The sequence below is a fragment of the Marivita cryptomonadis genome, assembly GCF_002115725.1.
Classification (GTDB): Bacteria; Pseudomonadota; Alphaproteobacteria; order Rhodobacterales; family Rhodobacteraceae; genus Marivita; species Marivita cryptomonadis.
The window spans coordinates 168,992-217,104 of sequence record NZ_JFKD01000007.1 but is presented as its reverse complement, the minus strand read 5'-3'; the positions used below and the strand labels follow the sequence as shown (position 1 = coordinate 217,104).

General features: G+C 59.3%; 46 protein-coding genes, 1 tRNA gene and 1 pseudogene (1 of these 48 cut by a window edge). 27 read left to right on the top strand and 21 right to left on the bottom strand.

What is annotated here, in order from left to right; translation table 11 throughout:
• Window positions 1-312: tyrosine-type recombinase/integrase (locus MCRY_RS10190; protein WP_176234501.1), on the top strand; the 312-nt coding region annotated here is incomplete at its 5' end.
• Between the two features lie 120 nt (window positions 313-432).
• On the opposite strand, the gene MCRY_RS10185 is transcribed toward MCRY_RS10190, so the two are convergent.
• The 5 genes from MCRY_RS10185 to MCRY_RS10165 form a co-directional block, all read right to left on the bottom strand.
• A complete protein-coding gene (locus MCRY_RS10185) occupies window positions 433-1,245 on the bottom strand; it encodes a class II aldolase/adducin family protein (RefSeq protein WP_085629420.1) in 813 nt (270 codons plus the stop codon).
• Between the two features lie 72 nt (window positions 1,246-1,317).
• Complete coding sequence (locus MCRY_RS10180) at window positions 1,318-2,889, bottom strand: GMC family oxidoreductase (RefSeq protein ID WP_085629417.1); 1,572 nt, start codon at window positions 2,887-2,889, stop codon at window positions 1,318-1,320.
• A gap of 21 nt (window positions 2,890-2,910) precedes the next feature.
• The gene (locus MCRY_RS10175) at window positions 2,911-3,435 is read right to left on the bottom strand and encodes a twin-arginine translocation signal domain-containing protein (RefSeq protein WP_085629415.1); all 525 of its coding nucleotides are present in this window, start codon (window positions 3,433-3,435) and stop codon (window positions 2,911-2,913) included.
• A 56-nt stretch (window positions 3,436-3,491) separates the two neighbouring features.
• The gene (locus tag MCRY_RS10170; RefSeq protein ID WP_085629413.1) at window positions 3,492-3,887 is read right to left on the bottom strand and encodes a VOC family protein; all 396 of its coding nucleotides are present in this window, start codon (window positions 3,885-3,887) and stop codon (window positions 3,492-3,494) included.
• Window positions 3,888-4,002: 115 nt separating this feature from the next.
• On the bottom strand, window positions 4,003-4,296 hold the full coding sequence (locus tag MCRY_RS10165) for a ribbon-helix-helix domain-containing protein (RefSeq protein WP_085629411.1): 294 nt from the start codon (window positions 4,294-4,296) through the stop codon (window positions 4,003-4,005).
• Between the two features lie 127 nt (window positions 4,297-4,423).
• Here MCRY_RS10165 and MCRY_RS10160 point away from each other — a divergent pair, with 127 nt between their 5' ends.
• The 6 genes and pseudogenes from MCRY_RS10160 to MCRY_RS10135 all read left to right on the top strand — a co-directional run bounded on the left by MCRY_RS10160 (window position 4,424) and on the right by MCRY_RS10135 (window position 10,274).
• The gene (locus MCRY_RS10160) at window positions 4,424-5,104 is read left to right on the top strand and encodes a GntR family transcriptional regulator (protein WP_171046155.1); all 681 of its coding nucleotides are present in this window, start codon (window positions 4,424-4,426) and stop codon (window positions 5,102-5,104) included.
• 507 nt (window positions 5,105-5,611) lie between these two features.
• Window positions 5,612-5,989, top strand: coding sequence for an alpha/beta fold hydrolase (locus MCRY_RS23225; RefSeq protein ID WP_203275999.1), 378 nt, complete (start codon window positions 5,612-5,614; stop codon window positions 5,987-5,989).
• Window positions 5,990-6,007: 18 nt separating this feature from the next.
• A complete protein-coding gene (locus MCRY_RS23220) occupies window positions 6,008-6,523 on the top strand; it encodes an alpha/beta fold hydrolase (protein ID WP_203276000.1) in 516 nt (171 codons plus the stop codon).
• Between the two features lie 51 nt (window positions 6,524-6,574).
• A pseudogene (locus MCRY_RS23375) lies at window positions 6,575-7,756 on the top strand (substrate-binding domain-containing protein).
• Between the two features lie 63 nt (window positions 7,757-7,819).
• Entirely contained in the window at window positions 7,820-9,313 is a 1,494-nt protein-coding gene (locus MCRY_RS10140) for a sugar ABC transporter ATP-binding protein (RefSeq protein ID WP_085629403.1), read from the top strand.
• 4 nt (window positions 9,314-9,317) lie between these two features.
• Window positions 9,318-10,274, top strand: coding sequence for an ABC transporter permease (locus MCRY_RS10135; protein WP_238939445.1), 957 nt, complete (start codon window positions 9,318-9,320; stop codon window positions 10,272-10,274).
• 53 nt (window positions 10,275-10,327) lie between these two features.
• Here the strand turns inward: MCRY_RS10135 and MCRY_RS10130 are convergent, their stop codons facing one another.
• From MCRY_RS10130 to MCRY_RS10105, 6 genes are read right to left on the bottom strand one after another with little or no spacing between them, the layout of a single operon-like run.
• Window positions 10,328-11,017, bottom strand: a complete 690-nt coding sequence (locus tag MCRY_RS10130) for an HAD family hydrolase (protein WP_085629399.1) — start codon at window positions 11,015-11,017, stop codon at window positions 10,328-10,330.
• Window positions 11,018-11,050: 33 nt separating this feature from the next.
• Entirely contained in the window at window positions 11,051-11,995 is a 945-nt protein-coding gene (locus MCRY_RS10125) for a carbohydrate kinase family protein (RefSeq protein ID WP_085629397.1), read from the bottom strand.
• A gap of 25 nt (window positions 11,996-12,020) precedes the next feature.
• Entirely contained in the window at window positions 12,021-13,070 is a 1,050-nt protein-coding gene (locus MCRY_RS10120) for an ABC transporter ATP-binding protein (RefSeq protein ID WP_085629395.1), read from the bottom strand.
• A gap of 3 nt (window positions 13,071-13,073) precedes the next feature.
• Window positions 13,074-13,919, bottom strand: coding sequence for a carbohydrate ABC transporter permease (locus MCRY_RS10115; RefSeq protein WP_085629393.1), 846 nt, complete (start codon window positions 13,917-13,919; stop codon window positions 13,074-13,076).
• A gap of 3 nt (window positions 13,920-13,922) precedes the next feature.
• Complete coding sequence (locus MCRY_RS10110; protein WP_085629391.1) at window positions 13,923-14,867, bottom strand: carbohydrate ABC transporter permease; 945 nt, start codon at window positions 14,865-14,867, stop codon at window positions 13,923-13,925.
• 41 nt (window positions 14,868-14,908) lie between these two features.
• Window positions 14,909-16,426 carry an ABC transporter substrate-binding protein gene (locus MCRY_RS10105; protein ID WP_238939446.1) on the bottom strand — a complete coding sequence of 506 codons (1,518 nt, stop codon included), beginning with the start codon at window positions 16,424-16,426 and terminating at the stop codon, window positions 14,909-14,911.
• A 253-nt stretch (window positions 16,427-16,679) separates the two neighbouring features.
• On the opposite strand from MCRY_RS10105, the gene MCRY_RS10100 reads away from it, so the two are divergent.
• From MCRY_RS10100 to MCRY_RS10070, 7 genes are all read left to right on the top strand, one after another.
• Window positions 16,680-18,011 carry an NAD(P)H-dependent oxidoreductase gene (locus MCRY_RS10100; RefSeq protein WP_085629389.1) on the top strand — a complete coding sequence of 444 codons (1,332 nt, stop codon included), beginning with the start codon at window positions 16,680-16,682 and terminating at the stop codon, window positions 18,009-18,011.
• Window positions 18,004-19,020 carry a thiamine pyrophosphate-dependent dehydrogenase E1 component subunit alpha gene (locus MCRY_RS10095; RefSeq protein ID WP_138488103.1) on the top strand — a complete coding sequence of 339 codons (1,017 nt, stop codon included), beginning with the start codon at window positions 18,004-18,006 and terminating at the stop codon, window positions 19,018-19,020. The genes MCRY_RS10100 and MCRY_RS10095 overlap by 8 nt, the downstream gene beginning before the upstream one ends.
• Window positions 19,017-20,027 (top strand): alpha-ketoacid dehydrogenase subunit beta, encoded by a 1,011-nt coding sequence (locus tag MCRY_RS10090; RefSeq protein ID WP_085629385.1) that lies wholly within the window; start codon window positions 19,017-19,019, stop codon window positions 20,025-20,027. Before MCRY_RS10095 ends, MCRY_RS10090 begins: the two co-directional genes overlap by 4 nt.
• Complete coding sequence (locus tag MCRY_RS10085; protein WP_085629383.1) at window positions 20,027-21,340, top strand: acetoin dehydrogenase dihydrolipoyllysine-residue acetyltransferase subunit; 1,314 nt, start codon at window positions 20,027-20,029, stop codon at window positions 21,338-21,340. The genes MCRY_RS10090 and MCRY_RS10085 overlap by 1 nt, the downstream gene beginning before the upstream one ends.
• Window positions 21,341-21,424: 84 nt before the next feature.
• Window positions 21,425-22,399, top strand: a complete 975-nt coding sequence (locus tag MCRY_RS10080) for a sugar-binding transcriptional regulator (RefSeq protein ID WP_085629381.1) — start codon at window positions 21,425-21,427, stop codon at window positions 22,397-22,399.
• A gap of 186 nt (window positions 22,400-22,585) precedes the next feature.
• A complete protein-coding gene (locus MCRY_RS10075; RefSeq protein ID WP_139834095.1) occupies window positions 22,586-23,242 on the top strand; it encodes a hypothetical protein in 657 nt (218 codons plus the stop codon).
• 11 nt (window positions 23,243-23,253) lie between these two features.
• Window positions 23,254-23,874: a hypothetical protein gene (locus MCRY_RS10070; protein ID WP_085629377.1), complete on the top strand. Its 621-nt coding sequence runs from the start codon at window positions 23,254-23,256 to the stop codon at window positions 23,872-23,874.
• Between the two features lie 314 nt (window positions 23,875-24,188).
• On the opposite strand, the gene MCRY_RS10065 is transcribed toward MCRY_RS10070, so the two are convergent.
• The 4 genes from MCRY_RS10065 to MCRY_RS10050 all read right to left on the bottom strand — a co-directional run bounded on the left by MCRY_RS10065 (window position 24,189) and on the right by MCRY_RS10050 (window position 28,366).
• Window positions 24,189-24,265 (bottom strand) — tRNA-Arg (locus MCRY_RS10065).
• A 136-nt stretch (window positions 24,266-24,401) separates the two neighbouring features.
• On the bottom strand, window positions 24,402-26,552 hold the full coding sequence (locus tag MCRY_RS10060) for a malate synthase G (RefSeq protein WP_085629375.1): 2,151 nt from the start codon (window positions 26,550-26,552) through the stop codon (window positions 24,402-24,404).
• A 147-nt stretch (window positions 26,553-26,699) separates the two neighbouring features.
• A complete protein-coding gene (locus MCRY_RS10055) occupies window positions 26,700-26,849 on the bottom strand; it encodes a DUF2256 domain-containing protein (protein ID WP_085629373.1) in 150 nt (49 codons plus the stop codon).
• Window positions 26,849-28,366 (bottom strand): FAD-binding domain-containing protein, encoded by a 1,518-nt coding sequence (locus tag MCRY_RS10050; RefSeq protein WP_085629371.1) that lies wholly within the window; start codon window positions 28,364-28,366, stop codon window positions 26,849-26,851. Before MCRY_RS10050 ends, MCRY_RS10055 begins: the two co-directional genes overlap by 1 nt.
• A 122-nt stretch (window positions 28,367-28,488) precedes the next feature.
• Between MCRY_RS10050 and pepN the strand changes: the two genes are divergently transcribed.
• Both pepN and MCRY_RS10040 read left to right on the top strand, forming a co-directional pair.
• Window positions 28,489-31,038 (top strand): aminopeptidase N, encoded by a 2,550-nt coding sequence (gene pepN / locus MCRY_RS10045; RefSeq protein WP_085629369.1) that lies wholly within the window; start codon window positions 28,489-28,491, stop codon window positions 31,036-31,038.
• A 217-nt stretch (window positions 31,039-31,255) separates the two neighbouring features.
• Entirely contained in the window at window positions 31,256-32,116 is an 861-nt protein-coding gene (locus MCRY_RS10040; protein ID WP_085629367.1) for a 1-acyl-sn-glycerol-3-phosphate acyltransferase, read from the top strand.
• Here MCRY_RS10040 and MCRY_RS10035 read toward each other — a convergent pair.
• Window positions 32,113-32,832, bottom strand: coding sequence for a transglycosylase SLT domain-containing protein (locus MCRY_RS10035; protein ID WP_085629462.1), 720 nt, complete (start codon window positions 32,830-32,832; stop codon window positions 32,113-32,115). The genes MCRY_RS10040 and MCRY_RS10035 overlap by 4 nt on opposite strands.
• A 240-nt stretch (window positions 32,833-33,072) precedes the next feature.
• On the opposite strand from MCRY_RS10035, the gene MCRY_RS10030 reads away from it, so the two are divergent.
• The 3 genes from MCRY_RS10030 to MCRY_RS23560 all read left to right on the top strand — a co-directional run bounded on the left by MCRY_RS10030 (window position 33,073) and on the right by MCRY_RS23560 (window position 36,334).
• Window positions 33,073-34,275, top strand: coding sequence for a hypothetical protein (locus MCRY_RS10030; RefSeq protein WP_085629365.1), 1,203 nt, complete (start codon window positions 33,073-33,075; stop codon window positions 34,273-34,275).
• Between the two features lie 83 nt (window positions 34,276-34,358).
• The gene (gatB, locus tag MCRY_RS10025) at window positions 34,359-35,873 is read left to right on the top strand and encodes an Asp-tRNA(Asn)/Glu-tRNA(Gln) amidotransferase subunit GatB (RefSeq protein ID WP_085629363.1); all 1,515 of its coding nucleotides are present in this window, start codon (window positions 34,359-34,361) and stop codon (window positions 35,871-35,873) included.
• Window positions 35,874-35,932: 59 nt separating this feature from the next.
• Window positions 35,933-36,334 carry a DUF4177 domain-containing protein gene (locus MCRY_RS23560; protein ID WP_176234500.1) on the top strand — a complete coding sequence of 134 codons (402 nt, stop codon included), beginning with the start codon at window positions 35,933-35,935 and terminating at the stop codon, window positions 36,332-36,334.
• A gap of 23 nt (window positions 36,335-36,357) precedes the next feature.
• On the opposite strand, the gene MCRY_RS10015 is transcribed toward MCRY_RS23560, so the two are convergent.
• Complete coding sequence (locus MCRY_RS10015; protein ID WP_085629359.1) at window positions 36,358-36,615, bottom strand: BolA family protein; 258 nt, start codon at window positions 36,613-36,615, stop codon at window positions 36,358-36,360.
• Between the two features lie 74 nt (window positions 36,616-36,689).
• On the opposite strand from MCRY_RS10015, the gene MCRY_RS10010 reads away from it, so the two are divergent.
• A complete protein-coding gene (locus tag MCRY_RS10010) occupies window positions 36,690-37,322 on the top strand; it encodes a J domain-containing protein (protein ID WP_085629357.1) in 633 nt (210 codons plus the stop codon).
• 210 nt (window positions 37,323-37,532) lie between these two features.
• Here MCRY_RS10010 and MCRY_RS10005 read toward each other — a convergent pair whose 3' ends face one another.
• Window positions 37,533-38,657 carry an aminotransferase class V-fold PLP-dependent enzyme gene (locus MCRY_RS10005; protein ID WP_085629355.1) on the bottom strand — a complete coding sequence of 375 codons (1,125 nt, stop codon included), beginning with the start codon at window positions 38,655-38,657 and terminating at the stop codon, window positions 37,533-37,535.
• A gap of 259 nt (window positions 38,658-38,916) precedes the next feature.
• On the opposite strand from MCRY_RS10005, the gene MCRY_RS10000 reads away from it, so the two are divergent.
• Window positions 38,917-40,017, top strand: a complete 1,101-nt coding sequence (locus MCRY_RS10000; RefSeq protein WP_085629353.1) for a Hint domain-containing protein — start codon at window positions 38,917-38,919, stop codon at window positions 40,015-40,017.
• Between the two features lie 5 nt (window positions 40,018-40,022).
• On the opposite strand, the gene MCRY_RS09995 is transcribed toward MCRY_RS10000, so the two are convergent.
• Both MCRY_RS09995 and MCRY_RS09990 read right to left on the bottom strand, forming a co-directional pair.
• On the bottom strand, window positions 40,023-40,481 hold the full coding sequence (locus MCRY_RS09995; protein ID WP_085629350.1) for an Lrp/AsnC family transcriptional regulator: 459 nt from the start codon (window positions 40,479-40,481) through the stop codon (window positions 40,023-40,025).
• Between the two features lie 8 nt (window positions 40,482-40,489).
• Complete coding sequence (locus MCRY_RS09990; protein ID WP_085629349.1) at window positions 40,490-40,945, bottom strand: Lrp/AsnC family transcriptional regulator; 456 nt, start codon at window positions 40,943-40,945, stop codon at window positions 40,490-40,492.
• Between the two features lie 132 nt (window positions 40,946-41,077).
• Between MCRY_RS09990 and ilvC the strand changes: the two genes are divergently transcribed.
• Complete coding sequence (gene ilvC / locus MCRY_RS09985) at window positions 41,078-42,100, top strand: ketol-acid reductoisomerase (protein WP_085629348.1); 1,023 nt, start codon at window positions 41,078-41,080, stop codon at window positions 42,098-42,100.
• A gap of 371 nt (window positions 42,101-42,471) precedes the next feature.
• Window positions 42,472-43,401 (top strand): DMT family transporter, encoded by a 930-nt coding sequence (locus MCRY_RS09980; RefSeq protein ID WP_085629347.1) that lies wholly within the window; start codon window positions 42,472-42,474, stop codon window positions 43,399-43,401.
• Here the strand turns inward: MCRY_RS09980 and MCRY_RS09975 are convergent.
• Window positions 43,385-45,106, bottom strand: coding sequence for a serine protease (locus MCRY_RS09975; RefSeq protein ID WP_085629346.1), 1,722 nt, complete (start codon window positions 45,104-45,106; stop codon window positions 43,385-43,387). The genes MCRY_RS09980 and MCRY_RS09975 overlap by 17 nt on opposite strands.
• A 153-nt stretch (window positions 45,107-45,259) precedes the next feature.
• On the opposite strand from MCRY_RS09975, the gene MCRY_RS09970 reads away from it, so the two are divergent.
• The 4 genes in view from MCRY_RS09970 to glyS are tightly spaced (at most 3 nt apart) and all read left to right on the top strand, a layout consistent with a single transcriptional unit that may run on beyond the window.
• Entirely contained in the window at window positions 45,260-46,189 is a 930-nt protein-coding gene (locus tag MCRY_RS09970) for a glycine--tRNA ligase subunit alpha (RefSeq protein ID WP_085629345.1), read from the top strand.
• Complete coding sequence (locus MCRY_RS09965) at window positions 46,189-46,890, top strand: FkbM family methyltransferase (RefSeq protein WP_085629344.1); 702 nt, start codon at window positions 46,189-46,191, stop codon at window positions 46,888-46,890. Before MCRY_RS09970 ends, MCRY_RS09965 begins: the two co-directional genes overlap by 1 nt.
• Before the next feature lie 3 nt (window positions 46,891-46,893).
• The gene (locus MCRY_RS09960) at window positions 46,894-47,421 is read left to right on the top strand and encodes a DUF6446 family protein (protein ID WP_085629343.1); all 528 of its coding nucleotides are present in this window, start codon (window positions 46,894-46,896) and stop codon (window positions 47,419-47,421) included.
• Window positions 47,421-48,113: the 5' portion of a glycine--tRNA ligase subunit beta gene (gene glyS / locus MCRY_RS09955; RefSeq protein ID WP_085629342.1), read on the top strand. It continues 1,554 nt past the right edge of the window; 693 of the gene's 2,247 nt are visible here — the first part of the coding sequence; the start codon lies at window positions 47,421-47,423; its stop codon lies off the right edge, out of view. The genes MCRY_RS09960 and glyS overlap by 1 nt, the downstream gene beginning before the upstream one ends.

Sequence of the window (48,113 nt, the reverse complement as noted above, 5' to 3'; positions counted from 1 at the left end):
ACTGACACACCGCTCTGGGATGTGACACCGCATGTGTTGAGACATAGCTTTGCCAGCATCGCCAATGATCTGGGCTTCACAGAGATCACTATCGCTGCCCTGATAGGTCATGCGAAAGGTTCCGTGACGAGCCGGTACGTGCACACGCTCGACTCGACGCTAATCATGGCGGCAGACACGGTGTCGGGATACATTAAGGCTTTGCTGGAAGGCGTCGAGTTCCGGCGGAACACATATACGCTTGATCGGGAGGCACGGCGGTCAGCCATCGAGCACATGCTGATCAAGTCGATACTGCCAAAGAAACGCTGACTGCTTTCAAAACGAAATCACTTGAAACGATATTTTGTTGATTAAGTCTTTATTGTTTTGGCCCGACGTGAAAACGAAAATGAAACCAGCAACTTCGAACGATGTTTCACCGAACTTTTCTCAATCGAACATATCCGGTTGGTCGATCACCAACTGGTTCCAGATCGTCTGGAAATGCAGCCAGCCGATATACTCACTGCCGACGTGTTCGCGGCTGTAGCGGGCACGGTCGGCGGGGATGCGGATAGGCTCAATGCCAGAGGCAGCGATCGCGAGTTGTTGCTGGCAGCAGCGTTCAAGCGCGATGAACCAGAAGGCGGCGGACTCAATGCTGTGGCGGCTGGCCGTCAATAGCCCGTGGTTCTGGTGCAGCGCGGCTTTCATGCCTTTGAACGCCTTGGCCACATCCGTGCCTGCGTGGTTTTCGACTGCGACCGCTCCGCCCTGTTCGCCGATCACCACATGATCCTCGAAAAACGCGCAGGCGTCCTGCGTGATCGGATCAATGGGGCGCCCCAAGGCGCACCAGGCTGTGCCATAGGTGGTGTGGGCATGGCACATGGCGAGGATGTCGGGATGTTCATCATGGACATTGGCGTGCAGCACAAAGCCCGCGCGGTTCACCGCATAGTCGCCTTCGATCACCGTGCCTTTGTGATCAACGAGGATCAGGTTCGACATTTTGACCTTGTCGAAATGCACGCACATCGGATTGGTCCAGTAAAGCTCGGGCCGTTCCGGGTCGCGGATGGTCAGGTGACCGGCAAAGCCATAATCGAAGCCCTGCTGGGCAAACGCGCGGCAAGCGGCGACCAAGCGTTCCTTGCGGTGCTGGCGTTCCTCGGCGACGGTTTCAAATTCCGGCAGTTCAGGGAAGATCAGCCCGTCCTGTTCCGGTTGGTAGATCGAGACGCGGTTCCCAAGATCCAGCATGATGGTGCTGCCTTATTCAAATTGTATCAGATGGTAAAAAACGGCGCCCCCTGAGGGAGCGCCGCTTTTGGCTTAGATGTTTTGCGCGCTCATTTCCTGCGCGATGTGGTCGGCTTGGCGGATGGCAAGCGCCACAATGGTGAGCGTCGGGTTTTCCGCAGCCCCGGTGGTGAATTGCGAACCGTCCGAGATGAACAGGTTCGCGATATCGTGCGTCTGGCCCCAATTGTTCACCACGCCGTCACGCGGATTTTCGGACATCCGGTTGGTGCCGAGGTTGTGCGTCGACGGATAGGGCGGTGTTGGGAAGGTACGTGTTGCGCCAACCGCCTCATAGACCGCCTGACCCTGCTTGTATGCGTGGTTGCGCATTGCGATGTCGTTGGGGTGATCGTCGAAGTGGACGTTTGCCACGGGCAGACCGTACTGATCGGTGACATCGTGGTTGAGAGTGACGCGGTTGGTTTCCTGCGGCATGTCTTCGCCCACGATCCACATGCCCGCCATGTTCTCGTAGTGATCAAGCGCCGAAGTGAACTCACGCCCCCAGCCACCCGGATCAAGGAAAGCCGCCATGAAGGGCAGACCTAGCGACAGGGTTTCCAGCTCGTACCCGCCGACAAAGCCGCGGGACGGATCGTGACGGGCTTCGTCCTGAATGATGCCTGCCATCGTGGTGCCGCGCCACATCTTTACCGGCTTGTCGAACACGCCATAGACCGATCCGGTCATGTGGCGCATGTAGTTGCGACCCACCTGCCCCGAGCTGTTGGCCAGTCCATCCGGGAACATCGCGGAAGCCGAGTTCAGCAGAAGACGCGGGCTTTCGAAGGAGTTACCCGCGACGCAGACGATGCGGGCCTTCTGCATCTGCAGCGTGCCGTTTGCGTCGTAATATTCGACACCCATGACCTTGCCTGCCTCGTTGTGCAAGATACGGGCGACATGGCTTTGCGGACGCACTTCGAGATTGCCTGTCGCCTCGCCCTCAGGAATGTCGACATAGCCGGCCGACCACTTGGCCCCCCATTTACAGCCCTGAAAGCAGAAACCGGTTTGTTGGCAGGGAATGCGGTCGCCATCATCACGGGTCTGGATCGCCATGCGGCCAGTGTGAACTTCCTCATATCCCAGCGCCTTGGCGCCTTTTTCGAACACGAGGTAGTTGTTGCTGCCCGGCAGACCCGGACGGTTGCCGGTGCGCGTCACGCCTAGCTTGTCTTCGGCCTTGGTGTAGTAGTCGTCCATCTCGCGCGGGTCGATCGGCCAGTCGAGCAGGTTTGCGCCCTGTACGTCGCCATAAGTGGTCTTGGCTTTCCATTCATGGTCCTGAAAGCGCAAGCTGGCGCCAGCCCAGTGCTGCGTGGTCCCACCTACGGATTTCACGATCCATGCGGGCAGGCCTGAGAAATCCTTGGCCACGCGCCAGTCACCCGATGTGGTGCGCGGGTCGAGCCAAGCCAGTTGGCCAAAGCTTTCCCATTCGTCGTTGATGAAATCGTCGGGCAAATGACGCCCGCCCGCTTCCAAAGCGACGACGCTGATACCCTTCTGGGCCAGTTCGTTTGCAAGAACACCACCGCCTGCGCCGGTGCCGATGATGACGACAACGCTGTCGTCGTTCAGATCAAATGGGGCTGCCATAAGTCTATCCTCCCTTATGGCTCAGAGCCAGTTGATGTCGTTGAAACCGCGATCAATGTAACCGCCCTGGCTGAAGCTCTCGCCCTCGTAGCCAAAGATCGGCCAGACCGCTTTCTGGTTATAAAGGCCGGTGACCAGACCGCCGCGGACCTGCTGGAAGAACGCACTGTCTTCCATGCCGCGCAGGATATCGACGCGGTCGCGCTCCCATCCGGTGGCAAGGTAGCTGTCAAAGCCCTTGCCCTGAGCGGCCGCATTCAATGCGGCAATCCCAGCCGTGATTCCTGCGGCGGCATCGGCGCTGTCATAGCCCTTGACCGCAATCACATAGTATTCATCGGCCACCTGATCGTGCGGATAGATATCGCGCGCCATCTGGACGAGTGTAGCAAAGGTTTCCGCGTCGAGATGTTCGGCTTCATAGGCCCAGGCGGCGTCTGGGGCCGCCAAGAACCCGGTGCCGACGACAAAAGACGCACCTGCAGCGCTGGCGCGCTTGAGCAGGTCACGCCGTGTCAGCCCACGCAGGCTTTCTTTCTGTGACATGTGTAGTCTCCTCCCTGTTTGATGTGCACCCTTTGGAAAGGACAGGTGCGGCCTGATCACTTGAACCGTCCACCGCGTTCGAGCACCTCGATCTGGTACCCGTCTGGATCGGCGACAAAGAAAAACCGGGCGATCACCTCGCCTGCCGGTGCAAAGGACACTAGTTTGCGGGGGTTGAGGCCTTCCGCCTCGAACCTGGCATGCTCGGACTCCAGATTGCTGACCGAGACAGCAAGGTGGCCGTAGCCGTTGCCAAGATCGTAAGGCTCGGTCTGACCCTTGTTCACGGTCAACTCGAGCTCGAACTCGGTTTCGGGATTGCTCAGATAGATCAGCGTGAAGTCCGGGAAATCGAGCCGGTCCGCGACCTTGAGGCCGAATGCCTTGTCGTAGAACGCGACCGACCGATCCTCATCAAGAACGCGGATCATCGAATGGATTTGCTTGGCCAAGGGTCACTCCTGCGGTTGGTTTCTGTGTCCGTTCGCAGGCTAGTCCGGCCTAAGGGGGGTGCGGGTAGTATGCCTGTACTACCCCGCATTTTTTCTGTCGTTCAGAGGGACAAAGTCACTCTGCCGCCATGGCGTGAGCGGGCGCGGATTGGTTGATCTCCATGAATTTCAGGCAGGCGCAGCGCAGCAGCGAGGTGAAGTTTTTCGGCTCGCCGCGACGTTCCAGAACTTCGGAATGCAGGGTCGATATGAACATCGGGGTTGATACGCCATCGCGGGCGGCAATTTCGTCAAGCGTTGCCCAAAACGCGTTTTCCAAGCGAATTGACGTACTTTGACCGTTCAGGCGTAAACGCCGCGTGGTGCTTGTGTAGCGTTCGGGATCTTGTCCCGCAAAGACTTCACACATGGTTCATCCTCCCAAAAATCATGCGTTAAGCATTCAACACATATTTCGTATACGAAATTTTTAATTTAGTCTATGGCTTCGAAAAAGACATGCGACCAAGGTCTGGTCTGCGTGTGAAAGGATGGACATGCAGACGATAGAACAGCCCAAATCGCTAACCGAGCAAACATACGATATCCTGCTTAATGCGATCTGTTCCGGAGAGTTCGAACCGGGGGAGCGGCTCAATCAGGACGAGATCGCAGCCAGCCTGAAAGTCTCACGACAGCCCGTGAACAGCGCGATCTCGCTGCTCAAGGCCAACGGCTTTGTCGAAGACACCGGACGCCGGGGTGTCGTGGCCTCGCCCATCAGCCCCGAGCAGTTCCTGTCGATCTACGAATTCCGCAGCGCCGTTGAACCGTTCGCGATCCGCCTCGCACATGAGCGCAAACCGGCGGATGCCGCGCAAGAGGCGGAGATGATGCTCAAACGCGGGTGGGAGGCAGTACGGTCGAACGATCCGCATCAGCAGATCGCTGTCGATTTCGAGTTTCACGAAATGATCTACACTTGGGCCGGGAACGACACCATCCAGACCACGATGCGCACCAACTGGCATCACATCCGCCGGTCGATGGCAGTGGTTGTGCGCGGCGTCGTATCCGCCGACACCTCGTGGACGGAACACAGCCGGGTAATCGAGGCGTTGATGCAAGGCGATGTCGAGCGGGCCGAAGACGAAATGAAGGCGCATATTGACCGAGCCACGGCCAAGGCGGTGGCCCGTCTCTTGGAGGTGAACGCGGCGCCTTCGGAGGTGCCGTAACAGACATTCTGGACCTGAGACATGCAGCTTTGTTCCTGCACGAAAACCGGTTCATTGTTTGCCCGCGTCCGAGGCCAAACTGACGGACAGAATCGGTGTTGGCATCTCACATTGTGCGACAGCCCAATGATCCACTCACCCAGACAAAATGAACATATAATAATACTACAACTCAGATGTTCTGCGCAACACCACCGCAAGCGACCCACCAACCAGAGCGCACACAACGCGATCAACTCAAAACCCCTCAAAATTTAACGTAAAATATTGAATTTTCAAAAATTTCCCTTCATGCGATTACGCTCAACTGCCTGACCTCAGCGCACAAAAGATGAGTGCATGAAATTTTATTTTGATATTTGATACCCTTTTAGAACATAAGTTTACAATCACAACACATGTTCAGGCGGCGTAATGGACACAGCCCAAAGCCACCCAGACCGACCGCGAACACAAAAAGCCGACAACGTGAAGAGCGTGGTCAAAGGCACCTTAAGGGAGGAAAGAATGGCCGAGATTTTCGATCATACAGGCGCACCGGTGAAACATGGCCGCGCTAGGGTGAACGGCATCCGGATGCACTTTGTGACAGCCGGTCAGGGCGAGCCGCTGCTGCTGATCCATGGCACTCCCAAGACCAACTATTACTGGCACAAACTGATCCCGCTGTTGACCGAACATTTCACAGTTGTCGCCCCCGACCTGCGCGGCTTTGGCTACACCGACAAGCCCCCCGTCAGCGAAGGTTATGACAGCGGCACCAACGCGCAGGATCTCGCAGAATTGATGACCTTCCTTGGCCATGACACGTTCCATGTTCATGGCGAGGATCGCGGCGCAGAATTTGCCTATGTGCTGGCCGCCACCGAACGCGAGCGCGTCTAGACCCTTTCTTTCTGCGAAATGCTGCTGTCGAGCGAAGGCCTTGAAGAAGCGTCGTTTTTCACGCCAGACAACATTACTTCGCAGTTCCGCCAGAGCGGCGTCTGGGTCTGGCATATCCCGTTCTTCTGGATCCCCCACCTGCCCGAGATGCTGATCAACGGCAAGGAACGCGAGTTCTGGGAATTCTGGATCAAGGCAGAAACCTGGAACCCCAACGCCATCACCGAAGAGGCGATGAACGAATGGGTGGCCTGCCTCAAGGCGCCGGGCGGCCTGCGCGGCACGCTCGAAACCTATCGCGCCGCCTTCAAGAATGCCGAAATCGTGCAAGAGCTGCGCAAAGAGAAATTGACCCTGCCCATCATGACCGTCGGCGCGCCAGAATTCTTTGGACCGCTGGTCGAGGAACAGATGGCGCGGCTGTCAAACGGCGTCGAGAAAGCCGCCGTCTTCGAGGAATGCGGTCACTCGCTTGCACTCGAAGCGCAGGATCGCCTTGCGGCGATGCTCAAGGAATTCATGCTCGACCGCTGAACTGCGGTCGGCATCCCAAAAACGCGAAAACTTCCATCGGAGGAGAACCAAATGAAGTTGACCCGTAGAACCCTCATGGCCACAGGCGCGACTGCTGCCATTCTTGGCCTGTCCCTGCCCGCTTTTGCGCAGGACAATATCGGCGATGTCCGGCACCCTCTGTGGTACGAGGCCCCGTCCGAGCGCACGCTGGAACTGGCCAAGATCGACGATCTGTCCCAGACCGTCGTCAGCCTTGGGCCGCGCGGTGAAGAAGGTGTGCTTTACACCGAGATTCAGATCACCGAAGAGCAGAAAGAGAAAATCCGCGCAGGCAACTTTACCGCGGCGATCTCAATGGGTTGGCTTGGTGACGATTGGGCCTCGCAGCAGCTTCTGGGCCTCAAGGAAACCTTTGCCGATCTGAACATCGAAGTGGTCGCAGAAACCAACGCGAACTGGGAAGATGCGCGTCAGATTTCCGACCTCGACGCGATTTCGGTGCTCAAGCCCGATCTCGTGGTGTCGATCCCGCTCAACACGGCGACAACCGCAACCGCGTTCCAGCGTCTTGCCGATGCCGGCTCCAAGATCGTCTTCATCGATCAGGCCGCCGACGACATGCAGCCGGGTGAGAACTATGTGTCGGTCATTTCGTCCGACAACCTCGCCCTTGGCATGTATCTGGCTGACCTGCTGAACGATGCGGGGGGTGGCGAACGGGATGTCGCGGCGATGTACTAAGCGCCGGAATTCCACGTGACCAACCTGCGCTACATTGGCTTCATCGCCCGCATGATCGCCAAGTACCCTGACCTGCAACTGGTCGCGGCGGCTGGCCATGACAACCCGAACAAGGGTCAGGAAGCGGCACAGGCCCTTCTTGCCCGCTACCCGACGCTCAAAGGTGTGTACGGCTCTTGGTCGATTCCGGCGATGGGTGCCGCAACTGCCGCCCGCATCAACGGCAAGCGTCCGGCGGACTTCAAGATCGTGAACGAGAACTTCGATCAGATTGTCGCCGCAGAGATGGCCGCCAATAGCTTCATCGCGGGCATCTCGACACAACAACCCTACACCCAGGGTGTGACAGAAGCGAGCGCCGGTGCGCTGGCGCTGATCGGCGAAAGCCTTCCCTCCTACATCTCGGTGCCGCCGGTGCGCGTGAGCCGCGACAACCTCGCCGAGGCGTATGAGAAGATCTACCGCATCCCGCTGCCGGAAACGATGCAAGCCGATCTGGCCAGCAACTGATGCAGCTTGCCGTACGCCGCGACTCCCCGTGGCGTACGGCTCGTTTGTGAGGAGGAGCACGACATGTCGACAGATGTTTTGACCATGCGGGACATCAACAAGGCGTTCAACGGCAACCCCGTTCTGCGCCATGCCGGGTTCACTCTTCGCAAGGGCGAATGCCATGCGCTGATGGGCGAAAACGGCGCAGGCAAGTCCACCCTCATGAAAATCCTGACAGGCGTCTATCAGCGCGATGCCGGCACCGTGCAGATCGACGGGAAGGATGTCAGCTTTGCCGCGCCCCGCGATGCAGAAGCCGCAGGGAACGCGATGATCTTTCAGGAATTCAGCCTGATCCCCACCCTGACCGTTGCCCAGAACATCTTTCTGGGTCACGAGCCGAAACGGGGCAACAACATCTTCATCCGCGACGCCGAGATGATCCGCCGTGCGCACGATATTCTTCAGGAATTCGGCGAAAACATCGACCCGCGCGCACGTGTCGAAGACCTGAGCGTTGGTGCGAAACAGATGGTCGAAATCGCCAAAGCGCTGTCCAAGAACGCCCGTATCATCGTGATGGACGAACCGACCGCTTCGCTCTCCGAAAGCGAGGTTGAGACCCTGTTTCGACTGGTGAACCAGTTGAAGACGCAGAGTATTTCCATCGTCTATATCTCGCACCGCATGGCCGAGATTTATCAGATCTGCGACCGCATTACCGCGATGCGCGACGGGCGCGACATGCTGACCGCGAACACAAGCGACGTGACGATGGAAGAGCTGATCCGTGCCATGCTCGGCTCTGACAGCACCGCCGCGTTGGATTGGGTCGCGCGCGATGTCGACATGACCGCGGCCCCTGTTCTCGAAGTCGAGAACCTGCAGGTGAACGGATATGTCGACGATGTAAGCTTTGCCGTCCGCCCCGGTGAAATCCTTGGGCTTGCTGGCCTCACCGGTTCGGGACGGACCGAGATTGTCGAGGCCATTTTTGGCATCCGCCAAATCGACGGCGGGTCTGTCCGGATCGACGGCCAACCCGTGCGCAGCAACCGCGATGCCATTGAGGCAGGTGTCGGGCTGGTGCCCGAAGACCGCCGCACGCAGGGCTTGGTTCTGGATCACAGCCTGCGGGACAACGTGATCCTGCCGAACCTTGCCCGCTTCACGCGCAACCTCTTTGTCGGGGACAAAACCGCGCGCGCGGCATCCGACCGGCATATCGCGGATCTCAAGATCAAGTGCGAAGGCCCGGACCAGGAGGTCTATCTTCTGTCCGGCGGCAACCAGCAGAAGATCGTTCTGGCCAAGTGGCTGGAGCGCAAACCCAAGGTTCTGATCCTTGATGAGCCGACCATCGGTGTCGATATCGGCGCGAAATCGGAACTGGTGCGCAAGGTGCGCGAGATCGCGGATGCGGGCACGGCAGTTGTTGTCATTTCATCCGAATTCGAAGAGCTGCTCGCGATCAGCGACCGGCTGCTCATCATCTACGATGGCAGCGTGATCGGGAACATAAACCGCAAAAACGTGCAATCTGAGGAGGCTCTGCACCATGCAGTCCAAGGCTGACCCCATGCCACAAGAAAGATCGTTCAATCTCGGACGCATCAACTGGCGCGAAAACATTGTGTACATCTGCTTTGCCGGTGTGCTTCTTTTCTTTGCCGTCACCATTGGCGACAAGGGCTTCCTAACGGTGTCAAACCTGTTCAACATCGCCCGGACCACAGCGATGATCGCGGTGATCTCGATTGCCATGACCTTCATAATTTCGTCTGGCGAGTTAGACCTGTCCGTTGGGTCGACAGCCGCGCTGGCCGCGCTTGTGTCAGCGCTGGCGATACAGGCGGGATACGGGTTTCTTGGGGGCTTGATCGCCGGGCTGCTGTGCGGCGTGGCGGTCGGTCTGGTCAACGGCTTCTTCGTCACCGCGCTGTCGATCCCGTCTTTCCTTGTTACTCTGGGCATGATGCAACTAGTGCGCGGCATTGACATGCGGATCACCTACACCAACCCAGTCCCCTTCCGGAACGCGACCTTCGATATGGTGTTCGGCCCCGGCACGATCGGCGTGGTCCCCACACTGTTCCTCTGGGCCGTTGCCGTGGCGATCCTCGGCCACGTGGTGCTGCGCTACACGCCGTTTGGACGGCAAGTCTTGGCCACCGGAGGCAACCGCGAGGCGGCGCGCTATTCCGGCATCAACACCAAGCGCGTCAAAATCATCTGCTTCCTGATCACCGGTGTCGGCGCGGCGTTGGCCGGGATGCTCTGGACCGGCATGATGGGCACTGCGCGCTACAATTTTGGCGAAGGTGCGGAACTGGCCGCCATCGCGGCGGTGATCCTTGGGGGCACCAGCCTTTTCGGTGGCAAGGGCACAATCATCGGCACATTCGTAGGCGCGCTGCTGATCGGGACAATCAACAACGGTCTGATTATCATGGGTCTGGATGTGTCCGAGCAGATGATGGTGGCCGGTGCGATCATCGTTCTGGCGGTGGCGTTCGGGAAAAAGCCCAGCCGTTGAGGTTTGACCAAAGGGTAAAAAACGACGCGGGGCCGGATTGGCCTCGCGTTTTCTTATTTGGTGAGGTGCCCCGACAGAACCAACGCGCCAAAGTCCTTCAGTCGATCCACCACCCTAACGCAACCCGCCCACCTGAGAATATCCGCGTGATCGTCCCGCCGACCTTCAAGATGCCCACCACCGACAAATCCGACAGGTGTCATACCGGCGGCCAACGCCCCTTCTACGCCATGCGGGGAATCCTCGATCACGAGGCAATCGCCCGGTGCACGACCAATCACCTTGGCTGCCAAGAGAAACAGGTCCGGGGCGGGTTTGCCGTGTTCGACCTGGTCAGAGCTGCACGCGCGGCCTTCGAAGAAGCCATCCAGGCTGGTTGTGCGCAGGGCGAGCGCCATTCGTGCCTTTGAACTGCCCGTGGCGACCGCCATATGACACCCGGCATGATGCAGGGCAGACAACAGGTCGTATGCGCCGTCGATTGGGTTCAGGTCGGTCGGGTACTGATCCATCAGAATTCGGTCAATAAGTTGCGCGAAGTCTTCGGGCGCAGGCCGCCCTGCCCTGTTGCCGACCCATTCGGCGATGCGTGACATCTTGAGGCCAAGCACCTCTTTCCCCAAGTCGCGCGGGTTCAGACCTTTGGCACCCAGACGGTGCGCCTCGTCGGCGATGGCCTTTAGCGACAGCACTTCATTTTCCACAAGGCAGCCGTCGAGATCGAAGATTATCGCGGGCGGCATTCAGTGGCTTTCGTTAGGGTGTTGCAGACCAGATTACGCGCGGGTCGGCGTGGTCTCCATAAAGGCGATGGTGTGTTTGAGCGAGGACACAACCGCCTGAGAGCCAAGCCCCATCGCGTTCTGCGCCGAGGATGCCTGACCAAAACGGATGCAGTCGTCAATGGAGCGGCCCAGATGCAGCCCGGTGGCAAAGCCCGCGTTGAAGCAATCCCCGCAGCCACAGGTGCAGACCACGTCGATCTTGTAGGACGGGATGTCGATCTTCTGACCGCGCTGATCGCGGTACATGGCCCCATCTGCGCCAAGCGTCAGGATGACAGCACCGACGCCCTGATCCAGCAGAAACGCGGCGATCTGTTCGTAATCGGTCATTCCAGAGAGGGCCATCGCCTCTTCCTCGGAGGGCATGAAGTAGTCGGTATGCGCCAAAAGCGGGCGGATCAGCGGGAAATCCTCTGGGGTTGAGGCAAAGACATCCAGCGTCGTGGTGATGCCGCGGGCCTTGGCCTCGGCCAGAAGTTCGGCATTTCGCCCCTTGTCCATCGCGTCCATCAAGCCGACGCCGCCGATGTGCAGGATTGTGGTGTCCAGCACACGGTCCACAAGATCATCGGTGATGTAAAAGCCCGCCGTCGCCCCGCGCTTGTGCAATGCGGGGCGCGCGCCGTCAGGGCGGGTGGTCACGACGCTGGACGAGGTGGTCATGTCGGGGATGCGCTGCATCATCTCGGTATCGACGCCGAAATCGCCAAAGCGGCGGAGCACCCAATCGCCCATCAGGTCGTTTCCGACACCGCCAACAGCCTGCACGTTAAGGCCGTGCTTGGCCGCGACGATTGCCGCTGAGCCCGCGGCCCCCGACACGGCAATGGTGAATTCATCGACGAAATAGGTGTTACCGCCGGGGGGGATTTCGGTCACCGGGCGGCACAGCGCGTCAAAGGTGTGAAACCCCATTGAGGTATAGTCAAAGGTCATGGGTTGTTCTCCATCCTGTGCGCCGTCAGCGCAGGCGTTGACCGGAGGCCGTATCGAAAATGTAAATCCGCTTGGGATCAAAGCCGACAGACGCGTCGGAGTTCAAGTCCGCGCGATAGTCGCGATGGGCCTTCACCTCGATCAGCTTGTCGCCCACCTTGATCGTGAGATAGGTCATGTCGCCCGTCGGCTCGACCCCGTAGACACTGCCGCTCAGATGTCCGCCATCCGCCGTGACGGTGCAATCTTCGGGGCGCACGCCCAGCGTGACCTTGCCGTCATGTTTGGCGGGCAGGCCGTCGACCCGGACACCGGGCGCTGTAAAGGTGCCCTGCTCCATCACACCCGCGATCAGGTTCATGGGCGGTGCGCCGATGAAGTTAGCGACAAAGGTGTTTGCCGGATCGTTGTAGATCTCGTCGGGCGTGCCGATCTGCTGGATCGCACCCTTGTCCATGATCACGATCCGGTCCGCGAGGGTCATCGCCTCGATCTGGTCATGGGTCACGTAGACAGTGGTGATCTTCAACTCGCGCTGGATATGCTTGATCTGCACCCGCATGTGTTGGCGCAGCTTGGCGTCGAGGTTCGACAGCGGCTCGTCCATGAGGAACACATGCGGTTGACGAACGATGGCGCGGGCAAGAGCGGCCCGCTGACGCTGGCCCCCAGACAATGCGCTGGGTTTGCGGTCCAGATAGTCAGTCAACTCGACCAGACCTGCGGCGCGTTTGATCAGCGTATCATGCTGTTCCTTCGGCACGCCGCGCATCCGCAACGGGAAGCGAATGTTCTCGTAGATCGTCATGTTGGGATAGAGCGCGTAGCCTTGGAACACCATCGCCACATCCCGGTCGCGGGCGTCGATTTCGTTCATCACCTCGCTGTCCATGACGATCTCGCCTTCGGAAGGCTCTTCGAGCCCCGCGATCATGCGCATGGTGGTTGTCTTGCCACAGCCTGAGGGGCCGAGGAAAACAACAAATTCCTCATCCGCGATGTCGAGGTTCACGTCGCGGACACCCCAGATGGCACCCCAGCGTTTCTGGATATTGTTAAGTTGGATTCTTGCCATTTCTTACCCTTTGACGGCCCCCATCGTCAGACCGCGTGACAGGTGTTTCTGGATCAGGACGACCACAAGGAACACCGGCAGGAACGCGAGGAACGCGACTAGCGCGATTGCATTGTAGATCACGCCGTCCGACCCGCCCGTGAAGTTCGCCAGCGCTACCGACATGGTGTAGGCGTCGGGCGTCGAGGCAATCAGAAGTGTGAAGAGGAATTCATTGATCGCAAAGATCATTGCGATGACAGAGGCTGTGATGATGCCCGGCAGGATGGCAGGGATGATGATTTCCCACAGGATGCGCAACTCGCCTGCACCGTCGGTCTTGGCCGCGTCTTCCAATTCTTTCGGGATATCGAGCATGTAGGACCGGATGATCCATGTCACAAAGCTCAGGTTGATGGCCGCATAGATCAGCATCAGCGCCCAGATCGTATCCAGAAGACCGAAATTGCGGAACAGGAAGAAGATCGGCACTGCCACGATGGCCGGTGCCATCATGCGGGTGGAGAGGATGTAAAACCCGATATCGTCCCGCCCTTTATATTCGAAGCGCGAGAGCGAATAGGCGGCGGGGATCGCCAGAATAAGGTCGATGATGACCGACCCGATAATGGCAAGCACCGAGTTTCGCAGGTATTTGCCCATCGGCCAGTCTTCCCAGATCATGTGCCATGCATCGAGGCTGAAGGTCGGGAAGTAGATCGGTTGCGGGGTGATGATCTCAATCCGGGGACGCAGGCCGATTGACAGGAACCACAGAACCGGCACGAGGCAGAACAACGCCCATGCGCCAAGGATCGCGTAGCGCAGGGCAAGGCTTTCACCGCGGGAGCGTTTGCGGGCAGATGCCATGGATCAGGTCCTCGCCGAGACAAAGGCGCGTTTGACGACAAACTGCGCGATGATGATCGTGATGATCAGCATGATCACGGATGCGGCCGAGGCATAGCCGAAGTTGAAGAACTTGAAGCCCGTTCTGTAGATGAAATAGCTGATGGTTTCTGTACCAAAGGCCGGACCACCTTTGGTGATGATAAAGACGTTGGTGAACATCGTTGTGATGTCGATGGCCCGCAGGATGAGCGCGACTGCGATGATCGGCTTCATCATCGGCAATGAGATGTTCCAGAAGATCGCGTACCATGACGCGCCATCCAGCCGCGCGGCCTCTTCCACCTCTTCATCCTGTGCCTGAAGACCAGCGACGAAGATGATGAAAAGAAACGGAGTCCATTGCCAGACATCAGCGATGATCAGGATCATCCGGCTTAGCCATATCGAGGATTGCCACGCGACGTTGCCGTCCAGCAGCCCGAGCCTGATGAACAAATCCGCGACGACACGCGCATCGAGGAAGGCCAGTTTGTAAATGAACGCCACCGCCGAGGGCATGAACAGCATCGGGATTAGAAAGATGATCCGCCAGCCCTGCACCCACGGATCGCGATAGGCATAGAAGGCCAGTGTCAAAGCAATGATGCATTGCAGGATCAGCGAGATTGATCCGATCACAAGGGTGTTCCAGAGCGCGCCCCAGAACTGGTAGTCGCCCATCAGGCGGGTATAATTGTCGAATCCGGCCCACTGCCACGGTCCAAACTTGACGTTGTAGAAGCTTTGCGTGATCGCGAAGATGCCCGGATAAAGCGTGATCAACATCAGATACAGAACGGCCGGCGCGACCAGCATGTAGGGCAGCAGGGCTTTCATGCGCTTGCTGCGACGCTTGAATCTGCGGTGCGTCGGCTGTGCCGGGGCAGCGTTTGCCGCCCCGGTGGCCGACAGATCAGGATTGCTCATGACAATCTCATCCTGCCCAATAGGTTTCGTGGCCTAACGCCTTAGAACGGGAGGTCCTTACCTTCGCCCACATACAAACCCGGCGCTGCCTGAGCATAGTCTACCGGATCATTGCCCTGATAGAAGCCGTTCGACGACATGATCTGCTTGACCGCAGCGGCTGCGTTGTCGAGCGCTTCCTTGGCAGAGATCTGGCCGACCACGGCGCGGTTGATCTCGTTGCCGATGGCCTGTTCAATCGGGAACGCACCGGGAAGACGCGGGCTGCACCATGCGTGATGCAGGCTGTCGCCCCAGACCTTTGCGGGCTGAGACACGGCCTGAAGGTTTTCGTTCTCCAGAACCGACTTGTAACCCGGCGCCACACCATTTGCGTTGGCTTCGTTCATCGCCATGATCGACGCAGTGGTCAGGAAGCCCAGCATCAAGAACGCGCCTTCAGGGTTCTGCGCCGAAGCAGACACGCACGAGGTCGAACCCGCGATGTTCGGCGGTGCAAAACGACCACCCGAGATGCGCGGTTCGTAGATGGTGACGAAATCGTCGACGATCTGCGACTGATCCGGGCGCATCGCCTGCGTTCCACTGTCCTGCCAGCTGATATTGGTGGCAACCTGTCCGCCCAGCCAGGCGGCGCGGTTCTCCGGCCAACCTGCACCGGCGTGGCCTTCGTTGGCGTTTTTGGAAAGTGCCAGAAGGATCTCGAGGCCCTTCATCCCGGCATCGCCGTTGAAAATTGGCTCCCAGTTCTCGTCAAAAAGCATCATTCCGGCCTGAGCCGAGACATGCTCCCATGAGTAAGTTGACCAGAAGCCGGGCGCCGCCATCAGGCCGACGCCAGAAACGCCCGGCTCTACCTGGTTCAGCTCGGCAGAGAGGCGGATCAGTTCGTCATAGGTCGGAACCGAATTCACCTTGTCGATCGGGCCACCCAGCACCTGCTCGACATAGCCTTTGCGCAGGTGAACCATCTGGATGTCGCAGTCGAACGGAATGCCGTACATCTGGCCGTTGAAGTAGCCATAGTTCAAGCGATAGGTGTCGTAGAAATCGTCGAGTGGCAGGTTCCACTTATCAGCAAAATCCTGCAGCGGATAGAGGAAGCCCGGCGCAGCGAAGTCACCCAGCCAAGGCGAGAAGAACTGCAGCGCATCGAAAGACGCATTGCCAGAGATGAATTCGGCCAGCGCCTTATCATAGAAGCTGTCATCGGGGATCGGCACCAGCTCGACCGTGATGCCGGACAGTGCTTCGAAGGGAACAAGCCCTTCGGCAGCGGATTCTGCGTCTGCCGCGCCCACGGCAAAGCGGACCGTGGTGCCTGACAACTCGGAACGCACCTTTTCCCAGTCTACCGTGCGGATCCAGTCCTTGCTGCTGTCCCAGATCGGCTTGTCATCCGACATGCCGTAAAGATCGCGGTAGTCCGCACGGACGTACTGCGAAATCGAGATCCCGTCGAGCACGCTTTGCGGATCCGGCAGGTGGTTGGCTGCGAGCAGCTTGCCGCCCCAGGTGGAGCCAGTTGCGGCGATTCCCATGGCGGATGCACTCGCCATAAACGACCGTCTGGATAGTCTTCCTCTGAATTCCATCATTTTCCTCCCTTGATGGCACAATCATTACCGCGTTCCGCCTCAGACAGCTTTTTAGCCGCTCAAAAGTACAGGAACACCTAACTGCACACCTGAACCATTGTTCACGACACTACAGCTCGTCAAGAACATTTATTGTTTTTGTGAACATTATTCTTGACTGATTAACAAAGGTTCATGATGGTAGCGCCAAATCAAAGCGACAGGAAAATCTCGTATGGCCTCCAACATCGCACTGACCGGATTGGCAAAAGACCTTGCTGCCCGGGCCGCCTCTGGCAAACCGGTTCGCATCGGCTTGATCGGCTCTGGCGAGATGGGAACCGACATCGTCGCACGCGCCGCAATGATGGACGGGGTGGACGTGGCGGCGATTTCGGAGCTCAACGTGCCGAACGCGCACAAAGCCGTGTCCATCGCCACCGGTGAGGACGGGCACAGTCAGGACGCGACCTCAACTGACAGTCTCAACGCAATCATCGAGTCGGGCAAAACGGCGATCACCGACAATGCGAACCTGATCCTCGAGTCGGGATTGATTGACGTGGTGATCGACGCAACGGGCATTCCAGCAGTTGGTGCGGAAATCGGCCTGCGCGCGATGGAGCGCGGCAAGCATCTGACCATGATGAACGTCGAAGCGGACGTGACCATCGGCGCTTACCTGCGCAACGAAGCGGAACGGTTGGGCGTTGTCTATTCGTTGGGCGCGGGCGATGAGCCATCTTCTTGCATGGAGCTGATTGGGTTCGTGACCGCCATGGGTCACAAGGTGGTCTGCGCCGGCAAAGGCAAGAACAATCCGCTGAACATCGACGCTACACCGGACGCTTACGAGGCAGAGGCAATCCGGCGCCACATGAACCCGCGCCTTCTGGTGGAGTTTGTGGACGGATCGAAAACCGCCGTTGAAATGGCCGCCATCGGCAATGCCACCGGCCTGATACCAGATGTGGACGGGATGCACGGCCCAGCCGCGGGTCCCAAAGAACTGGCCAAGGTGCTGATCCCGGAAAAGGACGGTGGCATCCTGTCGGGGATCGGCAAGGTGGATTATTCCGTCGGCAAGGGCGTGTCACCGGGCGTTTTCTGCATCGTAGAGGCCGAACATCCGCGCATCCATGAGCGGATGAAAGATCTCAAGATGGGCGACGGGCCCTACTATGAGTTCATTCGCCCCTATCACCTGACATCGCTCGAAGTGCCGCTGACCTGCGCGCGTTCTGTGCTTTACGGCAAAGCGGACATGATCCCGCTGGAAAGGCCGGTGGTTGAGGTCTGCGCACTGGCAAAGAAAGACCTGCAGCCGGGCGATACGCTCGACCAGATCGGTGAATACACCTACCGCGCCTGGGCGATGGAAGTGGGTCGGGCGCAAGCGGCGCGTGCCCTTCCCGCCGGGATGCTAACCGGAGCCAAAGTGACTGCGCCGATCAAGAAAGGTGAACTGATCACTTTGGCCAATGCCACCCTGCCGCACTCGCGGCTGGTCGAGCTGCGCCACCGCCAAGACATGATGCTTTATGGGAAGGACCTTCTCAATGCGTGACACCGTGATGCCCAATAACATCCCCTACGCCATTTCGCGGTACAGCGCGGAAGAACTGAAAGATGCTCTGAAAAAGATGTACCTGATCCGCAAATTCGAGGAAGGCGCAGAAGACAGCTACATGCGCGGGCTGATACACGGCACAATGCACCTGAGCATCGGGCAAGAGGCGTCTGCCGTTGGCTCCTGCATGTCGCTGACCGACGACGACAAGATCACGTCGACCCACCGGGGTCATGGTCATTGTGTCGCCAAAGGCGCCGACCTGTCCCGCATGTTCGCCGAGTTCTTCGGCAAGGAAAGCGGTTATTGCAAAGGGCGCGGCGGGTCGATGCACATTGCTGACCCGAGTAAGGGCAACCTTGGGGCCAATGGCATTGTGGGGGGCGGTCTGCCTATCGCCGTTGGCGCAGCTTTGTCGGCTAAGCGCTTGGGCACGGGGGCGGTGACGATCTGTTTCTTCGGCGACGGTGCGAACAATGAGGGCGCGTTCCACGAGGCGTTGAACATGGCCAAGGTCTGGAACCTGCCGGTGGTTTTTGTTTGCGAGAACAACAAGTACGGCATGTCCACCTCGACCGAGCGGTCGACAGCGGTCAAGAACATCTCGGATCGCGCGGTGGCCTATGCAATGCCGGGCGTGACCGTGGACGGGAACGACTTTTCCGCAGTGACCGAAGCGGTGGATGCTGCTGTTGAGCGCGCCCGCAAGGGCGAAGGCCCAAGCCTGGTGGAAAACGTCACCTACCGCTGGCGCGGGCATTCGAAATCTGATCGCAACCGCTACCGGACCAAGGAAGAAATCGCAGACTGGCAGTCTCGCGACCCGATTGTCGCGATGGCCAAGCTGCTGGTGGACCACAAGATCTCCACCGAGGACGAGGTTGCCGAAATCGAAGCCGACGCGACCCGGATCATCGAAGAGGCCATCGCCTTTGCGACCGAAGGCGACAATCCGAAAATCGAAGAGGTCACCCGCGACGTCTATACCAAAGGGGCCGCAGCATGAACATGCATTCAAAGACCGATCTGCGCGAATTGTCCTATGCCGAGGCCATCCGCGAAGCCATGGACATCGCCATGGCACGCGATGAGCGCGTCATCCTGATGGGTGAGGATATCGGTGTCTATGGCGGGGCCTTTGGCGTCACTGGCGATCTGGTCGAGAAATACGGCACGGACCGTGTCATGGACACGCCTATTTCCGAATTGGGCGGTGCGGGCGTGGCGGTCGGGGCCGCGATGACCGGACTGCGCCCGATTTTCGAATTCCAGTTCTCGGATTTCGCAACCCTCGGGATGGAGCAGATCGTCAACCAAGCGGCCAAGATCCGCTATATGCTGGGTGGCGCAGTATCGGTGCCCGTTGTCATGCGCTTTCCCTCGGGCTCCGGCACGGGCGCTGCGGCGCAACACAGTCAAAGCCTTGAGGCGTGGACCGCGCATGTGCCGGGTCTGAAGGTTGTGCAGCCATCAACACCCGAAGATGCCAAGGGGCTTTTGCTTGCCGCGCTGGAAGACCCTGATCCGGTGATGATCTACGAACACAAAATCCTCTACAAAATGAAGGGGCATGTGCCCGACGGCTATTACACGACCCCCATCGGCAAGGCCGCTGTTGTGCGCGAAGGCAAGGACCTGACCATCGTCGCCACGTCGATCATGGTGCACAAGGCGCTTGATGCGGCCGAGACAATGGCCGCCGAAGGCATTGACGCCGAGGTGATCGACCTGCGCACAATCCGTCCAATGGACCGCGACACTGTGCTGGCCTCGGTTCGCAAGACGGGACGTCTGATCTGTATCTACGAGGCGGTCAAGACGCTGGGTGTCGGAGCAGAAGTGTCGGCCATGGTCGCGGAAAGTGATGCGTTCGACTACTTGGATGCGCCAATCATCCGGTTGGGCGGGGCAGAATGCCCGATCCCCTACAACCCGGAGCTTGAGAAAGCGGTTGTGCCACAGGTGCCCGACATCCTGGAGGCCGCGCGCAATCTGGCGAAGGGACGTGTCTGATGCCAACCGAAGTCATCATGCCCAAGGTCGACATGGACATGGCCAAGGGCAAGATCATGTCGTGGCATATCGCCGAGGGCGACCGCGTGTCCAAGGGCGATCCTCTGTTCGACATCGAGACAGACAAGGCCGCAATGGAGGTCGAAGCGCCTGCCGACGGCATCCTGCACCACACCGCACCCGAGGGAATGGACATCCCCATAGGCACACCCTGCGCCTGGCTCTATGCCGAGGGCGAAGAGGTGGGCGAACAACCCGCACCGTTTGCGGGCCAAGCCGGGGCCGCACCCAAGCCTGAACCAGTTGAGGCGGACGTTCCGAACGACACCAAGTCGGTCGAGGCCGAATTGGAACTGGTCGACGCCATTGCCGGGGAAGCCACGGGCAAGGTCCGCGCAACCCCGCGCGCACGCTCGTTGGCCAGCGGTGCGGGCCTGAACATCGTAGACCTCATCGGCACCGGTCCGCGCGGACGGGTGCAGGAGCTGGACGTCGAAAACGAAATCGCTCTGCGAGACACGCGCCCCGCCCCGCTGGCCGCACCCGTAACATTCAAGGCAGAAACCGGCGCGCTTGCTGTGACCCGGTCCAAAGGCGGCACCGGGACACCCATCATGATGATCCACGGTTTCGCCAGCGATGCCACGTCCTGGGCACCGATGGAGGCACATCTGAAGCACCGCCCGTTGATCCGGATCGACCTGCCCGGTCACGGCAAATCACCAAAGCTGCGCATCGACAGCTTTGCCGAACTTGTGCGAGAGGTCCGGCGTGCTTTTGACGATCTGAACCTCGACGCTGCACATCTGGTTGGTCACAGCCTTGGGGGTGCCGTGAGTATTGCACTGGCCGATACCCGGGCAAAACGACTGTCGTCCCTGACACTGATCGCGCCTGCAGGGCTTGGCCCGGATATCAACGGCGATGCGCTGTCGGGGATGTGCAGGGCCACCCGAGCTGAAAGCCTTGGGCCGTGGCTGCGCAGCCTTGTGGCAAACGAAGACATCGTGACCGACAGCTATGTCCGCCTTGCCATGGCGGGGCGTGAAGACACGAACCTGCGCGCCGCGCAGTCGTGTCTTGCCGATTCGCTCTTCCCCGATGGGGTTCAGGCTTTTGACCTGCGCGCGGCACTGGAACGGATCGACACGCCGACCCGGATCATATGGGGCAAACAAGACGCGATCATCCCTTGGAAGCACGCCCTGCGCGCCCCGGGCAAGATGGCGCTTCACCTTTTTGACGGCGTTGGGCACATGCCCCAGATCGAATGCAGTGCTGAGTTGGGCCGGATCCTGTCGTCAAGCCTTTGACCAGTTGTTCATTGTCACCCACCGAAAACATCGGTTACCTGTCAAAAGCCAGAGACATAAGCCAGATCACAAGGGGGCGAACCGATGGCAAAATCGCAAGACCAGCTTCGGGTCCGCGCCGCATGGCTTTACTACATCGAAGGCATGACCCAATCCGATGTTGGCAAAAAGCTTGGCGTAAACCGGATCACGGTGACCCGTTTGCTATCCGAAGCCAAGAAACGTGGTGAGGTTGTGATCCGGATCAAGTCGGAATTGACCGAACTAATCGAACTTCAACAACAGCTTCAGGATCACTACGATCTCGAACAGGCTATCGTTGCGCCGTTGGAAGCCATCGAAGACGACCCGACGCGGGTGATCGCTGCGGCGGCGGGCACCTATGTGTCGAACCTGATGGAAAACGGCATGACCGTCGGCGTCGGTTGGGGCAAGACGCTTCACGCGATGTTGCCCTATATTGAGGAAAAGCCCCTGTCTGACGTGCGGGTTGTGTCCCTTCTCGGCGGCATCGCACAAGCCAGACGCTTCAACCCTGCCGAATTTGCGTGGCAATTCGCCGAACTGTTCGAAGCCGAAGGCTATCTGATCTCTGCCCCGGCAGTTGTGGATTCGCCGCAAACACGGCACGCCCTTTTGGAGAACTGTGGTCTCGATCAAATCCTGCAACTCGCGGAAGCCTGCGACGTGGCTTTGCTGTCCTGCGGCGGGATCACCTCTTTAACCACGTCATATCGCTCGGGTCACATCACGGAGTCGGACCGTCAATCGCTGATCGCGGCGGGTGCGGTCGGCGATTTCCTGTATCACTTCCTCGACAAGGACGGGAATATCGTAGACCATCCGGTCAACAATCGGTCGATCTCGATGTCGCTTGATCGCTTGAAACGCGTTCCAAGAAAAGTTCTCATGTCGGGGGGCCGGGAAAAGATCGAAATCCTGCGCGCCAGCATCACGTCGCTTGCACCAAATGTCCTGATCACCGATGAGATTACCGCTCGAACCTTGCTTGAAACCGCTGACGCAAAGAACGCGCGCATGGCCGCGAAAGTGGACTGATATTGGTGATATCAGGCGCGCTGCCAACCGTCTTGAGGTCGACCGCACAAAGACTGCAAGACAGTCGGAAAACACGACACCGGCAGAGTCTAGATTGGTCAACCGACCATGTGCTAACATCAAAACGAGGAGGTGAATATGATGGTGGCCAGCCCGAAGAAATTCACTCTCTTGCATGACATGAACATGCCGATCCGCGACGCGTTGCGCGGCGTGGTGAGCCTTGCGGATGCAACGGAAGACATGCTGGAGCCCGCCTCCAAATTGTTGCCGGAACCGTTGCGCAGCCGCTTTCACAGCGCGATGCAAGCATTCGAGCAAGCCGGCAAACGTCTGCTCCATGCGCCGATCGACATGGAGCGGATCAGCGATGCCGCACAGTTTGCTCGTGGCACCACGTTGGACAAATCCGGAGTGAACACGGCCGCGAGCGTGATCGTATTCGCCTGGGAGCACCTAAACCAATCCCGCGTCGAGCACCGCCACCTTATCAGTGAAACCATCGTTGCAGACCGGTTGTCACGGTTACAACCGGATGGCGGCACGACCGGTTTTGCCTTCGCTGCATCCCTGTTCCTCGACCTGCGCCAATCCTCAGCCATCGGCGTGATGCCTGGATTGACGCGCGGTATCACCGAGGATGAAGAAACCGAAGTCGACCTGGCATTGATGGCCATTGCCGTCTGGCTATCATCGAAACGAGCGGACACCCTTGAGGAAGAAGAAAAGCTTCTGGACCTGTCCATGGCCCTTGTCCGCGCGCTCCAGTCAGAGGCGGCAACTGCCTTTCAAAGCCAAGAAGCATTAGCCCAGTTTCTTGATGAAACGTCATCGCATCTTTAGGATCGGACTCTATGTCGACGCATGATTTGACCAAGACAGACCAACCGTTGCGCAAATCCGCGCAACGTCTGCGGTGGTTCGTGGATGCGTTCGATCAGCAAATCCAAAACACCGAAGCTCAGACGGGTAACCAGTTTTCCGTCGACCGGGGCGCTTTGGCGCACGTCTTTGCAGATTGGCTAAAAGCGTTCGAAGCTCAGAAACCGATGCGCGAGGATGATAAACCCGCCTATGTGGGTTTTGCAGCTGGCCTCATGCTCAGAACCTTGATCAAGCACAAACCGGTCGCGGTCGTGAAACAGCCTGACAATGCAGACCAGTCAAATCCGGCATACTTCTGGCCTGAAGGTTACCTCTATGTCGCATTCTGCCTGAATGTGCGCGGATTGGTTCTCGAGACAGATTTTCACGCGGCGCAACACCCGCCGAGTGATCGGCTTGCGGACAACCGGACGTGGTGGAGCTTTCGCGAGAACGTGCAACAGGATCCCTCTCTGGCGATCGCCTTCCTCGACCTTTTTGCCGGAGATGAGCCGGAATGGAGCATGCCCGAACTGTTCAGAACAGGCCGCGTTGCCCGCATCGCGGAACGATTTTATGCCAAGGAAGTGGCTGCGCCGGAAAAGCCGTAAGTCGACCAAGTTCTCCCACAAAAGAACAGACGGCACTGACGTGGCGCGCAACGGTTGCCGAAAAAGAGTCTAGTCTGCGGTCACGGACTGCACCTTGCAATCGAACACGCGCAGCCATCGCGTTTTTGTCCCAAAACACGTCTGCCTAACGATACTGAATGCATGCTGGCTTCATCACCTGCACGCCATAACAGGATGGTCGATTTAGCGGCATTAACACGTGTCTTGGCGATCAAACTGATTACTCGTAGTCAGCTTGAACCAACAAACGAAGGCCTGAAGAAACCGTAAAGTATTGATTTTTATTCATATTATGGCGCACCCGAGAGGATTCGAACCTCTGGCCTCTGCCTTCGGAGGGCAGCGCTCTATCCAGCTGAGCTACGGGTGCCTGCCGTCTCTATACGCAGAAGGCTTTGGGGGCGCAAATGCAAATCTTGCTCTGCGCCCCGGTTTATTGCGGTGGGTTTCCCGGGGCGACGCTACGTCGATGCATCGTCCGTTTCGGTTGACCCAAACGCGCCGCCTCAGGCTGTGGCTTTCAGCTCCAGTCGACGCTTGTGCAGCACCGGCTCGGTATAGCCAGACGGCTGCACGCGGCCATCAAAGACAAGATCACAGGCCGCCTTGAACGCAATGGTGTTGAACCCCGGCGCCATCGGCTTGTAGGCCGGATCACCCGCGTTCTGTCCATCCACAACCGCCGCCATGCGCTGCAGGATCTCCATCACGTCGTCCTTAGATATCACGCCATGGTGCAGCCAATTGGCAATGTGCTGGGCGCTGATCCGGCACGTGGCGCGGTCTTCCATAAGTCCCACGTTGTTGATGTCCGGCACCTTGGAGCACCCCACACCTTGATCTACCCAACGTACCACGTAGCCAAGGATGCCTTGAGCGTTGTTCTCGACCTCGCGGGTGATCTGCTCTTTCGACCATTTCTGGAACGCGGCCAACGGGATATCGAGGATCGTGTCCACATGAGCCCGGCGTCCACCCTTGCGCAGCTTGGCCTGCACGGCGAAGACATCGACCTTGTGATAGTGCAGCGCGTGCAGCGTGGCGGCGGTGGGCGACGGCACCCAGGCGCAGTTGGCGCCCGATTTCGGGTGATCGATCTTCTGTTCCAGCATCGCGGCCATCATATCAGGCATCGCCCACATGCCTTTGCCGATCTGAGCCTTGCCGGACAGGCCGCACTCCAGACCGATATCCACATTTCGGTTCTCATACCCGCCGATCCACGCCTTGCGCTTGATGAAGTCCTTGCGGCTGAAAGGGCCTGCTTCCATCGACGTGTGAATTTCGTCGCCGGTCCGGTCAAGGAAACCTGTGTTGATAAAGGCAACCCGGTGCTTGGCGGCGCGGATGCACTGCTTGAGGTTCACCGACGTGCGGCGCTCTTCGTCCATGATGCCCAGCTTGACGGTGTTCTGCGGCAGGCCCAACGCCTGTTCGACAAAGCTGAAGGTCTCGTCCGCAAAAGCCACCTCTTCGGGTCCGTGCATTTTGGGCTTCACCACGTAGACCGAGCCGTGATGGGAATTGCGCAAGCCCTCGGTCTTGCCCAAATCATGCTTGGCGATGAGCGCGGTGATCATGGCATCCATCAGACCCTCAAAGATCTCGGATCCGTCTTTGAGCAGGATCGCCGGGTTGGTCATCAGGTGGCCCACATTGCGCACCAGCATCAGCGCGCGGCCCTTGATCGTCACCTCACGTTTTCCGTCCGGCGCGGAATAGACACGGTCCGCGTTCAGCGCCCGCGTGACGGTCTTGCCACCCTTCTCAAAGCTGTCTTTCAGGTCGCCCTTCATCAGACCAAGCCAGTTGGCATAGGCGAGCGTCTTGTCCTCGGCGTCGACACAGGCGACCGAGTCTTCGCAGTCCATGATCGCGCTGATGGCACTTTCCAAACGGACATCCGCAAGACCCGCCTGATCGCGGCTGCCGATGAAATGGGTCCGGTCAAAGACCAGTTCGACATGCAGCCCGTTGTTGCGCAGCAGAACCGCGTCAGGCGCTTTCGGATGGCCCGTGTAGCCGATGAACTTCTCGGGCTGCGCAAGCGGCATATCGTCGATCAACAGCGCGCCATTGTGAACATAGTAGCGGCGCACATCCGCATGGCTGCCACCGTCGATCGGAAAAGCCTCATCCAGGAACACGCGAGCACGTGCGACGACCCGGGCACCCCGACCCTTGTCATAGCCGCCCTTGGGCGCGGGTGTGCCCATGGCGTCGGTGCCGTAGAACCCATCATACAGGCTGCCCCAGCGGGCGTTGGCTGCGTTCAGTGCATAACGTGCATTTGTGATCGGTACGACAAGCTGCGGACCGGGAACGCTGGCGATCTCTGGGTCGGTATTGGCGGTTTCGATCTCGAAATCATCACCCTCGTCAAGCAGGTAACCGATCTCGGTCAGGAAGGCCTTGTAGGCTTCGTGATCATGCGGCTGGTTGCGGTGGCGGATGTGCCATTCGTCGATCTGGGTCTGCAGATCTTCGCGTGTCTTGAGCAGCGCAGCGTTTTTCGGGCCGAACTCGTGCGCCAGGGTCGACAGCGCAGTCCAAAACGCATCGGACCCGACACCGGTGCCGGGCAATGCCTGCCCTTCGATGAAGTCAAAAAGCGTCTGGTCGATCTGCAATCCGTGGCGGTCGATGCGCGTGCCCATGGCTGTTATCCCCTCGCTGTATACGGCGGTACTCAATTAGAAAGAAAGTTTCCAATCCGCAACTGGTTTGGTCAGGTTATCTGACCAAAAATAGTGCATTCGGGATTTCTTAAAAATCGGGCACACCTGTTCGGGTTGCCGTGCAACTCAAATCTTGCCCTTGGACCTCCGGCACCGATCCGAGCAGTACTTCACCTCGTCCCAGACCTTTTCCCACTTCTTGCGCCATGTGAACGGAAGGCCGCAGGTGGCGCACACCTTAGTCGGGAGGTCAGATTTTTTACGTTGCTTGGGCATCACAGGTCCAGCTTCAACTGCGCGCTGTCGTCTTTGGCCCGGCGCGGTCGGCGCGGCGCGCGATCATTCACAAAATGCCCGGCACTGTCCTTGCGGCTGGCATGCTTGTGGATCACGCGCTGGGTTTCGGACCGATCAACACTGCGGCGCATCGCAAAGACGCGGTCGCGCGCGCTGCGGGCAGCCTCGGCCACCTCGATGATCGGCTCCGGATAGGTCTTTCCCAACACCTGTCTTGCCCCGTCCCATTTCCACGGCATTTGCAGGTGTTGGTTCGGCACATCCGCCAGTTCCGGCAGCCAGCGGCGGGTGAACGCGCCGGTCGGATCCTGATCAGTGCCCTGCTTGATCGGATTGTAGATGCGGGGCGTGTTGATGCCCGTTGTGCCTGATTGCATCTGCATCTGAGACCAGTGGATGCCTGGTTCGTAATCGGTGAACATACGGGCAAGGTGTTGGCCCGTGCTGCGCCAATCGAGCCAAAGGTGATAGCTCGCAACACTGACCACCATTGCGCGCATCCGGAAATTAAGCCAGCCCGTGGCGCGCAGCGACCGCATGCAGGCGTCCAGGAACGGCAAACCGGTTTCGCCGGTTTCCCAGGCTGTCAGACGGCTGTGGTCCGGTTCCAACGGGCGCATTCCCTCATAAGCGCGGTGCAGGCAGCGGTGTTCGAGGGCTGGTTCATCTTCCAGCTTCTGCATAAAGTGATCACGCCACGCGAGGCGAGATTGAAACGATTTGAGGCTGCCTGCCCAGCCATCCCACGCACCACCGTTAACCTCGCGCTGGCGGGCAGCGGCGGCTTGAACCACCTCACGGATGGTGATCGTGCCCAGCGCCAGATGCGGGCTGAGACGGGAACAGGCAGTGGCACCTTCCAGCGGAGAGGACATCGCTTTGCGATACGACTGACCCCGGTCGGTCAGGAACCCTCCTAGCAAGGACAGAGCGTGGTCTCGACCCCCTGTTTGTCTGTCCAAACACGGATCGGGTACGCAAAACGTCGGCACCGGGTCCGATGGCAGGTTGCAGGGCGGCAACGCCTTTGGAGCCTCAACCTGACCGCGCGCAACAAATGCGTTGCGCTGTCCACCCCAGCCATCGCGGCCGTGCAGGCGGCGGATAACGCCCGATTGCGGCAGTTCCCTCCAGCGGACGCCCTGCCCGCGCGCCCACGCGCCGACGCGTTTGTCGCGGGCGAAGGTCCAGGCGTTGCCAGTTTCTTCGTGGCTGACCAGATGGTCGAACTTTACGGTTTGATACAATTCCTGAAACACCTCAACCGCGTCACCAGTTCGGACTACCAGATCGCTGCCCAAACCGCGCAGCGCGCTTTGCAAATCAGCAAGGCTTTCCTGCAAGAACGCGTACTGACGACCGGATGTGTCAGGCAACGCCCAGTATTCCGGCTCCACGATGTAGACCGGCACAACCTGTTCGTCCCGCGCGGCCAATGCCAATGCCGGGTGGTCATGGATGCGCAGATCGCGTTTGAACCACAGAAATGTCGTCATGCAATGCAAATTAGGTGGGGGTGCGTGTTTGAACACCCCTGTCCGCGTAACCCGTTTCCCTTCTTTCAAAACGCGGCGTAGGTATTACCTCAACCCGCAATGACACAGTTCCGGAGCTTCCGATGAAAGACGCCGCACCCAAGACGATCTACCTCAAGGATTACACGCCATTCGGCTATGTGGTGGAGAGCGTTCACCTAACCTTTCTTTTGGCGCCAACATCAACGCGTGTGATCAGCCGGATCGCCTTTGCGCCAAATCCGGATGCAACGGACAATACGTTTTTCCTGCATGGCGAAGAGCTTTCCCTGATCTGGGCCAAGATCGACGGGCAAGATGTAACGCCTGACCTGATCGACGACGGGCTTCGCTGCTCCGTGCCGGACACGCCGTTCATTTGGGAGGCTGAGGTCGAAATCAGCCCGCAAACCAATACCGCGCTGGAAGGGCTATACATGTCGAACGGCATGTACTGCACCCAATGCGAGGCGGAAGGGTTCCGCAAGATCACCTACTATCCTGACCGCCCGGACGTGATGAGCACCTTCACTGTACGAATCGAGGGTGAAGAAAAGGTGAAGCTGTCCAATGGCAACCCTACGGGCAGCGGCGACGGCTGGGCGGAATGGCACGATCCGTGGCCCAAACCCGCCTATCTTTTCGCACTGGTGGCGGGCGATTTGGTGAACCATCCCGACAGGTTCACCACCCTATCCGGCAAAGATGTAGAGTTGAACATCTGGGTCCGCCCCGGTGACGAAGACAAATGTGCATTCGGGATGGAAGCGCTCAAGAAATCAATGGCTTGGGATGAAGAGGTCTACGGCCGCGAATATGATCTGGACATCTTCAACATCGTTGCAGTTGATGACTTCAACATGGGCGCGATGGAGAACAAGGGGCTGAACGTGTTCAATTCCTCCTGTGTTCTGGCGTCGCCCGAAACCTCGACCGATATGAATTTCGAGAGAATTGAAGCGATTATCGCGCATGAGTATTTCCACAATTGGACGGGCAACCGCATCACCTGCCGTGATTGGTTTCAGCTGTGTCTGAAAGAGGGTCTGACCGTCTTTCGCGACGCGCAATTTACAGCAGATATGCGGTCGGAGCCTGTAAAACGCATCAGCGATGTGATCGACCTGCGCGCGCGCCAATTCCCCGAAGATCAAGGCCCGCTAAGCCACCCTGTGCGGCCGGAGAGTTTTCAGGAAATTAACAATTTCTACACCGCCACGATCTATGAAAAGGGCGCCGAAGTGATCGGCATGCTCAAAACGCTGGTTGGTGATGATGCTTATTCACACGCTCTTGATCTCTATTTTGACCGCCATGATGGTCAGGCCTGCACAATCGAAGACTGGCTGCGTGTGTTTGAGGATGCCACGGGGCGCGACCTCGCGCAGTTCAAGCTGTGGTACTCGCAATCCGGCACCCCCCGTGTATCAGTGGCGGAGGACTGGAAGGACGGGGTCTATACCCTGACTTTCAAGCAGCACACACCGCCGACGCCCGGACAGGGCGTGAAAGACCCCAAGGTCATTCCGATTGCGGTGGGGCTTTTGAACCCGAATGGCGACGAAGTTGTGCCAACCTGCGTTTTGGAAATGACCCAAACCGAGCAGAGCTTTTCCTTCGACGGGCTTGCCAGCAAACCCGTGCCATCGATCCTGCGCGGGTTCTCAGCTCCGATTGTATTGGATCGGGAGGTGAGCCGCGAGGAACGGGCATTCCTGCTGGCGCATGACACTGATGCCTTCAACCGCTGGGAGGCGAACCGCAACCTTGCCCGCGATTGTCTCGTTGCAATGATCCGCGACGGCGCAGGACCGGATACAGCTTGGCTTGACGGATTGGAACGGGTGGTCCGGAACGACGCACTTGATCCTGCGTTCCGGGCGCTGATGTTGTCGCTGCCGGCGCAGTCCGAGATGGCGCAGGTTTTGTTCGAGATGGGCACTGTGCCCGATCCAGACGCGATCTGGCAGGCGGCCGACGACCTGCGTGGTCATATGGCGGAGGCGTGGAAAGACTTCCTGCCCGACTTGCGCGCCTCGGTTGCAGTTGGCGCCCCCTACAAGCCGGATGCAGAGCAGACAGGCAAGCGGTCCTTGGGATCGGCCTTGCTGGCCTTGCAGACACGGCTCGATGGCGGGGCAGAAGCCCAGTCACAATACGACACGGCAGACAACATGACACTGCAGCTTTCGGCGCTATCCCAGCTTATCTCGGCAGGTCATGGCGATGCGGCGGTCAAAGCGTTCGAACAGCAATGGAAACAGGACCGACTGGTCATGGACAAGTGGTTCGGGCTTCAGGTTGGCATGGCAAAACCAGACGTTGCGGTAGATGTGGCCGAAGGTCTGGTCGAACACCCGGCCTTTGACATGGGCAATCCAAACCGGTTCCGCGCAGTGATGGGCGGCTTTGCCATGAACCATGCCGGGTTTCATCGAAAAGATGGTGCTGGCTATTCCTTTCTGGCCGATTGGCTGATCAAACTGGACGACAAAAACCCGCAAACCACAGCGCGCATGTGTTCGGTCTTCCAAACGTGGAAGCGCTATGATGCGGATCGGCAATCGCTGATCCGTGCGCAGTTGCAGCGGATCAAGGACAAACCGAAGCTGAGCCGCGACACCGACGAGATGGTCAGCCGAATTCTGGGCTGACCATCCGTTCCGGCATGGCAAAACTGCAGACCGCGCAGTCGTGGCCAACAAAAAATGTCACCCTGCGCACGGAACCGGCGGCGCTTTGCCGACGTTTGCGCAGCAGTGGCATGACATCGCGCATTACACGAGGCTCCGGAATAATGACTTGCCTCCCGGTGCCGAATGTCCTGCGCTTGTCATGCCATTGTCACGCTGCTCTGTCAGGAGGTGCCGCATGAAAGACCGCATCGACCCGTTGATCCAGGACCGCGCGCCTTGGTTGTTTCGCCCGACACTGGCAGCCTCACTGGCGCGGCCAGCTTTGAACCGGGTTTTGGGTTATGACCGAACGGTCTCATTGGGCGAAGCGGTCCAACATCTGAGCTCAACCGACATCATGACAGTGATGGCCGATATGTTGGCCCGAGATGTGACAGTGTCCGGGTTGGGTCACCTGCCACGGCATGGGGCGGCGCTTGTCGTGGCGAACCATCCGACCGGGATTGCCGATGGCATCATCCTGCACTCGGCCCTTCGGCAGGTGCGCCAAGACGCATATTACTTTGCGAATCACGACATTCTGAAGGTGCTGCCGCAAATGGCCGACATGATTGCACCTGTTGAGTGGCGCAAGGAACGGCGCAGCCATGCCAAGACGCGGGGCACCATGGTGTTTACCCGCAAGGCGGTGACCGAAGGTCGGTTGGGCGTGATCTTCCCATCGGGGCGGCTGGCGAAACGGCGCGGCGCACGTCTGCACGAGAGGCCATGGATGGCCTCGGCGGCGATGCTGGCGCGCAAGTTTGATCTGCCGGTGATTCCGATTCACCTGCAGGCACGCAATTCTGCGCTGTTCTATCTGTTTGACGCGATTCACCCGACGCTGCGCGACATCACCCTGTTCCATGAAACCCTGAACAAGGACCGCCAACCCTATGAAATCCGGGTAGGCGAGCCGATTTCGCCCAAAGCGTTGCCCGAGAACTCGGAAGATGGGATCGCGCTGCTCCGCCGTGCGACGCTGGCACTTGGCGAGGCAAGAAAACAGGGCGTGTCTTTGCTGGATGCAACGCGTTTTCCGGCGCGTCGCGCTTAGTCGCCGCGCGTAGAGACAACGCCTTCCCAAGGCGCGCGTACCGGCCGAGCGACCGGGCGCAGGGAGCGTGACAACCCGGCGCAATAGGGTTGCGCGCGGGTCCACTTCATCATGTCCGTGCGCTTGCTGCTGCTGTGAAACGGCCCCCAATCCGCGGCCACACCCCGCATGCCCCGCGACACGACACCATCGCGTGGGACAGTGACAGCCATGATCCGAAGCGCGCATTGCAGATTGCCCGCACCGCCCTTGAGCGCATCGCGCGAGGTGGCCTTGCAGCCATAGCCCCGCGCGGTGGCGGGCAGGATTTGCAGCAGACCGTACCATTTGCCGCCGCCACCGACAGCGGTCGGGCGATAGGTGCTTTCGTGCTTGGCCAGCGTTGACAGCAGCCCGATCCAGAACGCCTCGCGGGCCGAGGTATCGTTGGTCACGTAGGCCGGGCACCAATCTGCGATATCTTTGGGAACGACACGCGGAAGGACGCTGGCATGGCTGCGCAACGCAGACAAAGCGGCGCGCGACCAGCGGTCGGCTTCGCTCCTGTGGCTCCAACGCATGTCGGGAAGAGGTGTATAATTCCGGGCAACGGGTCGTAGCGACACGGTCAGCGTATTGGTTGACGCAATGTCAACAGATATGGCGGGATTGGCTTGTACTGCCCCGGCGAAACCAAGAACCAACACCGCCACGCGTATGATCCCCCAGCGTAGCATCAGACTGCCTTTGCTTAATTCGCCCCAAAAATCAACCAAAACCGCGATCAGACGCCAAGACAGGCAAAGTTCTGCCAGTCGCAACACAAACCGGCGGTCTGTCGCAGATCATGTCGATGCGCCCCCGGAATTCCCCGTCGAATTCCCTTTGCCGCCTGATTTGCGACACGTTCTTGGGCGATCTTATCCTCAGATCGTCGCCTGTCCGACCCCTGCCCGGCCCCAGAGAAAGCCTGACCGATGCCCGTTTTGCCCAACTTGACCAGCCTGATCCGCATCGCGCGTGGCGCGGCGTCGGACAGCGCGCCGCATCGCCGGACTGTCAACATAGATGCGCTTGGTGGGGCGCCGAAACGCGATCTCCCAGTGCGGTATTCCAGCGAGGAAGAAGACCATCACCACGCCCTGTTCGAAGCCGGGCTGTTTCTGGCTCGACAAGATGCCTGGGCCACGCTGGGCGAACGCATTCGCACTGCTGACAGCTCTCGCGCGTTGACGCCCGGCGGCGTTCCCGAAGCCGAAATTCTAGCCGAGGGCGCACGCGCCGATGCCGTGACCGCAGCCACCCGAGCCGTCGGTCTGGGAGATGAGCTTGCCGCCGCGTCGATCATGAACGACATGCAGCTTGTGCTGGAAGAAACCGATCAGGATCACGGTGTCGCTTATGTCGTCGCGATGGCACATGTCGATATCGGCTGGGCGTGGCGCGGCGAAGGCTGGCGGCAGGATATTCCCGCCGCCCACCGTGCCGCATTCTTCCGCCATTTCCGGCGCGCCGCGACGCTGATTGACGACTATGATGCGTTCGAGCTGGATTCGCCTGTGTTGGCCTCGGTCCGATGTGCGCTTCTTGCCGCCGAAACCCAGCCCCGCAGCCGTGCCAGCGATGATTACGAAGACCTGATCGACCTTGCCCCCGGTGTGGCGAAATACATGCGGGCGCTTGGCAATCATATGCTGCCACGCTGGTTTGGCAGCTATGAACGGCTTGATCACGAGGCCCGTCGCACGATGGAACGAACGGCCGATGTCTGGGGTGCGGGTGGTTACACTTGGACCTATTTCGATGCACTGACTGTGGATGGCGAAGCTTTTGCGTTGCTCGATGCCGACCTGTTTTGCCAAGGCATGCGAGACATCCTGATGCGGCGGAACGATCAGCACACGGTGAATAGTTTTGCTGCCTATACGGGCACAGCCCTGGACCCACATGGTGTCAACCAAATCGCCCGGACCAAGATCGCCGATTGCTTTCACTGGATCGTGACCGAGCATCTGCGCGAAATCCACCCTCGGATCTGGTACGCGGCGAAAGCTGTGTGGGCCACGCGTTTGGAGGATCAGGACCGTCTTGCCAAAGGGCGACAACGCGCCATGGCCGCCCTTGATCGCCACGCGCGCGGGCTACCGCCTGTGACGTCACCCCGGCATCCCGACGCCTGAAGACGGGAAACCCGGCACGGCCCCCTTGCCCCCTGCCCCCCTCTGGCGTATTCCACGCGGCGTTCACGCCAAGAGGATTTGCCATGCTGGACCTGACCTTCGAAGCCCCCAAACCCAAGGTGATTGCCGGCGCCAAGTATGACTGGGAACTGGTCATCGGGATGGAAGTGCACGCACAGATAGCCTCCAAGGCCAAGCTGTTCTCGGGCGCATCGACGCAATTTGGCGCAGAGCCGAACTCGAACGTGGCCTTCGTGGACGCCGCAATGCCGGGGATGCTTCCGGTGATCAACGAATTCTGCATCGAACAGGCCGTGCGCACAGGGTTGGGCCTGAAGGCGCAGATCAACCTGACATCCGCGTTTGATCGCAAAAACTATTTCTACCCGGACCTGCCGCAGGGCTACCAGATCAGCCAGCTGTATCACCCCATCGTGGGCGAAGGCGAAGTGATCGTGGACATGGAGCCGGGCATCGCGCGCCGCGTGCGGATCGAACGCATCCACATCGAGCAGGACGCGGGCAAGTCGATCCACGATATGGACCCGGCGATGTCTTTCGTGGACCTGAACCGGACGGGTGTGGCGCTGATGGAAATTGTCAGCCGTCCTGACATTCGCGGCCCCGAGGAGGCGGCGGCCTATGTCGTGAAGCTGCGGCAGATCCTGCGGTATCTGGGGACGTGCGACGGGAACATGCAGAACGGCAACCTGCGGGCGGACGTGAACGTATCTGTTTGCCGTCCCGGCCAGTACGAGAAGTATCAGGAAACACAGGACTTTTCCCATCTCGGCACGCGCTGCGAAATCAAGAACATGAACTCCATGCGGTTCATCCAGATGGCAATTGATTACGAGGCAAAGCGCCAGATCGGGATTCTGGAAGCGGGTGGATCGATTGATCAGGAAACCCGCCTTTACGATCCGGACAAGAACGAAACACGCTCGATGCGATCCAAGGAAGAGGCGCATGATTATCGCTACTTCCCCTGCCCGGATCTGATGCCGCTTGAGATTGAACAAGCTTGGGTGGACGATATCGCGGCCAACCTGCCAGAGCTGCCGGACGAGAAAAAAGCCCGCTTTGTCAAAGAGTTCGGATTGTCCGAGTATGATGCTGACGTCTTGACCGCAGACACCGCGAACGCGGGCTACTTCGAAGAGGTGGTCGCGGGGTGTGGTGACGGCAAGCTGGCGGCGAATTGGGTGATCAACGAATTGTTCGGTCGTCTTAAAAAGGAAGACCACGATATCGGCGAAAGCCCTGTCTCACCCGCTCAACTGGCTGGGATCATTGCGCTTATCAAGAAGGGCGACATCTCGGGCAAGATCGCCAAGGACCTGTTCGAGATCGTCTACACCGAAGGCGGCAACCCGGCAGAGATCGTCGAAGCGCGCGGAATGAAGCAGGTCACCGACACGGGTGCCATTGAAAAAGCAGTGGATGAGATCATCGCAGCCAACCCGGCGCAGGTGGAAAAGGCCCAACAAAACCCCAAACTTGCGGGTTGGTTCGTGGGTCAAGTCATGAAAGCCACGGGCGGCAAAGCCAACCCGGCGGCGGTCAACCAATTGGTGATGGCGAAGCTGGGTCTGTAGGGCGGGATTTTCTCTGGCTCGTGACCATTGATCCAGGTTCAATAGGTAAGGCGGTGCGGATGTTCGAATACAAGGTGGTTCCGGCCCCTGTGAAGGGGGTTAAGGCCAAGGGACTCAAGACGCCCGAGGCGCGGTTTGCGTTGGGGGTGGAGCAGGCGATCAACGCATTGGCGGCGGAGGGCTGGGAGTATCAGCGCTCAGACGTTCTCCCATCACAGGAACGCGTGGGCCTGACCGGGTCGGAGACGCATTGGCGGACGCTGATGGTGTTTAGGCGGGCTTTGGCAACACAGCCAGTGTCAGACCCAGAGGTTACACCCGCACGGGTCGAGCCGATCGTGACCAAAACTGCCGCGGTGTCTTCGGCGGTGCCCGAAGGCGACGGGGTGGCGGACGCCACACCCGAGCCTGCCACTGAGCCGACCTTTGAAGAAGGCAACGAAGAGACGCGGCCAGCCTGAGGTGCTGCGTGCAAGCATGTACCCTACGTGTCGAGATCCATCGATAGAGCATGAATGGCCGCGACGAGTTCGGCGCCAAGCGCGCTGTGCACCATGCGGTGGCGGGCAATGCGGGATTTACCCTCGAAGGCAGCGGCACGGATGCGGACGTTGAAATGGCTCTCGCCACCTTCCTGATAGCCGCCATGGCCGCGGTGGCTTTCGCTGTCATCCTGTACCGTGAGTTCACGGGGAGAGAGCGCCTCGCGCAGTCGTGTTTCGATCTGTTCCGTTCGGGTCATTTTTTCGCCTCCAAGGGCTTACCTCTGCGTCGGTTTGGTCTACACTCACGCCTCCGAGTCGAAAAGGGCAGGTTATGAGCAAATCAGATCCATTCGGTTTCGATATGTCGATCAAGTCGGCAAAAAAGAAGAACCCCCGCGGCCGACGGGGGATGTCAGGTGCGTCCGAAACCTCGGTGCGGATCTGCGACCATGAGGGCTGTGAAGAGGCTGGGAAATTCCGTGCGCCTAAAGCGCCGGATGTGCTGGATGACTTCTTCTGGTTCTGCCAGGAGCACGTACGCGAGTACAACAACCGGTGGAACTTCTTCGACGGCAAGACCGAAGCCGAGATGAACGCACAGGCGAGTTCGGATAAGGTGTGGGAACGCCAAACCAAGGATTGGCGCGATCCTGAGGCCAAGGCCTGGGCGCGTTTGGGCATCGAAGACCCACATCAGGTGCTGGGCAACAATGCCACGCGGAACCCCGGCAAGGCCGGCTCGTCGGCGGGGCACACAAAGCGCCTGCCACCCACCGAGCGACGCGCAATCGAGGTTCTCGAGGCGAAGGACACATGGTCAAAGGCCGAAGTGCGCAAGGCCTACAAAGCGCTGATCAAGGTGCTGCACCCGGATATGAATGGCGGCGACCGCAGCCAGGAAGAACAGTTGCAAGAGGTGGTCTGGGCGTGGGACCAGATCAAGGACAGCCGTAACTTCAAGTGATCCCCACAATGGGATGAAGATGCAAAAGGCCGCCAGAATGGGCGGCCTTTTTGCTGCCCGGTGCCAGCGCCCTTGCCATTCGTTGCGATTTCTTCATGCGAGGTGATGGCATATTTATGAAAAAGAGAAGCAAGGGACAGCGCGCGTCCCCTCACTTCTTCTTTTTTCAAATATGCATTTGGACCGGATCGGTCTGGGCGAAACGCGTGGTCAGAGAACCTCGTCCAGAACCCGGGCAAGCCGTGCGACGGTGCCGTCGACATCATAGAGTTTGTCGAGGCCAAAAAGACCGAGGCGGAAGGTCGAGAACTCCGGCGGTTCGTCACATTGCAGTGGCACACCAGCGGCGATCTGCATGCCGCGGGCGGCAAAGGCACGGCCTGACTGGATTTCGGGATCACTGGTGTAGCTCACCACGACCCCGGGTGCACCGAAACCGTCTGCGGCGACAGAGCGGATGCCCTTCTTTGCCAGCATCGCACGGACCGCGTTGCCGAGCGCCCATTGCGCGTCCTTGAGTTTGCCGAAGCCGTAGTCACGGGTTTCCAGCATCGTGTCACGGAAGGCCTTGAGCCCGTCTGTGGGCATGGTGGCGTGATAGGCGTGACCACCATTTTCGTAGGCCTGCATGATCTGGTGCCATTTCTTGAGGTCCACGGCAAAGCTGTTCGACGCGGTCTCGTCCATTCGGGCCACGGCACGGTCGGACAGCATCACGAGACCGGCACTGGGTGTGGCGGACCAGCCCTTTTGCGGGGCCGAGATCAGCACGTCGACGCCGGTGGCTTTCATATCGACCCAAGCACATCCTGAAGCAATGCAATCGAGAACCATCAGCGCGCCGACCTCGTGTGCTGCCGCCGCCAATGCAGTCACATAGTCATCCGGCAGGATAATCCCGGCGCTGGTTTCGACATGGGGCGCAAAGACGATATCAGGTTTCTCTTCACGGATGCGGGCGGTGACCTCTTCGATCGGGGCGGGCGCGAAGGAGGCGGTGGGTTCATTGCCTGTCTGGCGCGCCTTCATGACAACGGTATCGCCACCAAACTGGCCGGTGTCGAAGATCTGCGTCCAGCGATACGAGAACCAGCCGTTGCGCACGATCAGGGTCTTGGCCCCCTGCCCGAACTGGCGGGCGACCGCCTCCATCCCGTAGCTGCCGCCGCCCGGCACCAATACCACAGCATCAGCGGCATAGACCTCTTTCAGCATGGACGAGATGTCGGTCATCACCTTTTGAAAGGTCGCGGACATATGATTGAGTGACCGGTCGGTGAAGACAACCGAGAATTCTTCGAGACCCGTGGGGTCAACCGTATCGAGCAGAGCCATAGCAAAGCCTCCCTGAGTTTCGCCTTGGGTAGCGGCGCGGAGGGCATTTGGCAAAGGCTAGTTGCGTGCAAAAAGTCGCGGCATCGGCGACCGAGCTTTTCTCAGCACCGCCTCGGCCTGTCGCAAGATGCCCTAAGGTCACGTTCAAAAGTCGATATTGTTTCCAAACTATGAACATTTGACGGGTCGCGCCACAGCGCGGTATCTATCGATACATAATTATCAAAAGGGGCACCAGACCCCGAGAGGCAGAGCAGGCATGGCAACAACCACGTTGTTGTTGAACGGATTCAGCGTCGTGGGTGACCCACAGACGACGAATGCGAACGCGTCAAACGGTGGGGAATACATGCTTCACAGCGCGACCGCGCTGTTTGAAGACAACGATATCATTGTCTATGTCGTAGACAATGTGACGGCCGATGGCGTCCTGACCGAAGCCTCTGTTGTGACGTCGATCATCGTCTACGAAAGCGCTTCGGACTATTACAACGACATTGCCAAATACACCTATACCGGCAGCGCTGATGTCGACATGGGACGCCGGACCATGGGCGACCGCTACCTGGAGATTGACGCCACGGGGCTGACATCAACGGACGCGGGTGCGCCGGTTCTTGGAGACGTGGCAGCGATTGCAGGCGTGAATGTTCTCGAAACGCTAGCGACGCAGAACGGGCCTTTGCGGATCGATACAAATGAAGACCTCGATCTCAATGGCGACGGGATCATCACACCGGACGAAGAAGCCGACGCCGCGTTTTCGTCGAATGCCGCCGACTTTCTGGTGGTCATCTGCTTTGCGTCGGGAACGTTGATCGAAACGCCGGAGGGACCGCGTTTTGTTGAATCTCTGCGAGAGGGCGATGAGGTCAACACTCTGGATGCCGGACCGCAGCCAATCCGCTGGGTCGGCCATGTGCGAGTGCCGGGAGACGGGGTCAACACCCCCATCCGCATCGCGCGCGGCGCGCTGGGGAATATTCGCGACCTTTGGGTGTCACCCAACCATCGCATGTTGCTGCGCGGGTCCAAGGCCGAATTGATGTTCGGGGTGGACGAGGTCTTTGTGGCGGCCAAACATCTCGTGAACGGCACGACCATCGTCCCCGAGCCTAGGCCGGTGGTGGAGTATTGGCACTTTCTGTGTGACGCGCATCATGTGGTGTTTGCCGAAGGGTGCCCGGCGGAAACACTTTATCCCGGTAGCATGGCGATGGAGAGCATCGAAGACGATGCACGGGATGAAATCCTTGGTCTGCTTCGAAACACCGAAGCCTTGATCGTCGATGCACAGCAGATGGCGCGCTATACGCTCAAGCGGCACGAGGCGATCGCGCTTGTCGCGGAGGTCGCCTGACCGTGTTAACCAATTGGCCCCGGCAGGCGTTCCTCGCTCAACAGAACATTGGCGTCGATGTTACCGACACCCGGCAGCGTCATGATCCGGCGGCGCAGCACGCGTTCGAAATCGGCGATATCGCGGGCGACGACGCGGAGGCGATAATCGTACAGGCCCAACACGTGTTCGACAGTCTGCACTTCGGGGATCGCGGTCACGGCGCGTTCGAAGTCTTCAAGGCTGACGCGGCCTTTGGTGGCGAGTTTGACCCCAAGAAAGACAGTCACGGTGAAACCCAGCGCCTGCGCATCGAGATCAAGCCGTTGGCCCCGGAAGATACCCGCCTCTTTCAACCGTTTAAGACGACGCCATGCTGCAGGTTGGCTGAGGCCCAACTGGCGGCCCAGCGCCCCGGCGCTGATCAGAGCGTCTGCCGCCACAGCGCGGATCATCGCGCGGTCGATATCGTCGAGGTCGATCATAGCGGCCCCTAAATTGGAAGTGTCTCGTCGAATTTCACGCGGGCGACATGCATCAGGGCTTCTATATCGGCGATATGCGGCAGGGTCAGAAGCTTGTCACGGTAGACCTGTTGATAATGAGGCATGTCGCGGGCAATGACGGACAGGCGCGCGTCCACCTGACCAAGGAAGGTCTGCGCCTCGATTACCTCGGGCACCTCGCGGGCGCCGGCGAGGAATTCGTCAAAGGCGCGGGGTTGCGTCTTGTCCAGCGTCACACGCAGGCTGACTTCGACCGTATAGCCAAGCGCAGGCCAATTGATTACGGCGCGCACGGCGCGAATGACGCCAGCCTCGCGCATCTTGTCGATACGGCGCGCCAGCGTGGTGGGCGTGACCCCTGCCCTGTCAGCCAGATCGGCGGTGGGCAGATCGGGGGCGGCCTGAAACTGGCGCAGGATTCGGAGATCGGTGGCATCAAGCATGAAATCTCTGTATATCTTAAATTCTGAGAATGAAATCCCCGCTTATCCGCAAAGAAGCGCGTAATTCGCCACCTCTCTAAGCTGGAAATCCCTATTGTGCGCTGCAATTGAAACGCAGACGAGGGAAATACCATGCGCGTTTATTACGATCGCGATTGCGACATCAACCTGATCAAAGACATGAAAGTGGCCATTCTGGGCTACGGCAGCCAAGGCCACGCCCACGCGCTGAACCTGCGCGACAGCGGTGCCAAGAACGTTGTCGTCGCCCTGCGCGAAGGCTCGGCCTCGGCCAAGAAAGCCGAAGGCGAAGGCCTGAAGGTCATGGGCATCGCCGAAGCGGCGGCCTGGTGCGACCTGATCATGTTCACAATGCCCGATGAACTTCAGGCAGAGACCTACAAGAAATACGTACATGACAACCTGAAGGAAGGCGCGGCAATCGCGTTTGCCCACGGTCTGAACGTGCATTTCGGCCTGATCGAACCCAAGCCGGGTGTGGACGTCGTCATGATGGCACCCAAGGGTCCGGGCCACACGGTACGCGGCGAATACACCAAGGGCGGCGGAGTTCCGTGCCTTGTCGCTGTTCACAACGACGCGTCGGGCCGCGCGCTGGAAATCGGTCTGAGCTACTGCTCTGCCATCGGTGGCGGTCGTTCGGGCATCATCGAGACCAACTTCCGCGAAGAGTGCGAAACCGATCTGTTCGGCGAACAGGCGGTTCTGTGCGGTGGTCTGGTCGAGCTGATCCGCATGGGTTTCGAGACCCTTGTGGAAGCAGGCTACGAGCCGGAGATGGCGTATTTCGAGTGCCTGCACGAAGTGAAGCTGATCGTGGACCTGATCTACGAAGGCGGCATCGCGAACATGAACTACTCGATCTCGAACACGGCCGAGTACGGTGAGTATGTCTCCGGCCCGCGCATCCTGCCCTACGACGAGACAAAGGCGCGGATGAAAGCGGTTCTGACAGACATCCAGACTGGCAAGTTCGTGCGTGACTTCATGCTGGAGAATGCCGTTGGACAGCCGTCGTTTAAAGCGACACGCAAGATCAACGACGAGCACCAGATCGAAGCCACCGGCGAAAAGCTGCGCGGCATGATGCCGTGGATTTCGGCGGGCAAAATGGTCGACAAAGCAAAGAACTGATCCGGGTTTCAGACGGGCTGCGCCCGTCTGACCCATGTGGGGGGACGCTGTCCCCCCACTCCCCCCTGAGGTATTTCAGGCCCAAAGAAGCGCCAAGATTGGGCGCAGGTGATACCCGGACGGCCCACTGCCGGGGCTGACTGCTTACAGGCCGTCCTTGAGTTGCAGAATGCACCAGGCCAGTAAGGCCAGAAGCAGGATGATCGGGATGATGAAAAACGCGTCCATATTGTCCTCCTGTTGGGATTTTTCTTTTACTCTAGGCCGTTGCTGATCGGCCTTATCAGGTTTACACAGCATCCCGATCCTGTGGCAGATGCAACCACCCCGGCTGCATTTGTCGGACAGACTGCTTTGGATGCCTCATTTCTATGCACACTCAACCCGAGATCACCCCAGCGAATTGGGGCATGGTCGCGACCCTTGGTCTGGTCTGGGGCGCAACCTTTCTGTTCATCGAGCTGGCGTTGGAGGGCATCACACCGTTCTGGCTGGCCGCAGGGCGCATCGGATTTGCGGCCCTACTGGCGGTCGCCATTTGGCAATTGCGTGGCGGGCGGTTGTTTCTGACCCAGGACACGAGTTGGGGCGCGCTAGCGGTATCGGGTCTGTTCAATTCAGCCGTTCCCTTCATGCTGCTCAGCTGGGGGCAGCAAACGGTAAGCTCGGGCTTTGCCGGGGTGTCGATGGCGTCGGGCGCGTTGATCATGCTGCCTTTGGCGCATCTCTTTGTTCCGGGCGAACGGATCACGACGCGCCGTCTGATCGGGATGCTGGTCGGCTTTGCCGGTGTGACGGTGCTGTTGGGTGGGCAGGCCTTTACCTCGAGCGGTGATCCGTTGGAGCCGTTTGGTCGGCTGGCCTGCATTGGCGCGGCGAGTTGTTATGCGATCAGTTCGGTGCTGATGCGCCGCCTGCCGCCAGTTGATCCGTTTGGCTTGGCCGCGATGGCTCTGGTGTTCGGGTCGATGCTGGTCATTCCTGCGGCCTTTGTCGTTGAAGGCCCGCCGCCGCTGCCGGACACCCGCACCTTGTGGATCGTCGCCCTGCTTGGGCTGATCCCGACTGCCGGGGCGAACATGTTACGTATTCTGGTGATCCGCAGCGCTGGTCCGGTGTTCATGTCGCTGGTCAGCTATCAGGTGCCAATGTGGTCGGTGATCCTGGGCATCGTCATTCTGGGCGAGCCGTTCCGCCCCGCATTGTTGGTGGCGATGGGGTTGATCCTGCTTGGTGTTTTGCTCAGCCAATGGGGTGCGCTGAGCAGGTTGTTCGGGCGCGGGGTCACTCCCAACAGCTGACGAGCACTGTCATTGCCGTGGCTTTGGCGGTGAGATCCACAGGGTCGAGCCGTGCAAGGCCGCTTGTGACCTGCGGCGAGACACCGGCGCTGGACAACACTTGCTGAAGTGCTGCGCTGTTGGTCGCGAAGTTCACATCATCAGGCAATTGGCGACCTCCAGCATCGTGCGGAACCAACATACCGATCACGGCACCGCCATCGTCAAGCACAGGACCACCCGCGTCGCCATCAAGCGTGCTAATGGCCAGACGGGACAGCGTGTCTTCACCGTTCAATCCACTGAGGTCCGACAGACGACCAAAGGTCATTGTTGCCGACGGCAGCACGCCACCAAACGAAAAGCCAGCAACGGCGATCTCGGATTGCAGACGCGGCGTACCATCGCGGAATTGAGCGATGTCGTTCGGAGCCAAGGGCTGTGTCGCCCGCAACACGGCGACGCCAAGTGATGGATCGGTCGTCATAACTTCGGCGTTGTAGTCACTGTTGAGCGTGATCCGGCCACAATTGGCGACGGCTGTGTCTGTGGTGACCACCCTGCCCTGGCGGTCGACAAAGAACCCTGACGCGGTGAGCTTTGGCTTGCGTATGGCAAGACCGGCCAACAGATCGACGCTCTGGCTATCCTCAGCGATCACGGCGGGGTCGAGCACGCCGTCGATGGGTGCGAAGCTTGATTGCATCGCGGCCAAAACACGGGTGCGGCGTTCTTCGTCGCCTGCAGGCCAGACCAGCACAAAGCCCTTGATCGCGCCGCCTTCCAGCCGCGCTTCGGTGTGAGATACGATACGGCTGTTCTGTCCGGTAAGGGTAAATCTGTCACGGTTCCGGTCACGCGGACCATCCAGCGGCACGATGTCGAGCGTTTGCATGATCTCGTAAAGGCCAGCCAGGCGGTCCTGATCGCCCGGCTGGCTGATCAGCAGGACGCGCGCGCTATCAACGGCACCAGTCGGTTCGAAATGCGCAAATGGGCTGTCGTAACGGTCAAACGCCACAGCACCCAGCGGAAGGTCGATGGCGATACCTGCTCTTGTCTCACGGATGGATCGAATGTCCATGCCTTCCAACACTGCATTGTACTGGCGGAACAGTTCGGCACGCTGGGCCGTGGTCAGGATGCCCGTGTCTTCGAAGCCGTTGGATTGCTGCCACGCGCTCATCGCAGACCGGGTGCCCCGGCCAAAAGCACCGTCAATGCTGGAATTGTAAAATCCCGCCCAACGCAGAGCGATTTGCAGCGCTTCACGTTCTTCGCGGTTCAACAACGCTTCTGACGCGCGGGCTTCGCGTGGGGTCTCATCAGCGGCTTGCGGATCGGGTTCGGGCGCGATTGCGATCTCAGGCACAGTGATCGACGGGACCGTGGCGGGCCCTGCGCCAATCGGCCATATGCGCTGGCCATAGCGGTCTGGCCCTTCCAGATAGCTGTCACTGGGGATCAAACGCTGCGCACGCAGGCTGCGCAATACGCGCCCAGCCTCGTCTCGGGGATAGGGCCCAAGAGCGATACCGTACCACCCCCGCCCCAGATCAAATCCGTTCACATCGGGCAGGATGGCGGCGTAATCGCGCAAACGGTCTTCGGCGACGGACAAACTAGGCTGCGCTTCGATCTGCACATAAACGCTGTCTTGCGCCAAGGCCGACTCCCCCCAAATCATCAGGGTCGCGATCATCGAAAACAAAAACTTGCGCACCATTCTTCTGCCACCTGCCGAAAAAACCTGTTTCAGGCACATGCTCTAACAAGATTGCGCCGACACTGGAACGCGAAAATTAGACCCTCGCACGCAATTGACCCTTGGACCCCATGGCCCTAATCAGACGCCAGTGCAAACCGGGGTGACATCGCAATGGATCAGACCATCACGAAGCCGCGCAGTTTTCAGGAGATCATCCTGCGGCTGCAGTCCTATTGGGCCACCAAAGGCTGTGCCGTGATGCAGCCGTACGACATGGAAGTCGGTGCCGGTACGTTCCACCCCGCCACCACGCTTCGGTCATTGGGATCAAAGCCTTGGGCCGCCGCATATGTGCAGCCCTCGCGCCGCCCGACCGACGGGCGCTACGGCGAAAACCCGAACCGTCTGCAGCATTATTATCAGTATCAGGTGCTGATCAAACCGTCGCCGCCCGACCTGCAAGAGCTGTATCTCGGGTCATTGCGGGCCATCGGGATCGATATGGCGCTGCATGACATCCGCTTTGTCGAGGACGACTGGGAAAGCCCGACGCTGGGCGCGTGGGGGCTGGGCTGGGAGGTCTGGTGTGACGGCATGGAAGTGTCGCAATTCACGTATTTTCAACAAGTTGGCGGGCATGACTGCCATCCGGTGTCTGGCGAACTGACCTACGGGTTGGAGCGGTTGGCGATGTATGTGCTGGGCGTCGATCATGTCATGGACATGCCCTACAACGACCCGGACGCGCCAATTGCGCTGTCTTATGGCGATGTGTTTCGTCAGACCGAACAGGAATATTCGCGCTGGAATTTTGACGTGGCGGACACGGATGTGCTGCTGCGGCACTTTGAGGAGGCCGAGGCGGAATGCGCACGCATCCTGGAACAAGCCGAGGACGACCCCAAGACCGGCAAGCGCATTGTTATGGCCCATCCGGCCTATGACCAGTGCATCAAGGCCAGCCACATCTTCAACCTGCTCGATGCGCGCGGTGTGATCTCGGTTACGGAACGGCAAAGCTATATCGGCAGAGTGCGGGCGCTGGCCAAGAGCTGCGCCGATGCGTTTGTGATGACCGAAGCTGGGGGATATGCCGCCTGATGGCACAGGCCAACCGAAATACGCCACTGCGCCGGGCCAAGTACAGCCTGATGCAGCACCTGCCGGGAGAGCTTGGGCTGAAATACCGCCGCAAGCTGCGCAAGCTGTATGCGCCCGCGGCAGAGGCAGCGTTTCGAGAGGCGTTGACCGGGGCTGCGGGTAAAATCTGCGTCGACCTCGGGGCAAATCTGGGCCAGCACACCCGCACAATGGCCGCCCACGCCGCCAAGGTCTATGCATTCGAGCCAGACCCATGGACGGCCGCCGAATTGCGCACGCGGTTGGCGGATGTGCCCAATGTAGAGGTGATCGAGGCGGCTGCAGGGACAGAGGACGGGACATTTCCGTTGTATCGTACGTCGTCCTTTGACGCCGACCCGGTTGAGCAATCGCAATCGTCGTCGCTCATGGCGCAGAAGCGCAATATCGACACGGCCAGCGCTGTGGATGTCAAAGTGATCGACTTTCCCGCCTTTCTGGACGCGCTCGACGGTGAGATCGCGGTGATCAAAATGGACATCGAAGGGGCCGAGGTTCCGCTTCTGGAAGCGCTTTTTGACCATCCAGTCAGAAAGCGGATCGGCCACCTGTTTGTCGAAACCCACGAGAGCCGCATCCCCGACCTTTTGGCGCGCACCGACGCGCTGCGGGCGCGTGCAGAAGCAATGACGCAACCGCGCGTGAACATGGATTGGAAATAGGCAATGACCGGCAAGATCCTCACTATCGTCATAGCCGTCAGCGCGCTGATTGCGGGTGTGGCGATGTACTACCTGCAGGTGTACGCCTATTACGAAACTGTGACGCCCAACGGTGTCGATGATGTTCAACTGACCACGCTGAACGGAACGCACGAAACAATCCTTTATGAGGATTTTCAAGCGATTGACAGCGAAAGCTCACCCATCAGGTTCAGAGCCTGCTTTACAACTCAAACACCGCTATCGACGCTGACATCTACCTATGAGCAATACATCGGATCGTCCCCGCGCAACGCCCCGGGATGGTTTGAATGTTTCGATGCCAATTCCATCGGCCAAGATATCGACAATGGCCGCGCTCAGGTGTTCACCAGCCAGCGCAACCTCGAATTCGGCATCGACCGCGTGGTCGCCATCACCGAAGACGGACGCGGCTATATCTGGCACGAAATCAACGAATGCGGGGACAAGGCCTATGATGGCAGCCCCTTGGGCGAAGACTGCCCAGAACGCGAAACTGGAGGCAATTGATGCCCGACCTTCTGATCGAGCTTTTTTCCGAGGAAATCCCGGCGCGCATGCAGGCCAAGGCCGCTGACGACCTAAAGTCGCGCGTGACCAATGGCCTGGTCGAAGCGGGTCTGACCTATGCGGGGGCTGCGGCCTATGCGACGCCGCGCCGTCTGGCGTTGAGGGTGGATGGGCTGACCGAACGGTCGCCGGATGTGAAAGAAGAGCGCAAGGGCCCGCGCACCGACGCAGCCGAAAAAGCCATTGAGGGGTTCCTTCGTGGTGCGGGTGTATCGCGCGAGGATCTGATCGAACGGGACGAAAAAAAAGGCCGCGTGTTCTATGCGGTGATCGAAAAGCCGGGCCGCCCTGCCGCCGAGATCGTGGCAGATGTGCTTGAAGATACGATCCGCAACTTTCCATGGCCCAAGTCGATGCGCTGGGGTGCCGGGTCATTGCGTTGGGTGCGTCCTTTGCACCGGATCGTTTGCGTGCTGTCGCGCGAAGACGGGTCCGAAATTGTGCCGCTGGACGTGGATGGGATCGTGTCGGGGCGCACGACCGAAGGCCATCGCTTCATGGCACCGGGCACAATCGATGTGTCCGGCTTTGACGACTATGAAGCCAAGCTGAAGCGTGCGCATGTGGTGCTGGACGCGGGCGAACGCGCCGAGGCGATCTGGCAGGACGCCACCAATCAGGCATTCGCAAGC

What these genes read in the sequence shown, in the direction of transcription:
- MCRY_RS10005 (WP_085629355.1), bottom strand. Translation starts at nt 38,657, where the DNA reads ATGGCTCTGCTCGATACGGTTGACCCCACGGGTCTCGAAGAATTCTCG.
- MCRY_RS10080 (WP_085629381.1), top strand. Translation starts at nt 21,425, where the DNA reads ATGGCAAAATCGCAAGACCAGCTTCGGGTCCGCGCCGCATGGCTTTAC.
- gatB (WP_085629363.1), top strand. Translation starts at nt 34,359, where the DNA reads ATGCTGGACCTGACCTTCGAAGCCCCCAAACCCAAGGTGATTGCCGGC.
- MCRY_RS10140 (WP_085629403.1), top strand. Translation starts at nt 7,820, where the DNA reads ATGTCGACAGATGTTTTGACCATGCGGGACATCAACAAGGCGTTCAAC.
- MCRY_RS10105 (WP_238939446.1), bottom strand. Translation starts at nt 16,426, where the DNA reads ATGGCGAGTGCATCCGCCATGGGAATCGCCGCAACTGGCTCCACCTGG.
- MCRY_RS09965 (WP_085629344.1), top strand. Translation starts at nt 46,189, where the DNA reads ATGGCACAGGCCAACCGAAATACGCCACTGCGCCGGGCCAAGTACAGC.
- MCRY_RS09960 (WP_085629343.1), top strand. Translation starts at nt 46,894, where the DNA reads ATGACCGGCAAGATCCTCACTATCGTCATAGCCGTCAGCGCGCTGATT.
- MCRY_RS10135 (WP_238939445.1), top strand. Translation starts at nt 9,318, where the DNA reads ATGCCACAAGAAAGATCGTTCAATCTCGGACGCATCAACTGGCGCGAA.
- MCRY_RS10130 (WP_085629399.1), bottom strand. Translation starts at nt 11,017, where the DNA reads ATGCCGCCCGCGATAATCTTCGATCTCGACGGCTGCCTTGTGGAAAAT.
- MCRY_RS09995 (WP_085629350.1), bottom strand. Translation starts at nt 40,481, where the DNA reads ATGATCGACCTCGACGATATCGACCGCGCGATGATCCGCGCTGTGGCG.
- pepN (WP_085629369.1), top strand. Translation starts at nt 28,489, where the DNA reads ATGAAAGACGCCGCACCCAAGACGATCTACCTCAAGGATTACACGCCA.
- MCRY_RS09980 (WP_085629347.1), top strand. Translation starts at nt 42,472, where the DNA reads ATGCACACTCAACCCGAGATCACCCCAGCGAATTGGGGCATGGTCGCG.
- MCRY_RS23220 (WP_203276000.1), top strand. Translation starts at nt 6,008, where the DNA reads ATGCTGCTGTCGAGCGAAGGCCTTGAAGAAGCGTCGTTTTTCACGCCA.
- ilvC (WP_085629348.1), top strand. Translation starts at nt 41,078, where the DNA reads ATGCGCGTTTATTACGATCGCGATTGCGACATCAACCTGATCAAAGAC.
- MCRY_RS10040 (WP_085629367.1), top strand. Translation starts at nt 31,256, where the DNA reads ATGAAAGACCGCATCGACCCGTTGATCCAGGACCGCGCGCCTTGGTTG.
- MCRY_RS09990 (WP_085629349.1), bottom strand. Translation starts at nt 40,945, where the DNA reads ATGCTTGATGCCACCGATCTCCGAATCCTGCGCCAGTTTCAGGCCGCC.
- MCRY_RS10035 (WP_085629462.1), bottom strand. Translation starts at nt 32,832, where the DNA reads ATGCTACGCTGGGGGATCATACGCGTGGCGGTGTTGGTTCTTGGTTTC.
- MCRY_RS10030 (WP_085629365.1), top strand. Translation starts at nt 33,073, where the DNA reads ATGCCCGTTTTGCCCAACTTGACCAGCCTGATCCGCATCGCGCGTGGC.
- MCRY_RS10175 (WP_085629415.1), bottom strand. Translation starts at nt 3,435, where the DNA reads ATGTCACAGAAAGAAAGCCTGCGTGGGCTGACACGGCGTGACCTGCTC.
- MCRY_RS10055 (WP_085629373.1), bottom strand. Translation starts at nt 26,849, where the DNA reads ATGCCCAAGCAACGTAAAAAATCTGACCTCCCGACTAAGGTGTGCGCC.
- MCRY_RS10165 (WP_085629411.1), bottom strand. Translation starts at nt 4,296, where the DNA reads ATGTGTGAAGTCTTTGCGGGACAAGATCCCGAACGCTACACAAGCACC.
- MCRY_RS10090 (WP_085629385.1), top strand. Translation starts at nt 19,017, where the DNA reads ATGAACATGCATTCAAAGACCGATCTGCGCGAATTGTCCTATGCCGAG.
- MCRY_RS10180 (WP_085629417.1), bottom strand. Translation starts at nt 2,889, where the DNA reads ATGGCAGCCCCATTTGATCTGAACGACGACAGCGTTGTCGTCATCATC.
- MCRY_RS09975 (WP_085629346.1), bottom strand. Translation starts at nt 45,106, where the DNA reads ATGGTGCGCAAGTTTTTGTTTTCGATGATCGCGACCCTGATGATTTGG.
- MCRY_RS10185 (WP_085629420.1), bottom strand. Translation starts at nt 1,245, where the DNA reads ATGCTGGATCTTGGGAACCGCGTCTCGATCTACCAACCGGAACAGGAC.
- MCRY_RS10050 (WP_085629371.1), bottom strand. Translation starts at nt 28,366, where the DNA reads ATGACGACATTTCTGTGGTTCAAACGCGATCTGCGCATCCATGACCAC.
- MCRY_RS10095 (WP_138488103.1), top strand. Translation starts at nt 18,004, where the DNA reads ATGCGTGACACCGTGATGCCCAATAACATCCCCTACGCCATTTCGCGG.
- MCRY_RS10110 (WP_085629391.1), bottom strand. Translation starts at nt 14,867, where the DNA reads ATGAGCAATCCTGATCTGTCGGCCACCGGGGCGGCAAACGCTGCCCCG.
- MCRY_RS23225 (WP_203275999.1), top strand. Translation starts at nt 5,612, where the DNA reads ATGGCCGAGATTTTCGATCATACAGGCGCACCGGTGAAACATGGCCGC.
- MCRY_RS10000 (WP_085629353.1), top strand. Translation starts at nt 38,917, where the DNA reads ATGGCAACAACCACGTTGTTGTTGAACGGATTCAGCGTCGTGGGTGAC.
- MCRY_RS10115 (WP_085629393.1), bottom strand. Translation starts at nt 13,919, where the DNA reads ATGGCATCTGCCCGCAAACGCTCCCGCGGTGAAAGCCTTGCCCTGCGC.
- MCRY_RS10070 (WP_085629377.1), top strand. Translation starts at nt 23,254, where the DNA reads ATGTCGACGCATGATTTGACCAAGACAGACCAACCGTTGCGCAAATCC.
- MCRY_RS10125 (WP_085629397.1), bottom strand. Translation starts at nt 11,995, where the DNA reads ATGACCTTTGACTATACCTCAATGGGGTTTCACACCTTTGACGCGCTG.
- MCRY_RS10015 (WP_085629359.1), bottom strand. Translation starts at nt 36,615, where the DNA reads ATGACCCGAACGGAACAGATCGAAACACGACTGCGCGAGGCGCTCTCT.
- MCRY_RS10160 (WP_171046155.1), top strand. Translation starts at nt 4,424, where the DNA reads ATGCAGACGATAGAACAGCCCAAATCGCTAACCGAGCAAACATACGAT.
- MCRY_RS09970 (WP_085629345.1), top strand. Translation starts at nt 45,260, where the DNA reads ATGGATCAGACCATCACGAAGCCGCGCAGTTTTCAGGAGATCATCCTG.
- MCRY_RS10120 (WP_085629395.1), bottom strand. Translation starts at nt 13,070, where the DNA reads ATGGCAAGAATCCAACTTAACAATATCCAGAAACGCTGGGGTGCCATC.
- MCRY_RS10075 (WP_139834095.1), top strand. Translation starts at nt 22,586, where the DNA reads ATGCCGATCCGCGACGCGTTGCGCGGCGTGGTGAGCCTTGCGGATGCA.
- MCRY_RS10010 (WP_085629357.1), top strand. Translation starts at nt 36,690, where the DNA reads ATGAGCAAATCAGATCCATTCGGTTTCGATATGTCGATCAAGTCGGCA.
- MCRY_RS10085 (WP_085629383.1), top strand. Translation starts at nt 20,027, where the DNA reads ATGCCAACCGAAGTCATCATGCCCAAGGTCGACATGGACATGGCCAAG.
- MCRY_RS10060 (WP_085629375.1), bottom strand. Translation starts at nt 26,552, where the DNA reads ATGGGCACGCGCATCGACCGCCACGGATTGCAGATCGACCAGACGCTT.
- MCRY_RS10100 (WP_085629389.1), top strand. Translation starts at nt 16,680, where the DNA reads ATGGCCTCCAACATCGCACTGACCGGATTGGCAAAAGACCTTGCTGCC.
- MCRY_RS23560 (WP_176234500.1), top strand. Translation starts at nt 35,933, where the DNA reads ATGTTCGAATACAAGGTGGTTCCGGCCCCTGTGAAGGGGGTTAAGGCC.